The sequence below is a fragment of the Polaribacter sp. genome (genome assembly GCF_051251875.1).
In the GTDB taxonomy this organism is placed as follows: Bacteria; Bacteroidota; Bacteroidia; order Flavobacteriales; family Flavobacteriaceae; genus Polaribacter.
The window spans coordinates 1-57,671 of the sequence record NZ_JBPOGL010000013.1; the positions used below are offsets into that span (position 1 = coordinate 1).

Here is a 57,671-nt window from a genome sequence, read left to right on the forward strand (position 1 = left end):
GGTGTTAAAAATGTAGAATTTTTCCTATTTAGATTAACAACAATTTTTGCCTAAACACAACAATTGCGAATGATCCGTTTAATTGATGTAGTACTAGGTGTTTAAACAAAAAAAAACCTTGATAAAAATGTATCAAGGTTTTTTAGTTTCAGTCGGGGTGGCAGGATTCGAACCTGCGACCTCCTCGTCCCAAACGAGGCGCGATGACCGGGCTACGCTACACCCCGAAAATGATTACTCATTTAAGGACTGCAAAGATAGAATAATATTTATATATTGTAGTGACTTTTTATCATTTAATTTACTAAAATATGAAACTATATTTTTTTTGTATAATTCTATTGTTTACCGGCTCATTATCAGTGTTTTCTCAAAATAAAGAGTATGAAGTTGTTGTGTCAGAATTAAATAATCCATGGGGATATACATTTCTTCCTGATAATTCTATGTTAATAACAGAAAAAGAAGGAAAATTGATTCATTTTAAAAATGGAATAAAAACTGAAATTGGCGGAGTTCCAGAAATTTATCTTCGTGGTCAAGGTGGTTTTATGGATATTGAATTGCATCCTAATTACAATGTAAATGGGTGGCTTTATTTTACATTTGCTTCCTCTGAAGGAAAGGGAAGTGGAGGTAATACTACTTTAATGAGAGCAAGGTTAAAAGAGACACAATTAATAAATCAAGAAGTGTTGTATAAAGCAAGTCCGAATTCTACTAAAGGACAGCATTTTGGTTCAAGAATAGCTTTTGATGCAGAAAATCATGTTTATTTTAGTATTGGTGATAGAGGAAATAGAGATGAAAATCCTCAAGATATTACCAAAGATTGTGGTAAAATTTACAGATTAAATGATGATGGTTCCATACCAAAAGACAACCCTTTTATCAACAAGAAAAACGCAAAAAAAGCAATTTATAGTTATGGACATAGAAATCCGCAAGGCATGGAAATAAATCCATTTACCAGTGAAATTTGGTCTCATGAACACGGTCCACAAGGTGGCGATGAAATAAATATTATTGCAAAAGGAAAAAATTACGGATGGCCAAAAGCAAGTTTTGGAATTAACTATAGTGGAACAAAATTTACAGATAAAACGTTTATTTTAGGAATGGAAAACCCTATTCATCATTGGACACCTTCAATTGCGCCAAGCGGAATGGCTTTTATTTCTAGCGATAAATATGGTAAATGGAAAGGTAATTTATTGGTAGGTTCTTTAAAGTTTCAATATGTAAGTAGATGTATTTTAAAAGGAAATACCGTTTTTAAAGAAGAAAAACTATTGAAAGATATTGGTAGAGTTCGTTCAATAGAGCAAGGTTTAGATGGTTTTATATATGTAGGAGTAGAAAATTTAGGGATTGTACGTTTGCTTCCGCAATAATTTTTTGCTTTTAAAATATCTTTTTTTGCATTTGTATTTAATTGCTTAAATTGGTAGTGTTAACAACTAAATTTCCTGCTATGAAATATTTAGTCACTTTTCTTTTACTTTTTATATCAATTATATCTTTTGGACAAGAAAGTATGGTTAGTGATGATTTATCTGAGAAAGATTCTTTAAAATATTTAGAGTTAAAACAAAAATTCACAAAACATATAAATATTAATCCGGATAGTTCTTTATTTTATAATTCGAAAATTAAAATTTTCAGCGAAAAAAGAAATTACAAAACAGGAATTGTTGAAGCTCCGTATTTTAAAGCCTTCTATTTTAGGAGAATTCAAAAACTAGATTCAGCTGTTTTTTATTTTTCGGAAGCATCAAAGCTCGCTGAAAAATACAAATATCTTAAGGGTATTGCTTTGGCCGAAAATGGATTGTGTCGTGTTTATTATTTTTTAGGGCAAAGTGATAGTGCCATTAATGCTTGTAAAAAATGTTTAGATGTAGCATATAAAATTAATAATTTAACTATTATTACAGATACTTATACAGCTTTAGGGAATACTCATAGTAGGCAAAATAATTTCAAAAAAGCTATTCACTATTTTTTAAAGGCAGATTCTATTCATAATAAATCTCCACAACGTCCAGATGTTATTGCAGCTACGTATCAAAGTTTGGGAACTATTTATGAAGATCTTAAGGATTATGACAAGTCAATAGAATATTTTAAAAAAGCAAATGAAGAATTTAAAAAAATTCCGGCAGATGTTACTTTTTATCTAAATACTACAGACTTACATTTAGGATCTATATATTATTACAAGGGAGATTTAAAAAAGGCAGATAGTTTATTACAGAAAACATATACGTATTTTAAGAAAATAAATGAAAAAAGTTCTGTAGCTCAAATTAGTACTTTTATAGGGCTTATTCATTTAAAGAAAGGCGAAATTCAAGAGGCTGAAAAATTCTTAAAAGAAGGTTTTCAATTACAAAAAGATAAGAATTACAGCTACGAAACAGCTATTGCTGTATTAGAACTTGGTAAACTGTATGTTAAAAAGAAAGAACCTAAAAAAGCTGTTTATTATCTGAATGAGCTATTGGTAAATTATAATGAAGAAGACAATGCATTATTACAACAGAAAACTTTAAAAAGTCTTGCAGAAGCACACGCTCTTACTAAAGATTATGGTAAAGCTTATGAGGCATTACAGCAAACGTATGAATTAAAAGATTCGTTAAACGCTGTTCAAGGTGTAGCTTTAATAAGAGAAATTGAAGCAAAATATCAAACAGAAAAAAAAGAACAGGAAATTATCTTGTTAAAATCTAAGAACGAATTAGTTGAACAACAAAAAACAAACCAAAGAAATCAATTAATAGCGGTAACTTGTTTGGCCTCAATTGTATGTGTATTCTTTTTCTTTTTATATCGTACTCGTCAAAAAACAACAAAAAAGCTACAAGAATTAGATAAAGCAAAATCTATTTTTTTCGCCAATATTTCACATGAATTTCGAACTCCATTAACCATGATTTCTGGTCCTTTACAAAGCCAACTGCAAAAAGATAATTTAAGTAAAGACGATAAATCTAGCTTTCAAATGATGTATAGAAACTCTACAAGATTACTTTCTTTGGTAGATCAATTACTTCATATTTCTAAAATTAAAGCAGGCAATTTGCAATTAAAAGTATGTAAGAACAATATCATTCCTTTTGTGGGTACGTTAGCAGATGCATTTACATTTAAAGCGCATCAAAAAGGAATAAATTATATGGTTTATAATAACTTTACCAAAACAGCTACTTATTTTGATGCTGATGTTGTGGAGAAAATAGTGGTAAATTTACTCTCTAATGCTATAAAATATACTCCAGAAAATGGTGCTATTATTTGCAACTCTACTGTAAAAGATAATAAACTACATTTTACAGTTAAAAATACTGGCCAAGGATTGTCTGATAAAGAAATGGTAGCCATTTTTGAACGTTTTTATCAAATTAATGAAAATAAACAAGGTGTTGGTATAGGTTTGGCATTGGTAAAAGAATTGGTAGCCCTACATAAAGGTTCAATTACCGTTAAAAGCACACCAAATGAATGGACAACTTTTACAGTTATACTTCCGGTGAATTTTGATAGTTTTAAGGAGAGTGAAATTATAGAAAAAAGTTCTAACCAAATAATAAATACCAATGCTGATATAGATTATTTGGGTTATGAAGAACATGGTTATTTAATTATTGAAAAGGACAAAAAAGTAAATGATGAAATTCCTATTCTTTTAATTGTTGATGATAATGCAGATGTTAGAACGTATTTAAGAAATATTTTTAAAGATAAATACACTATTCAGGTTGCTAAAGATGGGCAAGAAGGTATTAACTTGGCTATAGAACAAATACCAGATGTTATCATAAGTGATAACCTGATGCCTGTTAAAAATGGAATTGAGCTTTGTAATACCTTAAAAAATGATGAGCGAACTAGCCATATTCCTATTATATTATTAACAGCAAAAGCTGGTGAAGAGAGCAAAATTGAAGGCGTAAAAACAGGTGCAGATGCTTATATAACAAAGCCTTTTAATGAAGAGTTCTTAAAAACAAGAGTAGAAAAATTAGTAGAAAGCAGAAAAAAACTACAACTGCGTTACAGTCAAGAAGTAATTTTAAGACCTAAAGACATTGCCATAACATCTGTTGATGAACAATTTTTAACTCGTATGCAAAAAGCATTAGATACTAAGTTAGTAGAATCTTCCTTTTCAATTGAAGAGTTTAGTAATGCAGTTGGTATGAGTCGTATGCAATTGCATAGAAAATTAAAAGCACTAACAGGTTTGTCTGCCTCAAAATTTATACGTTCTCAACGTTTAAAACTGGCAGCTCAATTATTAAAGAAATCTGATATTAATGTTTCACAAGTAGGTTATAGTGTTGGTTTTAATGACCACGCCTATTTTAGTAAATGTTTTAAAAAGGTGTATCATTGTTCGCCATCAGATTATGTAAAATCTTCACAAAATAACCAGTAACCTTTCAAACCCTTTTCTAAGGGTTTTTTCTTGTCTAATATTAAAGGGTTTTCCCCTTTTTAACCATGTTACAATACTTATAATTTTTGTTACAATGGTTATAACTGCTTGTATATATAACATTTAGTTTTACTACAGTATTAAAATTAACGCTGGTGTGTTTTTAAATGAATACTAAAAATGAAGAAAAACGATTACGAAGGTAAACTGCAAAAAGTAAGATCAACCAGTATCTATTTAAATGTAGATAATTTAAAGAAAGGAAATTATATTTTAAAAATCATCAATAAAAACAACGTAATAAAAAAAATAGAATTTAATAAAAAATAACAAACTTATGAAAACAATAAAATTAATAGTAACAATTATAACGCTACTATTTGTTACTCAAGGACAAGCACAATTTTGGAAAAAAATTGTAAAAAAAGCTGAAAAAGTTGCAGAAGAAGTGGTAGAACGAAAAGTAGAAGAAAAAGCTGCCAAAGAAACGGAGAAAGGATTTGATTCCGTTTTTAATAATCAAGGAAATTTATTTAAAAGAAAAAAAGTAAAAGTAGCAGAAAACTACACATTTACACATCAATATGTAATGGAGATTACTAGTGATAAAAATACCACTGATATTACCTATTATTTAACAAATGAAAATGAATATATGGGCAGTTCATTTACAGCAGGTAAGGATCAAAAATTTATTACCGTTATGGATTTACCAAATTCAGCAATACATACTTTTATGGACTTAGGAGGTCATAAAACCATGAACTCTTTAAAAATTGATTTGGAAGATGTTGGTAATATGCAAACAAATACTTCTGACTTTACTATTGTAGCTACTGGCCAAACAAAGGAAATTATTGGCTATCAATGCGAAGAGTTTCAAGTAACAGGACCTCAATTATCTGGTAAGGTTTGGGTAACTAACCAAGCAGATATCTCATTTCAAAAAGCATTTACACAATTAAAATCAAAGAAAATGAAATTAACCAAAGGCATGGATCAATCATGGGTTAGTATGGTAGATGGCTTAACCCTTGAAATGAACATGATAGATTATTCAAGAAAAAAGAATAAATCTGTAAAAATGATTTGTACCTCATTAAGTAAAAGTGATTTCAGTATAAATACCTCTCAGTATCAAAAATAACTATAAACACTAAAAATAGAAAAGATGAAAAATTTAATAAACGCTTGTATGGTAATGCTAATGGTTTCATCAAGCATATATGGGCAATGCACAGATATTAGTACAAAAGAAATAGCACAATATTTAAATAAAAAAATAAAACCAAGGCTAGATATTAAACTAGATAGAACCGATGGGTTTTTAGCCATCAATGGAACAAGACAAAATCTTGGTCTTGAGGACTTAAAAATTAGTCCTATTAGTAGAGAATGGACCTACTTTTTTCAAGATGTAAGACGTATTGATAGTAATTTTTGGTACGATTCTAAAACAAACAAATTTATTTTAGATGTTAAGTTTGAAAGTAATGGTATTGAGTTAAAAGGTAGATGTGAAGGCTGCATATTAAATAGGTCTAAAGATGATCGTGCACCTGATGCAGATTGGAGAAACCCACAAATATTGCGTATTAAATTAAACCCTATAGTTTTTCAACGTTCAATTTCATTTGAAGTTCAAGAAGTAGAAATGCTTGGTAAATTGCACGTAAGAGGTTTAGGAAATTATATGGCAAAATTTACTAGAAGTATAAATAGAATTGTAAGAACAGAATTAATAAGAGTTTTTACAACAGACGTAACCAAGCGTTTATTTAATGATGCTATGCGTCCTTTATTAAAATCTAAAAACACAGTTTCTGCTAATAGTGTTTCGTTGGCATCAACAACATTAAGGGTTTGTAACTAATTAGAAACCTAATAATTCTAAAAACCAATCTCATGAAAAAAATAGCAACACTAATATTACTGGTCTTTTTTGTAACATCTTGTAAAAAAGAGAGTAAAGAATCTAAAGTAGAAAATAAAACAATTGAAGTTTCAAAAAAGACGATAACCACAAAAGTGAAATCTGATAAACCCACCTCTTACTTATGTAAAATAAATGGTAAAGAATGGGCATACACTAAAGCTTCTGGTATTATAGATAAAAATAGAAAAACAGGAATGCGAACTGCAATAGTAACTTTCAAGAAAAAACTAGAAAAAGGAAGTGAAAGTATCCAGTTGTATTACAACGCAGATAGTTTTGAATTGGTTGCTGTTTCATTGCAATTAAAATTCAAGAAAAAAGATGGAAAGCTAGCTACCTGTTATTACAATTTAAAACCTGAAACCAAAAAGTTCAGTCCTGAAAGTAAAATGACGGGTAAAATAGACCTGTCAAATCAAAGCAAAGCTGCTGGATTTGCTGAAATTACCAAGATTAAAATATTTCATGAGTCATTGTTGTGTCCTGAAAATGAAACGATTAGTGTAGTAGATTTAAAATTTACAGATATAGGGTACTCAGATCTTGATAAGGTTTTTAAATCTTTAAAATAATAACCATTACTAAAATATCATCATTATGAAACCAAATATACTACGTTATACCGTTTTAATTTTTATCATTTGTTATAATGCTAATTTATTTGCTCAACCATTTACTTTAGATAAAAATATTAAGCCCATAAAATTAGAACTTACGGAACACCCAAAATATAAAGGTGCAAAATATTTAGAAGGTAGTTTATTATTAAAACAAAAATCTGTAAACTATCACTACGTAAAAGGACATGATATTTTTCAATTTGTAGATATTTTCATTTTTGCCAATGATACCAGAGCAAATTTAAAAGCAGATATTGTGTACAACACTTGGGGCAATATAGAAGAAACACAAAAAACAGCCACTTCTAAAAATGGAGTTATCAATTTTAAAGTGAGAAGCTATCAAGATATTGGTTTTACTGTAACGTCAGAAGAATCCAACAACATACCTTATACAGTGATAGTAAATGCTAGTCCTGAAGGAAAGAATTATTTGGGTTCTCCTTTTACCAAAGCTACGGAAAAAAATATGAAATCAGATTCTGGTTCTGGAAAATCCAAAGTAGTTTCAACATCTAATAGTAATATTTGGATATATATCATTATTGGTGTGCTTTTATTACTTGTAGGCTTACTGGTAGGTAAGTTAATGGGACGAAAAAAAACAATGCTTTTTATTTTTCTACCAATTTTTTTCGTTTTTAATCTAGAGAGTTATGGTCAAACAGAAACCGAAATTGTAAACCAGGAGGCGGTAGATGGGCTGCATGAAGCCCGAATTGGGCAAATTAATGGCAGTATAGATAGAATAAACGAAGCTTTTGAAACCGAAAAGGCGTTAGAAGACTTTTATACCCAATATAGAAATCTAGGTTCTTGTTTAGGGTCAGGGTCGCCACCAGGGCAACCAAGAATTCCTTCATTCTGTGATGGAGAAGAAAGTGCTTGTGCGGATTGTTTTGCATCTGCCCGTGCTGAATTTAATAGATGCCGATATAACTTAGAAAAACTTCAAACAATCTATAATTGCTCTAAAGCATATACTGATGCGGCCGTTGCGTTAGGTGATAATGTGTCTGGTTATCATGGTGTTGTAGGTATTGTTTGGCAATCTCAAAAAAGAGGGATTATGAGGAGTATTGCAGAAGTTGAAAAGGCGTATGATAAAAAACGTGTTGAAATGTTACATTCTTTTCACGAAAGTTTAATGGATTTAAATGATTGTGAGAACGCTCATGGTATGGAAGATTGGTATGATAGGTTTGGAGTGATGTTCTATAATTTTGTTGAAATGAGGTATCATCGATAAATATAAAAACAATGAAAAAAATAATTCTTCTTTTAATACCACTAATGTTTGTGTTTTTTTCTTGTGTAAAAAACGTAAAGAAAACTCAAACTTTAAAAAATGATAAAGAAATAGTATCAGAAACTAAACGAGAACAAAAAGATACTTTTATAAATGCAAATGTTAAGCAGGAATCGAATCCTCAATTAAACGATTTGTTTAAAACGAGTAAAGATTTGTTAGAACCTGCTGATACTAAAAAAACAGATGTAACTCAATTTGATACCTCAACTATCTTAGACTTATTAGCAGCAAGCGGAGTTTCTAGAGAAGAAATGGAAAAACTTATTAAAGACCCAGAGAAGCTTAAACGTTTAGCACAACAAGCAATAAAAGGTAGAGAACAAGCGAAACAAGACGAGCCAGTATTAAACGGGAAGTTGTCTAAAGCACAATTAATTTCAAAAGATACACCTACAGGAATTTCTTTAGAAGAAGCCATTTTAATGGTGCAAGCAGAATCTGGACCAGAAGCAACTATGGCAAAGTTAAAAAAGATAGATTCATTGGCAGGTACTAATATAATGCAACAGCTAAATTTATCTGAAGCAAAACAGGTGTTAACAGATTTAGAACGCAAGAATGAAGTAAAAGTAAGCCCTAAAGAAGAGCAAATAATAAAAGATCTAAGAGCTAAATCTGGTCAGATGCATAGCGAAAAGGAAGCCAAAGAGCTTTTAGCTGAATTAGAGAAAACTGAAAAAGACATTAGTTCAGGAAAAATAAAGGTTAGCCCTAGGTTTAAGAATACAATAAAGCATCAAAAAAACACTGTTACAATTTTTCACAATGCAATTGTTAGAAAATCGAGTGTAGCTAAAAGTAAATTTCGACAATTAAATCCAGACTTGTATTTTGGTGATGATGTTGGCCAAACTTATATTGGAATGAAAGCAACTGCCGTGTATTTGCCTTTGGGAGAATTATCTTTTGCTGATGAGGTGGTTTCTGTACAGCATCCGCAGTTAATGATTAATGAAGTGAAAAATGTGATTGGAATACCCGATAAAATTGAAACTTTTGATAATGTCACTGGTATTTATAGCCTAGGACTTGGCGGGGAATTAACAGTCCGTTTTATTGATAATGCCTTAACAAATGTAAATGGACCTGATTTATACATTTTTGAAATAGGACAAATAGAACCTACAGATTTAGAAATATCTAAAGATGGTATAAATTGGATAAAAGTAGGTAAGATAGATGGTGGAGTTGCTGAAGTAGATATTGCTGAATTTGTAAAACAAGGCGAGTTATTTTATTATGTACGTCTTAAAGACTTAAAAAAAGAGAGCGCATTACCAGGTGCAGATGTAGATGCTATTGCTGCCATTGGTGCCGCTATGCGATTAAATTTAGATAGCAAACTGCTTTTTGATACAGGTAAATCAGAATTAAAACCTGCAGGAAAAGAAGCATTGAAAAAATTGGCAAAAAGTATAGAAATTCTTAAAAAAGGAAATGTCATTGTAGAAGGTCATACAGATGATGTTGGAAGTGATAATACCAATCAAAAACTATCGTTGGCAAGAGCTAAAAGTGTTTCTGAAGCGTTAAAAAAAATAATTCCTTCGCAAAAGTTTACCTGGCAAGAAAAAGGACTGGGAGATACAAAGCCATTGGTAGAAAATAATTCAGATTTAAATAGGTCTAAAAACAGAAGAGTTGAAATTTTGGTATTACCAAATTAAATAGGGTTATAAAAATTTAATAATAAAAACTAAATGAATTCAATAAAATAAGGTTTGAATAGTAATAACAGAAAAAAAAATATCATGAAAAACATAATTATAAGTGCCGTTCTGGTTTTAATAACGATAACAAATAGTGAAGCTCAGATAAAAAAAACTAAAATATCGGTTAGGCAAAATGCAGTCCAAAAAGATAAAATAACACAAGGATTAAAGATTAACAAACTTAGTAATTTAAATTCTCTAGGAGATTTTAGTAAGTTAAAAATTCCTATACAACAAAATACAAAAGAGCTGCTGAATAAAAAACCAACTCGGACATGGTCTATTAACCCAAGAAAAATAAATGATGGAAGTTTGAAACTTATCCAGTTCAATGGAGTAACGAAACAATCTTCTTGGACGTATGGAGGATCTTATGATGAAAATTTAGATAGAGTTCTTGAAAGTTTTAATAGTGGTAGAATTAGACATAGAGGACAAAGTCATATATGGCCTATTCAAGTTCAATTTAGAGTTAGTGGTGGTATTGAATACCGTGTAAAGCTTAAGGATTTGGTTCTGCCAGAAACGATAAATAATAAATACATCTATGTTACTAGAAGGCACAAAAGTGGATGGTATATTTCACGTATAAATATGAATGAGTCTGGTGAGTTCAATTATATTTTTAAAGAACCAAATTCTGGTGATATAGAGCTGCATTTTACTGCGATACCAGAATTGAGAGAAAGTCATGCAAGCTCTTCACGTGTGAATAGCAATGTTTGGAATTGGGTATCTATTTCTGAAATTCAAATAGATAGAATTGATTAAAATGAGGAAATAAAAGATACAATAAGAAAATAGGAAAAATAGAAAATCAATATTTATGACTTTACCGTATTCGATCTAGAAATAAAAATAGGTTTCAATAAAATTTGGTTTGAGTAAGTCCTAATTAAAAACAAATATTATGAAAAATTTCATTACAATAATTTTTGCAATAGCTTTTATAGCTACCACAGATGCACAAATTTCGAAATCAAATATAGGTTCAAAATCTATAACTGTAAAAAGTGAGCAAGTTAATCTAGGTGTAAAATTGCTTAATATAAACCAAATAAAAAGTACCGATTTAAAAAAATTAAAAATACCAACAGCTTCAATTTCAAGTGCCCAAAGAAATGCTAAAACACTTAATTCTTGGAAAATTATACCTTTAAAACCAAAGTATAGTTCGCTAGAATTGGTAAGACATAATGGAGAATATTCTCCACAAGGGTGGACGTTAAATCCTGAACCTATATTTGAAGGTACTGATTTTAAAGGTTACAATATTTCTACTACCCAAGTAAAGTTTAGGGTTACTAATGGAGAGCGTTATAACATAATTATTAAACTAAAAGATGTAAGTAATAACTGGTATGAAGGAAAATCTATATTAGCTGCAGCTCTTAATAATACTTTTTCAAAGTATCCAATAGATGCAGTAAATAAAGAGCTAGTTATTCCTTTTACAGCAAATAATTCTGGAAATAAAATAATACACATTGGTAATGTTGTTTTTAATGATCAATTATTTAGCTATACCATTAAAAGTATACAGATTAGTAAAATTCAATATTAGTGGTTTATTTTTCCATTGTTAAAACTTATAAACAAAAGGCTTTAAAAGGATTAAAAAATAATATTTTTGTTGTCTATTAATCATAGAAACAAAAAAATGTCAGATACAATAGAAAAAATTAAATGTTTAATTATAGGTTCTGGTCCAGCGGGTTATACAGCGGCAATTTATGCAGCCAGAGCAGATATGAAACCTATAATGTATACAGGAATGCAAATGGGCGGACAATTAACAACTACAACCGAGGTTGATAATTTTCCAGGATATGCTCAAGGTACAGACGGAACAGCAATGATGGAGGATTTAAAGATACAAGCTGAGCGTTTTGGTACTGAAGTGCGTTTTGGATTGGTTACAAAAGTAGATTTAAGTAAAGAAGTTGGCGGAATTCATAAAGTTATTGTGGATGAAACCAAAGAAATAGAAGCAGAAACTATCATTATTTCTACCGGAGCAACTGCCAAATATTTAGGAATAGAAAGTGAACAACGTTTAATTGGTGGAGGTGTTTCTGCCTGTGCAACTTGTGATGGGTTTTTCTATAAAGGGCAAGATGTAGTGGTTGTTGGAGCAGGAGATACTGCAGCCGAAGAAGCTACTTATTTATCAAATATTTGTAGTAAAGTAACTATTTTGGTGCGTAAAGATTTTATGAGAGCTTCTAAAGCAATGCAACATAGAGTAAATAAAACTAAAAATATTGAAGTATTATACAATACAGAAATTGATGAGGTTTTAGGAGCAAATGTTGTTGAAGGTGTTAGAGCAATCAATAATCAAACAAAAGAAACTACAGAAATTCCGGTAACAGGTGTTTTTATTGCCATTGGTCACAAACCAAATTCAGATTTATTTAAAGGTGTTTTAGATATGGATGAAACAGGGTATTTAATTACCAAAGGAAAATCTACAAAAACAAATTTACCTGGAGTTTTTGCTGCTGGTGATATTCAAGATAAAGAATACAGACAAGCGGTAACAGCTGCTGGTACTGGTTGTATGGCTGCTTTAGATGCAGAACGTTATTTAGGAGCGTTAGAATAACATAAATTATATTTCAAACAAAACTCCTCATTTTATATAAAATGAGGAGTTTTTATAACTACTTTTTCTTCCATTAATCTTTAGAATAATTTAAAAATCACTTTTTAACTTCTTCTTTGTCTTGTTACTTTTTCTGTTTTACTTTCTACTTTTCTTGGGGTAGCTTTTCTAGTGATTGTTGTTGCTGGTTTTCTAGTAGAAGTTCTATTATTTTTATTTTCTATAGTTGTTTTTCTAGTAGAAGATTTCCTAGTAGAGTTTACAGTAGCAGGTTTTCTATACGTTGTAGTACCTCTAGTTATTGTTTTTTTTCCATTAGACCTAGTTGTACTTGAATTTCTATTAGAATTATTGTTATTTCTTTTTTCTACTACTACTTTTCTATTGATTTTACTAGAAGCGGGTTTTCTATATGTATTATTGCTTTTTCTATGTGTAATTGTTTTTCCAGTTCTTATAGAAGCGGGTTTTCTTCTTTTTAAAATAGTACTACGTTTTCCTATTTTCGCATTTGGTTTTGCTCTGTAATAATAAAAATTAGTGTCTTCTCTTATTTGGGAATAATTTCTACTAAAATCGCTTCCATAAAAATAAACATCATTATAACTATGTACAGTACCAATATTTAAGTTGACTCTAATGCCATTGTAAACATGAAAATTGTCTTTTACATAACCGTAAAATTGTGGATATCCGCCTCTATCATATTGCACTCTTAGATTGCCTACATTGGTTAATCTTCCTCTATAGTAACTGATAAAAACATTTCCAATTTTACTAACATTTCCTCTGTAGTCATAATTTACAAATACATTGCCAATTCTGTTTATTCGTCCTCTATAATCTCTTTGTATAGAAACATTATTTACACTTCTACGGTTGCCGTTGTAATCATAATAGGTGTCGTTATAGTGAGTATCAAAGTCAAATTCTCCGTTGGTGAAAACAAAAAATTCTACACCTCTTTCAACAAAATTTACAGAATTATCGTAAGAATAATTAACCCAACTGTTGTTTAATAATTCAGTGCCATTTTTGGCTGTAGCTGTAGAAACCATCATTAACATTCCTACTACTAATAATATACCTTTTTTCATAATATATGTTTTTAAGGGTTTTGCTTACTCTATGTGCTTTTCGGCTTCCGCATTGTTGTCATAATTTCAAAGAACGTGCCAAAAAAGAATCATTTGGTTGTATTTAAATATGTAAACAGCTGTAGAATTGTATAAGTTAATGATAGTTAGATTGTTAATAAAAATTAAAAAGAGTTTTAAAAAAACAGAAAGAACTCGTAAATTGTAAAAAATTTTACGACCAAAAAGAAGAATAGCCTGTTATGATAAAAACGATTGAAAAAAATTTGCAGAGAGGAATAAGATTATTAGAAGCTATTTCTGATGAACAATACGCCAATAAAACAATACCTCCTTATTTCTCTAGTATTGGTTGTAATATGAGGCATGTGTTAGATGCTTTTAACTCTATTTTTAACGGATTAGAATCTGGAGAAATAGATTTTACCGCCAGAAAACGAAATACAGTTTGCGAGAAAACAACCCAAGATGGTATTCTTTATTTTAACAATATTATATCTAAGTTGCAAACAATAGATACTTCTAATTTTAGTACTATGGTTTTGGTAAAAGATGATTTAGGCTCGGGTATTATAACTATTAATTATACTTTAGAAAGTGTGTTAGCCTATGCACATTCTCATGCAATTCATCATTTTGCTAGCATTGGTTTTATTATACATCAACTGGGTATAGAATTGCCAGATGCAGATTTTGGGAACAATCCAACTACGCCTAAAAAGCAATTGACTAATTTAATTTCTTAATTTTTTTTGTATACGCTCTTAACTCAAACATTTCAGAAATAAATTGTTTAGCACTTTTATACGGAACATTAAAGTTTTTGTGGTTGGTTGTAGCAATTTCATAAAGTGTTTTCCAGTGAATTCTAATTGCTTTTAAAGCTTTAAAATAAGAAGAATTTTCGGCGTCATAAATATGTGTAGGTTCAGAAATAATGCCATTAATTTCTAAGATTTTAAAATGAACATCATTTTCTAATTCTTCAAAAGAATTATATTTTACATCTATTCTACCATAATACCAACCCGGAATTGCATTGCTTAATGTATCTAAAGTCTCTTCTAATTTTTTAGAGATAAGATGATTTCCAGAAATAAATTGTGTGCCTTTAGAGTGGTTTCCTATAACAGAAAGTGTGATAATTTCTTTGTTTTTAGGAATATTATTTAATGTATTCTGATGAATTTCAGACAATATATCTATGTATAATTTTGCTCTAGTATCCTTTACAATTAAATCTTTTATACTAGATGTTCCATCACCTAAAACCGTTAAAAATTTTTTTAAAGTGATCGATGTTATTTTTCCCTTTTGTTGATTTGGATTTCTAACATAAAAAACACCACATTCATTTTTAAAATCTAAAAATTCTTGAATAATAATATCAATTGGGTAGTTTGTTAAATAGGCAATCAATTCGTTTTCAGAAGAAAGTTTTTCTACCAACAAGCCTCTAAAACCAATATCTGGTTTCGCTATTAAAGGATACGAAATATTATTTTTTTTAAGTTGATAAAGTGTGTTTGTAATTTGTGTGTCTTTAGCGTGTAAAACTGTTTTAGGCTTGTACTTTTCTGGAATTAATAGTATGGTATTGTATTTACTTTCGGTACCATTTCCGCTACTTTTAATTGCCGGGTTTGCAGCACTAAAAAATGCTAAATGTTTAGCTTTTAAAGCCAAATACATAGCATACGGAATGTTAGGAATATAAAACAAAGACGATGGCCAGTATTCCCAATTTAAAGTTTTATGTAAGCTTTTGTATCTCAATATATTTTATTTGGTAAAAAGTGCGTTTAAAAGTGTTTGAAAAGTTTTAAAAGCAAAATAGATTGTAAAAAGAATGAGGAGTCCTCCAACAAAAATTAAAGCATAAGCAGCGTAGATTTTTGGGGCTTCGGTAAATTTTTTCAAAGCTTTAAATCCCATGGTTAACGTTATGGGCGCAGCAATAAAAAACAAAACTAATATACCTAAATACTTTAATCCTTTGCCTAATATTTTAACATCTGTACTCATGTTTATGGTTTTTAATTTGTAGAAAATAGTTGTCTAGCGTAAAAGAAATTGTGTTGTTCTAATGAATAATATTGATGGATGCATCAGAAACTGTTCTTAAAAACTTGCTGAATAATTCCTGTAAAAGAAATCATTCAAAAATACTGCTTTTCTTGCAAAGTTTTAAAAAGAGTTAGTTTTTATCAATTAAATTGATGGTAAAAGTGTCTGTTTCTGAAATGTGAAAATATCCTAAAGGAAAGTTATCTTCATTTGTTGTATTTGTCATGTTTCCTAATAATGATGAAGGTACACTCTGAAAAGGACCACCAGAATTTTGACCACTTTGATTAATTAAAACTTCAAAATAGGTGTAAAACTCTTTTGTAATTCCAGACATTTTTATGTTTACTGTTTCGGGTAATTCTATATCATCTTCAGTGTAAAAAAATGAAAAATTATATTCAGAACCATTAAAATAACGATCATCTATGGATAGAAATAAATTTTTATCAAAATTAAATAAATAATAATTTTCAATTATAGGAGCGTCTTTAAATGTAACTTTTAATTCGGTTTCTTTTCCAGAGAATAGTGTTTCATCACCTTGTACAATACTTGTAAGTGGTGTTGATTTTATTTTGGTTGCTTTTCCTTTATAGGTTTCATTGTTATAGATTACAGTTAATTCGTATGCAAGATCATCTTCTGGAATAAAGGTGTTTGTTGGTAGGAAATTACCATCAGCATTTGTATCAGAAAAAAGAATAACCGCGTTGTTTGATAGGTTTGTTAAAAATACTGTGGCATTAGAAACAGTTGGAATTTCTTCATCAAAATAATCTGCTGATAACCTTAGTTTCACAACCGTATTTGCTACTATCGGATTTTGGTCAAAAAGTATTTCAAAAGTAGCATCAATAATTAATTTTGGCGCTATTGATGGAACATCAACATCTATTACTTTTTCACAATTTGCAAAAAAGAATATGAATAAAACGATAATAATTTTTATATTTTTCATTATTTATTTTTTATCAGCAAGAGACTTAAATCCCTTGTTAGAATTTAAAATTATAAGTAACGGAAGGTACTAAACCAAAAATAGAAGTTTGTATTGCTTCATTTTTATAGGTTTCTCTATTTTGTGTGAAATTTATAGAGGCGGCATTTTGCCTTCCGTAGGCATTGTAAATACCAAACACCCATTCTCCTTGCCATTTTCTATTTTTGTTCTTTTCTGGAGTTAATGTTGTAGAGATATCTAACCGATGATAAGAAGGTAATCTATCTGCATTTCTTCTATTATCTGCATAAATTGGCACATTTAAACCTTCAAATTCATATTGTCCTATTGGGTAATTTGTTGGTTGTCCTGTTTGAAAAACGAAATTAGCATTGAATTTCCATTTTTTATTCAACTCATAACTTGCATTGATAGAAAAATCATGGGTTTTATCAAACGCTGTATTGTACCACTCACTGTTATTTATTCCTGGTTCATTTGGGGTTCTACCTTCGGTTAATTGTTCTGATTTTGATAAGGTGTAGGCGAGCCAACCTTTTAATTTTCCTGTATTTTTTTTAAGTAGTAATTCTAAACCATAGGCTCTTGCTTTTCCGTTTAAAATTACAGTTTCAATTTCATTATTTGCAATTAAATTGGCGCCGTTTATATAGTCTATTCTGTTTTGAATTTTTTTGTAAAATACTTCAGTTTCTATAGAGTAATCGCCTTCTTTTAAAGATTTAAAATAACCAACAGCAAACTGATCTAATAATTGGGGTTTGATGTATTTGCCACTAGGTGTCCATACGTCTAAAGGAGTAGGGGAAGCGGTGTTAGATAATAAGTGTAAATACTGTGCCATTCTATTATAACTGGCTTTTATAGAAGTGGTATTGTCTAGTGTATAAGACATAGAAACTCTGGGTTCAAAGTTGTTAAAATTAGTAATAACATCGCTTCTTTTAAAAGTTTCTGTATCAATTGCTTCCCCAGATTCATATTTTTTGAATTCTTCATTGTAAATTACAGCTTCATCATTGGCGTAGCTATTTAATTCATCTTGTCCTAATCTTGTAAAGTTGCTAAAGCGAATGCCATATTGTAATCTTAGTTTGTTATTTAATTTATGTTCTGCGTCTATATAAGCGGCAAACTCGTTGGCATATTTGTCAATTAATTTTTCAGCAACAATTCCAGAATCTTCTCTGTTAGGAACAATTTCTCCTGGATTAAATTTTATGTAGATATTGTTAATACCATAACTTAATTTAAATTTATTGTTGATGTAATTCTTAAAATCATATTTAAGGTTGAAATTGGTTATTCCAGAATTCCATTCAAAGCCAACAAAATCTAAGGTTAATCCATAAAAATAATCAGAATAAATAATGGATAAGTTTGAGAATAGTTTATCAGAAAACAAATGATTCCAACGTAAATTACCAACGGTATTGCCGTAAGTGTTTACAAAATTATCACTGATACCAAAGACGTCTTTACCAAAATATCCAGAAAAGAAAATACTGTTTCTGTTGTTAATTCTAAAATTTACTTTTGTGTTTAAATCGTAAAAATAGGCTTTGTTATCATTGTCAAAAAGTGGTAAAAATAAATGAGCATAAGAAGATCTACCGCCCACTAAAAACGAAATTTTTTCTTTCTTAATAGGGCCTTCAATTAATAATCTAGAGGAAACCAAGCCAACACCTCCAGTAATATTAAAATCTTTACTGTTTCCTTCTTTTTGGTAAATGTCTAAAACGGAAGACAATCTACCTCCGTATTTCGCGGGAATTCCTCCTTTGTATAGTTTTACATCTTTTATCACATCTGGATTAAAAACAGAGAAAAAACCAAATAAATGCGACGAATTAAAGACAATGGCTTCATCTAATAAAATTAAATTTTGATCGGCAGCGCCGCCTCTAACATTAAATCCAGAAGCTCCTTCACCAGCACTGGTAACTCCTGGTAATAAGATTAAAGATTTAATGATGTCTGCTTCTCCTAATACAACGGGTATTTGTTTAATGGTTGTTGATGTTAGTTTGTTTACACTCATTTGTGGTGTTCTAACATTTAAGTTTTCTATATTACTTTCTATAACAATTTCATCCAAACGTTCAGTTTCTTCAGACATTTTGAAGTTTTTAGTTTGTTTTTCTGTAAGATTAATGGTTTCAATAATAGAAGAATAGCCCAAATAGCTTATTTCTATTTTATAGGTGCCTTCTGGAATTGTAAGAGAATAGAAGCCGTATTCATTGGTAGTAGTTCCTGAGTTTAAACTAGGGAAGTAGACAGAAACTCCAATTAAAGTTTCATTGTTGCTTTCATCATAAATGGTACCACTAATGGTGTTTTTTTCTTGAGAGAATACAGTTAAACTGAACAAAAATAGCAAAAAGAACAATTTTTTGAAACGACACATTTTGTTTAATGATTAAGTTGATAATATAAACAAAAATACAATACTTAATTTTAATGCAATGTTAATCAATAGTTTTTTATGTGTTAATTGAAAACAAAAAAAAAGTCGATGTTTACCACCGACTTTTTTTTAATAATAATAAGTATTTTTTAAAGAATTAAATAGATTCTAAAATAGTATTTAATGTTGCATTAGGTCTCATTGCTGCTGAAATTAATTCTTCATTAGGTAAATAATAACCAGCAATATCTACAGGATTTCCTTGAACTTTATTAAGTTCTGAAACAATTTTGTCTTCATTCGCTTTTAAGTCTTCAGCAACTTTAGTAAAAGTAGCTTTTAACGCTGCATCTTTATCTTGATTTGCTAATCCTTCTGCCCAATAGGTTGCTAAATAGTAGTGACTTCCTCTGCTATCTAGTTCTCCTGCTTTTCTTGAAGGAGATTTATCGTTTTCTAAGAATTTGTCTGTAGCATCATCTAAAGTTTCAGATAAAATTAACGCTTTAGAATTGTTGTTTGATGTTCCTAAATGCTCTAAAGAAACAGCCAATGCTAAAAATTCTCCTAAAGAATCCCAACGTAAATGGTTTTCTTCTAAAAATTGTTGCACGTGTTTTGGAGCACAACCACCAGCGCCAGTTTCAAACAAACCACCACCATTCATTAATGGAACAATAGATAGCATTTTTGCTGAAGTACCCACTTCTAAAATTGGGAATAAATCTGTTAAATAATCACGTAAAACATTACCAGAAACAGAAATAGTATCTTCTCCTTTTACAATTCTATTTAATGTAAATTCCGTTGCTTTTATAGGTGTTAAGATTCTAATGTCTAAACCAGTAGTGTCATGTGTTGGTAAATATAAATTTACTTTTTTAATGATTTCTGCATCATGAGCTCTGTTTTTATCTAGCCAAAAAACAGCTGGTGTTTCAGAAGCTCTTGCTCTTGTAACTGCTAATTTAATCCAATCTTGAATTGGTAAATCTTTTGCTTGGCACATTCTCCAAATATCTCCAGCTTCAACAGAATGTTCTAGTAAAACTTTACCACTAGCATCTACAACTTGTACTTTTCCAGCAGCAGCAATTTCAAAAGTTTTATCATGAGAACCATATTCTTCTGCTTTTTGAGCCATTAAACCAACATTTGGTACTGTACCCATTGTGGTAGGATCAAAAGCGCCATGTTTTTTACAAAAATCTATAGTTGCAGAGTAAATACCTGCATAGGCACTATCTGGTATAATTGCTTTTGTGTCTTGTAGTTTTCCTTCAGAATTATACATTTGCCCAGAAGTTCTAATCATTGCAGGCATAGATGCATCTACAATAACATCACTAGGTACGTGTAAGTTGGTAATACCTCTATCGCTATTTACCATTGCTAATTCTGCGCCATGATCTAGAGAATATCTAATGTCTTCTCTAATTTCATCACGTTTTTCTTTAGGTAATTCACTTAATTTTCCAAGTAATTGTCCAAAACCATTATTTACATCTACACCAATTTTCTTAAATGTTTTTCCATGTTTTTCAAATAAATCTTTAAAATATACACGAACGGCATGACCAAAAATAATTGGGTCACTTACTTTCATCATTGTTGCTTTCATGTGTAAAGAAAGTAGTACGTTTTTATCTAAAGCGTCTTCTACTTGTTCTTCTAAAAAATCTAACAATGCTTTTTTACTCATTACGGTAGCATCAATAATTTCACCATCTAATAGAGCTTGTTTTTCTTTTAAAACAGTTATATTACCAGCAGTATCTGAGTGAATTATTTTAACATCAGTTGCTTTTTTTAAGGTAATAGACTTCTCATTATGTGCAAAGTCACCTTCCGTCATTGTTGCAACATGTGTTTTAGAGTCTTTAGACCAAGCTCCCATTGAATGTGGGTTTTTTCTTGCAAAATTTTTCACAGCTTTTGGCGCTCTTCTATCAGAATTTCCTTCACGTAAAACTGGGTTTACAGCAGATCCTTTTACTTTGTTATACAATGTAGCAACCACTTTGTCTTCATCAGATATTATTTCTTCCGGATACTCTGGTAATGCATACCCCAAAGCTTGTAATTCTTCTATTGCATCTTTAAGTTGTGGAACAGATGCGCTAATGTTTGGTAATTTTATAATATTTGCGTCTGGCTGATTTGCTAAATCACCTAAAACAGCTAAGGCATCTTCTACTTTTTGTTCGTCGGTTAAATAGTCAGAAAAATTAGCAAGAATTCTTGCTGCTAAAGAAATATCTTTTATTTCAATTTCTATGTTAGAAGTTTTTGTAAAAGCCTTTACAATAGGTAAGAAAGATCTTGTTGCTAAAGCAGGAGCTTCATCAGTTTTTGTGTAAATTATTTTAGCTATTTTGCTCATTTTGACGTATATTTTAGATATTATTTTTTTAATACGAAATGCTTTTCGTTTTAAAAAGTACGGCAAAAATATGAATTAAAAATTACAATTTTATTGATTAATTATTATTAATTATATTGCTTTGTTGTGAATGTAATAATAAAAAATATGAATTGATAGGAATATGGTTTTTTGTAAAAATAAAAGCCATATCATACAATTTCTTGCAGTGATATGGCTTCTTTGAAATAGTGTTATCGTACTGAATTACATTGCTGCAAGTTCAAATAAAAGTTTCCTTTTATATTTCTTTTTTTACAAAGAAATTATTTATTACTACTTCGGTTTTTGAAACATCCTTAATTATAAATAAGCCTAAACTTTTTCAAATTTTTATTAATGTTTCGGTTGTTGTCATTAAAATGGAACATTTTCAGATCTGTTAATTATTTTCATAATTGTACAGGTTTCACTTAAAATTTCGATTTAGTTTTTCAAATAAAAAGCTATTTTAATTTGTTGTATTTAATAAACAATAAGTTAATGAACGATAATTTTAGTAATTATGATATAAAGATAGTATTATTTTACGAATATGCAAATATTTATAGGTGATAATTATTAACATTGTATGAACTGTACTTGTAAACAATTGTTAACTAAAAAAGCGCTGTGATAAAATCACAACGCTTTTTAGATACTTTTATGTAAAAGAAATTATCTTCTTTTTTCAGTAATTCTAGCTTTTTTACCAGTAAGACCTCTAAAGTAGAAAATACGCGCTCTACGTACTTTACCTCTTTTATTAACTTCAATTTTTTGAATAGAAGGTAAGTTAACAGGAAAAATTCTTTCTACTCCAACAGTACCAGACATTTTTCTGATAGTAAAAGTTTCTGAAGTTCCGCTTCCTTTACGTTGAATAACTACACCTCTAAAAAACTGAGTACGTACTTTTTCACCCTCTTTAATTTCGTAATACACAGTAATTGTATCACCTGCAGCAAATTCTGCATATTCTTTTTTTGGTACAAATTCGTCTTGTACAAATTTTAATAAAGCTTCCATATTTATATGTTTATGGTTTTTGTAAATCAACTTTCACGATTTCTTCGTCAGAGGTTAATTTAGCGCTTGCAAAAGTAATAATTATTTTTTGTTGATAAAACTAAAATTAATTATTTTTTATTTTAATTGTTTTGTGAGTAAAAAACGAAGCACCAGGTAGTTTCTGAATATTTATTAAAATAAATACCTTAGTTTTTTTTATGAATATAATGAGCGACTCTGTTTTGTGTAAAAATTTACAATGTTATTCATCAAGTAAGTCTGGTCTTATTTGTTGAGTTCTTTTGTAAGCTTGGTTGCTTCGCCAATCATCAATTTTTGGAAAATTACCAGATAATAATATTTCCGGAACCTTTGTGCCTTCAAACTCAGCAGGTCTGGTATAAACAGGTGGTGATAATAAATTATCTTGAAAAGAATCTGTGAGCGCAGATTGTTCGTCTCCAATTACACCAGGAATTAAACGTACAACAGCATCTACTAAAACAGCTGCAGCTAATTCGCCGCCAGTTAAAACATAATCGCCTATAGATATTTCTTTGGTGATAAAAAGATCTCGTATCCGTTGATCTACACCTTTATAATGTCCTGTTAAAATTAAGATGTTTTCTTTTAAAGAAAGGGTGTTTGCTGTAGATTGATTTAGCGTTTTAGCATCTGGCGTCATGTAAATGATTTCATCATATTGACGTTCAGATTGTAATTTTCGTATGCAATTTGCAATAGGTTCTATCATTAAAACCATACCAGCGCCTCCGCCAAATTGAGTGTCGTCTATTTGTCTGTAGTTGCCCAAACCAAAGAGGCGTAAATCGTGTAAATAAATTTCTGCTAGTCCTTTATTTTGAGCACGCTTTATGATGGAGTGTTCAAATGGACTTTTTAGTAATTCTGGAGAAACAGTAATGATATCTATGCGCATGCTTGCAAAAGTACAAGAATTTAAAATCTTATTCGGAATATTTTATACACTTTGTTAAAGGTAATAGTGGATTATTTTTTTTTGAGTTTTTGCTACTAAGAAAATATATTAGCATGTAATTAAAGTAGGTGTTTTAGTGTTTTTTACATTAAAAAGTGATAAATTGTTGTATCAATAATACTATTAAAAATACAATGTATTCAGGGCTTTTTTTAATAATTTAATACTTACACCATGGCAAAAATTTTATCAGTAAAATTAGTTTCAATTCCAGAAGTTATTATTGTGAATGATAGTAACAACGATTTTACAATTGATGCAAAAATAGAATTCCATGAATTAGACCTACAATTAAAGATGGAATATTGTTTGCATTTATTTGTATATGAAGTTCATGGGCAATTAGACGCACCACTTATTGTTTCTAACTGGGATGAGAGTAGGGTAGTGTCCATTTCGCAAGATAGAAAAGATGAGTATTTAGGCAGAGAAACAAAAATGATTGTGGCTACATTAAAAAAGCAATCGTATGAGATTCCTATGAGCTTAAATCTGGGTAAATTAACAAATAGAAGTTCTCATTTTTCAAAGAAAATAGAAGTGTTTGCTACAATGACGCCCGCTATTGGTAGAGCTTCTAAATGGTCTCTTCCTTTTGAGTCAAAAATTGTATTTTAATGTATTTATCAACATAAAGAAAACAATAATACTTTAAAGAGTAGGTGTTTGGTGTGTTTTGTTGATGATAAATTAAAAGTGAATTATAATTCAGTTTTTTAAAACAATATTGGTATACATACTATTAACAGTTTGTATTAATGGTTCAGAAGCTAATTTTTTTAATAGTTACGTGAAATTGTTAATTTAAAATGAACAAACAAAGAGTTTCTGTGCGAAGTTTCTTTAAAAAGAACAGATATTTTAAGTATTTTTGAAGTATTGGCAAAAGTTGCTTTGTAAATTTTATTAATTGAATACTAATTTTAAAAATCGCTATTTCATTCATTATTTAATAACCGCAGCATGGTAACTATAGTAATAAAGTATGAGTTTTTGTGAGGTCATTTTTAAAATAATGAACAGATTTTATGAATGTTGATTTTTTTATTAAGTTTCCTTTATTCTGGTTTAAAGATAAGAAATATACCAAAGAATTAGCAGCTATTATAAATAGTGTAGGCACTTATTGCAAGACAACTAATACATTTAAAAATACATGAATACAGTAACCAAGGTAGCTATTCAAAAAAATATCTTAAAAACGTTTCAAGAAGATCTACAAACGTATACTAAAAAATTAGATACAATACATAATAGAATAGAGCTTAAGTCATATATAGCGCATGAATTTAAAGCATTTATAGAATGCTTTATAGTGTTTGGTGATGAAATAAGTACAACATCTTCTAATGCAAATGATATATATATGGTAAACTATGTATTGTCAGAAGGTTTTAAAATTGTTGCGCTATTACACAGAGATGTTTTTTTGGAATTAAACAAGGTTTCAATTTCAAATCAGGAAAATCAATTAACGGAAAATCAAATCTATAATCATTATACAAGTTCTAAGACTATTTTAGAAAAAAAATTAGTAGATTTTAACAATCTAATCGTATTAGATAAGAACGCTACCAACAATACGAACGCTGTTTATAAAAAAAATGCCCAAAAAATATCCTTACAAAAAAATCCTTGGGATATTTACAAATCTCAATATAAAACTATAATTAATCAGTTAAAAGAAATTGATATACAAAAAGTATTGGCATTTGAAACTATTGTTACTTTTAATAACCTAAAACAAGTGGTAATAGATATTACAACCAATCATAACCTATTGGTGAATGAGATGGAAAAAATAGAAAACCATATTTTTAATAATACAAAAGATAGTTTAGATCATGATAGACTTTATACTTATGTTGATGAGCAATTGGCTGTAAAAACTACTATAGAAAATAAACATTTTACTTTTTCAGAGACCGTTAATAATCAAATTAATCAACTACAAAAATTAGCAATACCCATTAGCGCAAAAGGTGGTTTGTTGTCTGTTAGAGAAATAGAACTCAAAAAAATAACTCAAAAATGGTTTGATTATCAAATTCTGCCAGAATTTATGGATTTAGTAAACATAGAAACTAGCTTAATTAGTAAATTTAATCTTAGTCTGCTAAACCTTAAGAATAGTTTACAGTATTCAAAAGAGAAACAAGAAGATGTTAAAATTGATACTATTTTAAGTACATTATCTCATCTAAAAGAAGACGTAAAAAAGATTAAGGAAAGTGGTAAAATTATTTCTCAATCACTAATTAATAAAGTAAATACGAAACTTTTAGTTACCCACTTAATTCAAGGGAAAGATTTTCTTGATGTTACTTTAAATTCTTCTTTACATATTGAGCGCAATTCCATTATAAAGAAAATAAAGGATGTTTTTAAAGAAAGAACGTTGTATTTTAATTCGCAATATAAAAAGTCTTTGCAATATGAAGCGCTATCAAATATGGAGCTTTCTACCCAGTGTATATCGCATAGAATGTTTCAGAATAAAAACACGCATTATGATTCTTTATTTCTAAACAAGCAGTTTATTGGAGATTTGTTTTTAATTCCTAGAAAAAGTCAAGAACATAAAATGAAACAAATTGTAGCTCATTGGAATGAAGGGTTTCATAAATCTGTTTTAATTACAGGAGACAGATTAAGTGGTAGAAGCACTTTTTTAGATTATTGTGCAAAGAAATTTTTTGGAAAAGATATTGTTGTGTTACAACCAAATAGTGATGCAACTATTGATGGTAGAAAATTTAATACAACAAATGATTTAAAAGAGGCGCTTCTTTATATAAAAAATAATAATGGAAAAAGCACAAGACCTATTATTCTTATTGATGATTTAGAGTTGTGGAGAGATGATAAATTTAGTTTTTTGTACAATATAAAAGCATTGGTAAACTTTATTGAAACAACTTCTGATGAAACATTTGTGATGGCTTCTACAACAAACATAATGCTAGATCATTTAAACAATCGTATGAATTTTTCTGATGCTTTTAGTCGTGTAATTAATATAAATGAGGCTGATGAAGATGAAATAATAAACGCAATTTTATTACGTCATGGCGCTGCACATAGAGATTTATTTTCTGAAGATTTAGAAGTTATTTCAGAAAATAAAATTCGTAGACTTTCGCTTAAATTGTGTAAGAATAACGCGTATAATTTTGGGAACACGCTTCAATCTTGGACCTTTCATACCTCTGTACAAGACGATGAAAAAGTGGTGTTCAAAGAATCTTTTTATGAATTTTTAGATTTTTTCACAGCACAAGAGATTATCATTCTTAAACAAGTTTTAGTTTTTAAATTTATTTCTGAATTTAGTATTAAAAACGTAACAACTACGTCTTTTGATGCAGAATTTAAATCTGCATTAAGGCGTTTGGTAAATGTGAAAGTATTGTTGAGAGATTTAAACGGTAGTTTGTACTTAAACCCAGTTGTTGTAAACGATGTTGCAAGAATTGTAAATAACAAAATTAACACTTAATTTATGGATACTAATATCACATGGTTTAACTTTTTTACTGTTATTGCTACGTTAATTGCCTTGTACGTTTTTTTAATAATAGTGTTGCGATTTCTTCCTCAGATTTTCAAAAGAAATTCAGTAATTCATAAAGTTAGTCTAGTCTTAAATAAGATTATTGAAATATATAAACCTTCTGCTGTATTGTTTATATTGTTGAGTTTTGTAAGTATAGATTATAAGATTCATGGTGTTCTTTTCTTGCTTTTTTTAGTGATTACTTTTTCATATATAAAACGCTATCTACATGGTGTTTTGTTTAAAATAAATCCGTTAGTAAATATTGGATCTAACATTTCTACAGGTGAGTTTAAAGGTGATATTAGTAAATTTTTACATTTTGGACTTATTATAAATGAAGTAGAAGGAAATAGATTTATCAATTATTCATTTATAGATAAAAATGGTTTTAGTATTAATCAGAATGATATTGCTTCCGTTAGAAGAACAATTTATATTTATGAACAAGATAAAAGCTCACCAATTCTAGACCTGCTTTTTGAAAATCCGAATATAGATTTTAAGAACAAACCTATTATAAAAAAGATTCCTAATGAAAAAACGCTTCAACTTCAAGTTGCCTTAGAAAACGGAGCTAAAATGGAATCTCTTCTTGCATATTTAAATAAAAATAATATTAAAACTAGTTCAACAAAAATTTAAGGAATATGGAAATTCTATCATCTTATAACCTCATTATTGAAGTTTCATTAATAATAATCATTTCCTTTATTTTTAATGGAATTTCAAAGAAAACAAGTGTCCCTGCTGTGTTAATGTTAATTATTTTAGGAGTTGGTTTACAGTATGCCTTAGAATACTTTACTACAGATAAGTTAAATTTTTTACCAATTTTAGAAGTATTAGGTATTGTTGGTTTAATAATGATTGTTCTTGAAGCTGCTTTAGAATTAGAGCTAAAACGAGAAAAGTTAATACCAATTTTAAAATCTATGGCTATTGCTCTTATTGGTTTGGTAAGTTCTGCATGGGTTGCCGCTTTAATTTTGTATAATTTTATACCAGAAATGAGTATGCAGTCTGCTTGGCTGTATGCAACACCTTTGTCTATACTTTCTAGTGCTATAATTATACCAAGTGTGGGGCTTTTAAATGTTGATAAAAAGGAATTTCATATTTACGAAAGTACTTTTTCTGACATTATGGGAATTATGATGTTTTACTTTTTAATTGGTAAATTAAACCCTACTGAAGACTCTGGAGTTGTTGGTTTTACTGGTAATATTTTGTTAACTATAGTAATCTCTTTAATTGCTAGTTATGCCATAATTTTAATATTCCAGAGAATTAAGAGTCAGGCAAAATTATTTTTATTAATTGCGGTGTTGTTGTTGTTGTATGCGCTTGGTAAGAAAATGCATTTATCATCACTTATAATCATTTTAATTTTTGGATTAGTAATTGCAAATATGAAGGTGTTTTTCTCTGGGAAATTGGCTAAATATTTAGAGTTTAAAAAGGCGCATCAAATTTATCATGAATTACATATTATTACCTTAGAAACCGCTTTTGTAGTAAGAACCTTCTTTTTTGTAATATTTGGTTTAACAATAGCCATTACTTCGCTTTTTAATTTGAATGTTGCCTTAATTAGTTTATCCATTATTGCATCTATTTATATCATTAGATTTATGCTGCTAAGAATTTTTGTGGGTAGCGATATTTTACCGCAACTTTTTATAGCACCGCGTGGATTGATAACAGTGTTGCTTTTTTATGCAATTCCGGCAGAAGCACAAGTTGCTACTTTTGAGCCTGGTATTCTCTTATTTGTAATTATTGGTACAAGTTTAATTATGACTGGCGCAATGATTTTTGATAAGAGAAGGAGTTCTAAAGCTACACAAATAGCAAGTTCAAATGCGGTTGGAAATGTAAAATGGGAAGCACCTACAATAGAATCTTCTAATATTTAGAAGGTTTAGGTGAGCTGTTTTATTATAAAGAAAAATTGTATTTTAAAAGAAAGGACACTATAAATACTTTGTTAAAAGTGTGTATAGTGTCCTTTTTAATTCAACCAATAAACCAATAAAAATATTGTTATTTTTTCAAAAACACGGTAAGACTTAAGGCGCCATGTGCACCAATTACTAATGATTGTTCTATATCGGCAGTTTTAGAAGGACCGGCTATAAACACACCAAAATCGGAATTTATAATAGGTAATTTGTCATACGCCTGATGCATATACGCTACAATATCTTTAGCTGATAAAACCAAAACCAGATGCTTTGTAATAAAAGGCAACACACGTACTGGTATGTTGTTGTCTGATAACCAAATAGCGCCGTTTTCTGCAACGCCCAATTTACTTTCTAAAATTAAAACATCTAAATCTTCTAAGTCATGTGGTTTCTGTAAAGAAGCTAAAGAAATAGTGTTAAAAGATGTGCTGTTGTCTAAGTTAGAGAAATTTACTTTTGTGTCTGGAAATGTTTTTTGAATGAGTGGTATAATTTCTTCGTTAGAATTTGCGGCAATAACATTACCACCAACAACTTCTACTTTTTTAGTAAATTCCTGTATCAGGTCTAATCCTTCGTCAAAAATAGAAGGATTGATAATTGGTAAATCTAGAAGTTCTGGTTTATTTGCCTTTATTCTGTCTAATATTTGATTTCTACTTCCCATAATTTAACTTTTTTTCTCGTTCTCTCTATCTGTAAACCATTGATCAAAACTTTTCTTAGGACCTAAAGGTAAATCTCTCGCTTTTCCCCATGCATTTGGTTTAGAGTTAATGACAGCTTTTGGTAAATTTCTTAAAGACCAACGTGCAACTTTTCCTACCATTTCAAATTGACCAGGATTTTCAAATATTTTACCCATTGCTTTCATGGATACTTTTTTAACAAAAGGCTGTGGAGTTTCTTTGGTAATTATTTGTCGCCATTTGTATAACTGCGTATGTATGTCGATTTTTACAGGACAAACATCTGAACAAGAGCCACAAAGTGTGGATGCAAATGGTAATGTACTGTGTTTTTTTAAATCTTTTCCTGGTGATAAAATAGAGCCAATTGGTCCTGGTATTGTAGCATCATAACTATGTCCGCCACTTCTTCTGTAAATAGGACAAGTATTCATACAAGCACCACAACGAATACAGTGTAATGAAGCTCTAAAATCTGGTCTGCTTAATTGTTCAGAACGACCATTGTCTACAATTACAATGTGCATTTTAGCACCTTTTCTCGCTTTTTTAAAGTGAGATGAGTAGGTAGTAATTGGTTGTCCGGTTGCAGATCTTGCCAATAATCTTAAAAATACGCCTAAATGTTCTTGCTTCGGAATAATTTTTTCTACACCCATAGAAGCAATATGAACCGGCGCTAAATGTGCGCCCATATCTGCATTTCCTTCGTTGGTACAAACAACAAAACCTCCAGTTTCCGCAATGGCAAAATTTACACCTGTAAGAGCTGCATCTGCTTCAATAAATTTGGTTCTTAAATGTTTTCTTGCTTCGCCTGTTAAATATTGAGGATCTCCATCGCAGGGTTTTGTGCCTAAATGTTCTTGAAATAATTCATCTACTTCATGTCTGTTTTTATGAATTGCAGGTAAAACAATATGGCTTGGTGCTTCTTTTGCTAATTGTACAATGCGTTCTCCTAAATCTGTGTCTATAACTTCTATGTCTTCTGCTTCCAAAAAAGGATTCAAATGACATTCTTCCGTTAACATAGATTTACTTTTAACTATTTTTTTGGCATTATTATCTTTAAGAATCTGAAGTACAATTTTATTGTGTTCTTCGGCATTTGCAGCCCAATGAACTTCTACGTCATTTTTTATTGCGTTTTCTTCAAACTGAATTAAATAATTGTCTAAGTTAGACAGCATGTGTGCTTTAATTCCGTGACCTAGGTTTCTTAATTCTTCCCAGCCTTCTACATTATGAACAGATAAATCTCTTTTATGACGCACAAACCACAAGGCTTTGTCGTGCCAATCAACCCTTTTTTCGTCTTTATTAAAAATACTTGCTAATTTTGAATGACTCATTTTTTGGTATTTTAATTATAGATTGCTGTTTAAGATTTCAGCAATATGCAATATTTTTAAAGGGTGATTGTTGCGATTAACCAAACCTTCTAAATGCATTAAGCAAGAAGTATCTGTAGCTGTTATTACTTCTACACCGCTATCTAAATGATCTTTAATTTTATCTTTTCCCATTTTTACAGAAACTGCTTCTTCAGTAACGGCAAAAGTACCTCCAAAGCCACAGCATTCGTCGTTTCTATTTAAAGGCATTAATTCTGCTCCTTTTACTTCTTGCAGCAATTCTTCGATATAAGAATATTTATTACCAACAACTTCAGAGCAAGAACCTAAACGCAGGCCTCTTAAACCATGACAGCTTTTATGCACGCCAATTTTATGAGGGAAAGCAGCGCCAACATCTTTTATTTTTAAGATATTAAGTATAAAATCACATAATTCATATACATTATTTCTAACCTTTACAACTTCTTCTGTTTGAGGAATAATATTATAGTGTTTTTTCACATGATACGCACAACTTCCAGAAGGAGTAACGATGTAATCAAAATCTTTAAAATTTTCTACAAAATTATTGCAAGCACCAACAGATTCATATTCAAAACCAGAGTTTGCCATAGGTTGCCCGCAACAAGTTTGTCCTGAAGGATAGCTAACTTCAATATTTAGTTTTTCTAAAAGTTCTATGGTTGCAATTCCAACTTGTGGGTATAACTGATTAATGTAACAAGGAATAAATAGACCTACTTTCATGTGTAATAATGATTAATAATGATATCAATTTTATTTATAAATTTTCATAGTTCTATATCCGTAAACTGCAATAAAGCAGAAACAAATAAAAGGTAAAATAAATGAAAAGTTAACTCCAGAAAACGGACCAATTTTTTCCATATCTATCATTAAACCTTGTAATATTGGCATTAAAGCTCCACCAACAATTGCCATTACCAAACCTGCAGCACCTAAAGCAGAATCTTCTTCACTTAATCCGTTTAAAGCAATTCCGTAAATAGTTGGGAACATTAAAGACATAAATGCAGAGGTTGCAACTAATAAATATAAACCAGTCATTCCTTCAATTAAAATAACTCCTGCAATGGTAGTCATTGCACCAAGTGCGAAAATCATTAGTAATTTTTTAGCGTTGATATATTTCATCATAAAAGTACTGATAAACCTACTTCCTAAGAAAATAGACATGGCAACAATATTAAAGTTTTGCGCTGTTGATTTTGCGATACCTAAATTTCCTGCATATTGAATGATGAATGTCCAACACATAATTTGTGCTGCTACATAAAACATTTGAGCTAAAACACCTTCTTTGTACTTTCCGTTAGCAAACAATCTTTTAAAAGAATCTGATGCACTAGAATATTTTTGAGTAGTGTCTCTTTTTGGCATTTTAGTAACTGCAATTAAAACAAGCATTGCTATCACCACAAAACCAAGAATTACATACGGGTTTCTAATGATACCCAAGTCATGTGTTCTAATAATTGCTTTTTGTGCTTCGTCTAAAGTGCTAAAAATTAGTTCACCTGCTTCGTTTCTTTTATCAGAATCTAAGGCTACTAAAATAAATTTTGAAGCCACAAACATTCCGAATAAAGACCCAATAGGGTTAAAGGCTTGTGCTAAATTTAAACGTTGAGTGGCTGTGCGTTCATCTCCCATAGAAAGGATGTATGGGTTTGCTGTTGTTTCTAAAAACGCCAATCCGAATGTTAGAATATAAAGTGATCCTAAAAAGAAGCCAAAGACTTCAAATTGGGCTGCTGGAAAGAATAATAAGGCTCCTATTGCGTATAATGTTAAGCCTAAAAGAATTCCTTTTTTATAGCTATATTTTCTAACAAATAAAGCTGCAGGTATTGCCATAGTTGCATACCCGCCATAAAAAGCAAGTTGTACCAAAGCGGCTTTGGCGGTAGAGATTTCCATAACAGTACCAAATGCGGCAACCATTGGGTTGGTAATATCATTGGCAAAACCCCATAAAGAAAATAATGAAGTAATGATAATAAAAGGTATTAGAGCTTCTTTAGAAACTACGGGTATTTTTGTTGTGTTAGACATTTTGTTTTTTTATTTAATAGAAAAACACTTTTAAAAAGATACTTAATTTGGGGGTTATCTATATTTAAAAGTGTTTCTAATTATGTTTTACTAATTCTATCTGTATTGTGCATATATAACTTTGGTTTGAAGATATTCTTCCATTCCATGTTTACCATCAGCACCACCAATTCCAGATTTTTTCCAACCAGCGTGGAAACCTTGAATTGCTTCAAAATGTTCTCTGTTAATATATGTTTCTCCGTATTGTAATTCTTCTGCAGCATGCATTACTTTGTTAAAGTTTTCAGAGAATATAGAAGATGTTAATCCAAATTCACAGTCATTCGCTAGAGCAATAGCTTCATCAAGAGTACCAAATTTCATCACTGGTAAAACAGGACCAAATACTTCTTCTTGAATAATTTGCATGTTTTGTGTTACATTGGTTAATAAGGTTGGTTGGTAAAAATAACCTTTATTAAATTCACTCATACCAGACCCACCAACTACAACTTCTGCACCTTCTTTTTTAGCATATTCTACCATTTCGGTAACTTTATCTAATTGTGCTTTAGAAACCAAGGCACTCATATCTGGGTTGTTTTCAGAAAAAGCATCTTCTACTTTTAAAGTTTTCATTTTTGCTGCAACCATATCCAAAAATTGATCATGAATAGATTCTTCTACATAAAGACGTTCTGCACAGTTACATACTTGTCCGCTAAAAGTAACTCTTGAGGTAACAACTGCATTCACAGCCAATTCTAAATTAGCATCTGCACATACAATAGCAGGTGCTTTACCACCTAATTCTAAAGATACTTTTGTAATGTTTTCTGCAGCTGCACGCATTACCATTTGACCAGCGCCAACACTACCTGTTAAACTAATAATTCCTGTAATTGGACTTCTTGAAAGTGCATCACCTACAATACTACCTTTACCACAAACATAGTTTAATACACCTGCAGGCATTTTTATAGCTTCAATTAGTTTCGCAAATTCCATAACGGTATTAGGTGCAATAGAACTTGGGTTTATAACACAAGTATTACCTGTAATTAAAGAACCAGCAACTTTTCTAGCCATTACAAAGAAAGGAAAGTTCCAAGGTAAAATACCTACAGCTACACCAATTGGTGCTTTGTGTAAAAAGATGTGTTCTTTACTACGATCACTTTGTATGATTTCTCCTTCTATTCTTCTTGCAAAACCTGCATAGTAATCAAAATAATCTGCAGTAACATCAATTTCAACTTGCGCTAAACCTATTACTTTTGCTTGCTCTGCTGCTAATGTTTTTGCTAAGGATATTCTGTTTTGGCGAATAACATCGGCCATTTTATTTAAATAATTAGCTCTTTGAATTGCAGGAAGAGATTTCCATCCATGTTGAGAAGCTTGTGCTGCTTCTAAAGCTAATTGAGCATCCACTTTACTACCTACTGGCATTAAAGATAAAACTTCTTCGGTACAAGGATTTAAAATTTCAATTACATCTGTAGATGTAGATTTTACAAATTTCCCGTTGATAAACTGTTCAAATTGCTGCATAAAATATTGTTTAAGTTAATTGTATTTATAAAAAAGTAATCAAAAAATGTAATTTGTATTTTTGAAAACTGCTTGTTTTTTAGGTAAACTAGGATGCTTGTTTTTAGATAAACAAGTATGCTAGTTAAACCCGATAAGCAAATTTATTAATAGAAGTGATTAAAATTTTTATCCATATTAAGCAATAATATGTACAATTTAAACATGTTCTTAATTTTAAATAGAAAAATGTGTCTAAAATCTATGTGGAGGTGGAAAAAGTGGCGTTGATAAAAAAAAGGATTATTGAACTATGTGTATTTTCCAGATTTATAAATGCCAGGAGTTAAACCGGTAATTAATTTAAACACTCTAGAAAAATGGTATCTATCTGAAAAGCCTAAATCAAAAGCAACATCTTCTATGGTTTTGTTAGTGTGTTCAAACAACTCACAAGATCTTGCAATTTTTCTATTTTGAATAAAATTATGAAGTGAAATATTCATTTCTTTTTTGAATAAACGCGCAAATGAATTAGGGGCCATGTTAACAATGGTGGCAATTTCTGCATTACTTAATTTTTTTTCAATATTAGCTTCAATAAAACGAATTACTTTTAAAACACGATCATCTATATTTATGGCTTTCCAAAGTTCTGGACCTATATTAGTAAGTGTTTCTTTAATAAATGCTTGCAATTTTAAATTAAACGTTAATTTAAAATCTTTGTTTTCAATTTTTAATCTACCTGTTAAATACTCTAATCTATCTTTTAAGAAATCTGTTACTTCAATTTTTAAGATACCAGGATATACGTTATCAAAAGGAACACCTAGGTTAAAATGAATAAAAAAATGAATTAGTGATGAATCTATATAATCGTTTTCGTCAAATTCACTTGTTAAGTGTCTTCCTTCAACATGAATGCCATTATTATAAATATGTTTTTTTGAAAAACGAGAAGAAAAAGAGGTAAAGGGTGGAATTATATATAAAGTATCTGGTGTCATTTTATAAACTTCATCTAAATGAATTAATTCTCCACCTTCATTTCTATTCCAATAAATTCTCCAGAATGGAAAAATCATATCATGGCAATCCCATAAATTTAGCAACCAGTACCTACAACATAGCAACTTTAATTTTAGATCTATAAAATTTTGAAAGTTGGATGAAGGATCTCCTAATTCTATTTTTTTTACAAACTTCAAAATATGAATATGTTTAAATTAGATACAATAATACTCTTTTTTAATATTTTTCAGGGTGTATTCTGCAAGTATTTTTATTATATCAAAATGTGCTAGAATATATAAGAGATTAGGACTTTCTTTCAGCAGTAGAGATAGAATTATAAAAAGTCATTAACCATATTTCCAAAATTAGATAATTTTTATATGTAGTTCATAACGACTACTTTTTAAAGTTCCAGTTTTTGTTAAAACTCCTTTATCAACCATATCTTTTAAATCTCTAGTAGCGGTTGAAGCTGATGTTTTAGCAATTTTGGTATATTTTTCGGCACTCAAGCCACCTATAAAACCAGTATGTCCTGCTTCAAAAACTCTTAACAATACTTTATTTTGTCTTTCGTTTAATTGATTTTTATTTCGTTCAAAAAACTTTGCTTTTTCTATAATAAAATCAACACGTTTTATAGTGTTTTCTTGAGCACTTAAAATAGTTTCACTAAAGTATTGTAACCAATTAGTAATTTCTAATGTTGCATTGTTGGTTTCAAGTGATGTGTAATACATTTTTTTATTATCTTCTATGGTGTATGATAATGAACTTAATGTTGGTTGTTTAGAACTGATGGCAATAGATTTCTCAGTTAATGCTCTTGCAATTCTTCCGTTCCCATCTTCAAAAGGATGAATACAAACAAAATATAAATGTGTAATACTAGCTTTTGCCAGTGGTAATATACTTGTATTGTTTGGGTGATGAACTTGATTAAACCACAGAATAAATTGTTCCATTTCGATAGGCACTTTGTCCGATGGAGGGGCTTCAAAATGGATAGTGGGTTTATCAAGTCTTCCAGAAACAACTTGCATTGGATCTGTATGTGTTCTATAGCTTCCAATATTTGCTAAATCTCTTCTACTATAGGTGATCATTTTATGCCAATCAAATAGCTGCTTATGACTTAATGGTTTATTGAAGTTATGATACAAATCGACCATCATTTCAGAAATTCCAAGTTCTGCGGGTGCTATTTTTCTTTTATTCGTAGCAAAACCAAGATTTTTTTTAATAGAGGATTGTACACTTTCTCTATTCAAAATTTCGCCTTCAATTTCTGAAGTTTTTATAGCTTCTTCACTAAGTATTTCTACTAATAAATCATCTTTAGAGACACCTTCTATATGTTTTATAGCGCCCAATACAAGCCCTGAATTTTTAGAAAATTGCATTTCTAATTGTTCAAGAATCTCTTTGTTGTATGTAAAATGAGGCCATTCTTTGTGTAACCAATTCCAATTTTTATACGCCATGAGCTATAAATGTGTTTTGTATAGCTCAAATATAATGAAATTATGAGCTATAATTATGTTTATATAGCTCATTTATTATTTTGAATTGATAAAATAAATTAGACTTTAGAAAATTAGCTGTTTTATCAAGATTAACAAATGACAGGGTAGGACTTATTAATAAAAAATTAGCTTTAGAAAATAAGCTAGAAACTAATACTATAATAAATAAGGCTTTAGAAGATGTCATTTTTGCTTTTACAAAAGTAAAGGAAGAAGAAATGGTATTTCATCTAATGAATTAATCAAAAACGTTTAGAACAAAAAAGAATTATCAATTACGAATGTAGAATTACGAGTTATGAATTACGAATTACGAATTAAGAATTATGAAAGAAAATATGGTACAAGTAAAATTTTAAATCTAGGTAAATCATTTTTCTATGTTAGAAAAAAATCTGCATTTATCAACGTAATCAGCGGGGAATTAAAAAAACGGCTCATTAAGCATCAAGTAGCAATACCATTAGTGAATATAACCACATAAAAACATAACCATTAGTGAGTGTAATCACCAAAAAACATAACCATTGGTGATTACGATGTAATAATTTGTACATTTGTATAAAAATTAAAACATGTATCAACGTACATTAAAAGCAACTTTAGAAAGTAAAATAAATAAAGGAAAGGCTATTATTTTAACAGGACCAAGACAAGTTGGTAAAACAACTTTATTAAAAGATCTTGTTGATACTAAGAAATATCTTTTTTTAGATGGAGATGATTCTACTGTAAGAAGCCTTTTAAACAACCCAAATACAGAACAAATTAAAAGTATTATAGGTTCTCATAAACTTGTTTTTATAGATGAAGCACAAAGAATAGAAGGTATTGGTTTAACGCTAAAAATTATTATAGATCAATTAAAAGATGTACAGTTATTTGTAAGTGGTTCTTCATCATTTGATCTGTCTACAGTATTAAATGAACCTTTAACTGGTAGAAAATGGGAGTATGAATTACACCCAATAAGTTGGGAAGAATTTGAAGACAAACAAGGCTTTTTAGTAGCAGAACAACAACTAGAAAATAGATTATTATATGGCTTTTATCCAGATGTTTTAAATAATATTGGAGAAGAACAAGAGATTTTAAAACAACTCGTAAATAGCTACCTATACAGAGACATATTAGCGTTTTCAAATATTAGAAAACCAGAAGTGCTAGAAAAACTAGTTCAGGCTTTAGCTTTACAATTAGGAAGTGAAGTAAATTATAATGAGTTGGCTCAAATTGTAGGAGTTGATAAAAATACGGTTTCTAATTACATCGATATTCTAGAAAAAGGAGACGTAATTTTTAAATTGAAAAGCTTTAGTAGTAACCTAAGAAAAGAAATTAAAAAGAATAAAAAAATATATTTCTATGACAATGGTGTTCGTAATATGATACTAGGCAACTTTACCCCTTTAGATTTAAGACAAGATAAAGGTGCTTTGTGGGAAAACTTTTTAATTTCAGAACGTTTAAAGCAGCATAGCTATAAAAACACAAATACCAAAATGTATTTCTGGAGAACAAAGCAACAACAAGAAGTAGATTTAGTTGAACAAAAAAATGGAATTATCACTGGCTTTGAGTTTAAATGGAGTGCAAATAAAAAAGTAAGATTACCCAAAACTTTTGTAAATGAATACAACGCAAAAGAAGAAATTATTGATAGAACAAATTTTAGAAAATTTACGACAATTTAAGAAATATCAATTATGAATTTGGAATTATCAATTATGAATTACGAATGTAGAATTACGAATTATGAATTACGAAAGAAAATATAGTCTAAATAAAATTTTAAATCTAGGTAAATCATTTTTATATGTTAGAAAAAAATCTGCATTTATCAGCGTAATCAGCGGGGAGTTAAAAAAACGGCTCATTAAGCATCAAGTAGCAATACCATTAGTGAATATAACCACATAAAAACAGAACCAAAAGTGAATGCAAAACAAATTATTTAACCAAAGAACAAACAACACCATTACTAAATGATATAGAAGAATTATTATGAATTATTGGAAGCATCCAAAAAACAATTAGAAATTCGTAATTAAAAATTGATAATTCTAAAGCGTAATTCTAGAGCGAAGTTGAGAAAAAACAATCTCTATAATAAACAGATTGCCGCGTCGTTCCTCCTCGCAATGACATCAGAATACTAAAAAAAAAGCTAAGAACAAATATGGACAAACAGCTTTAAAAGCTGTACAAAATTATAAAGACTCTTATTCTATTGTAGAGATATGGTCGAGAGCTGCAAAAGAAATTTTTCCTAACTCAAAAAGTTCACAAGAAAAAGGGTGTCCGAAAGGTACTTTTTTAGGTTTGTGTGAGGCAGGCTTGGTAAAAGGCATACCAAAAGGAAATTATACAAAGTCCGTTAAAAATAAAGAATATGCTTTAAAAGCTATAGCCATTTTAAAACAAAATACCCAAACTACATTGTCTCCAAAAGAATTGTGGGAGCAATTAGAACTAGGAGATAAAAGATCTAATTCTCAAATGGATGTTGTTTTGGCTCTTTGGGAGAATGGGTTGATTGTTAGTTAAACAGCTATTGAAAAATCAGAAAAATGAATACAATTAAGATTTTATTCTCATTAAATATTTATTTGCTATTTGTTCCATTTCTTCTTGTGTAGAAATTTTATTTTCCAAAACCCATTTTGTCACTATTTCTTTATCAAAATATAATTTTTTACCTTTTTTTGAGTGAGGTATATTATTAGAGCTAGTCATTTTGTAGATACTTGAAGAGTAGAATTTAAAACTGTACAAAAGATGTTATTTACACCTTTTTTGATGTTGTTAAAAAACAAAACCCTCTAAATCAAACGATTAGAGGGTTTTTTTGTGGAGACGCCGATACCCGAAGTTTAATTTGTTTTGAATTTCATTATATCTGTAAATGGTTGTTGATGCTAGTTATATTGCGTTTTTTGTTTAAAATAGTTTAAAATAGTTTAAGTAAGTGTATTAAAACGGACACAAAAACGGACACATTTTGTATCTTTGTTTTGAATAAATAAATTTCTTTAAAAATGGCAACCTTACAATTTTTATATAGAAGCAAAAAAGATAAAGGAAACTTAACGATACGATTTAGACACTCTTCTAATATACATTATAGATATGCAACTAAAATAGTTTCAGAAAAGAAATATTGGTTTACTACAAAAGGAAAGCATAAGAATTTAAATAACATTACAATTGGTGGTGATAGCTTTGTTAAAAATCATAAAAAAGATTTAGAAGATATACGTGAAAAATTTTTATTGAAATTTACAAAAGAGTTTAATAATGGTGTAATAATTTCAAAAGAATGGTTTATAGAAACACTCTCTGAAATTATAACAATTACAATAGATAAATCGGAAATAGAAAAAAGGCAGAAATCTAAAGAAATAAAGGAGATTAATTTATTAAATAAAGAGCAAAACGATTATAAAACTAATTTAGTTACAACGGCAATACAAAGAGTAATTGATATCGAGTATTTTGATAAAAAAGATTCTTTAAGGCTGTATAGTCAACTAATGAGTAAGATTGTGGGGTATCAAAAAATAAAGAAGGTAAAGCTGAAAATAAAAGACATAAACCAAGATTTTATATATGGATTTTATGCTTTTCTAGTTTCTTATTTAGAACATAGTCATGCAACATCAAATAAGCACTGTAAAAGTCTTATTCATGCAATACGATATCAAAAGGATACATTTCCAGATATTGTTGAGGTTTCGCACAATATTCACAATATAAAATATAAGAAGCAAACAAAATCAGAAATAAGGACACAAAAAGATGAGATTGTAATTACTTTGTCTTTTAATGAATTAGATTTAATACATAATACCGATGTACCTGAAAGACTTCTAGATGTTAAGAAAACTATTTTGTTTATAAGTGAAGTAGGGTTAAGAGTGTCAGATTTTAATAAATTAACAGACGAAAATGTTAAAGTTAATAACCAAGGAGCTAAATATTGGGGTTTTTGGAATAGAAAAACAGGTTATGATGTTGTGCTACCAATTAATAAAAGAATATTAAAATATATTGATTGTTATGGTAAACCTAAAATATCATTTAAAGAAAATGATAATGTAACATTAAACAAGGAAATTAAGGAGATTTGTAAAATAGCAGGAATTGATGAGGTTATTCAAAGTAGAAAATCACTAAGTGTTATTGTGAATGACAAGAAAACAAGGCGTACAATATCAAACACCTATAAAAAATATGAGGTAATTACAAATCATAGTTTTAGACGTTCATTTGCAACAAATTATATTAATATAATAGGAGCTTACAATGTTAGGGCAGTAACGGGTCATAAAAGCGATGAAATGTTGTATAAATACATTAATGAAAGCTCTGTAAATGATGATCAAATAACTCAAATGCTGAGGGGCATGAATGAGAATGCTGTAAGATTAGAAGAGGCACAAATAAAACCTCAATTTAATATTTATAAAGACACTATCCTAAAATCTGTGTAAGTTTAAAAACTCAGGATTAAATTATTTATAGTTTAATCCTGTTTTCAAATATAGCTAAAAATTGGTTTAATATAATTCCCCAATTTCTAATTGGCATTGTCCATTTTTTTGTGCTTTCTCTTAGTGCTAAATAAACAGATTTCATAACAGCTTCGTCTGTTGGAAAAGAGAGTTTATTTTTGGTGTATTTTCTAATTTTTCCATTAAGGTTTTCTATTAAGTTTGTGGTATAAATAATGGTCCTTATTTCAACAGGAAAATCAAAGAAAATAGTAAGTTCGTCCCAGTTGTTTTCCCAACTTCTAATGGCATAAGAATATTTAGATTCCCATTTAGCTTTAAAGTCTTTTAAGGCAGCTTTTGCAGCTTCTTTTGTAGGAGCTGTATAGATTTGTTTCATATCTCTAGTAAACTCTTTTTTGTCTTTCCATACCACATAACGACAGGAGTTTCTAATTTGATGAACAACACATATTTGAGTTACAGAGTTTGGGAAAATGGTTTTTATGGTGTCTGTAAATCCGTTTAAATTATCTGTTGCGGTTATTAATATATCTTGTGTTCCTCTGGCTTTTATGTCTGTTAGAACTGTCATCCAAAAGGCTGAGGATTCATTTTTACCTAACCACAAGCCAAGCACTTCCTTTTTACCATCAACTCTAAGTCCAACAGCTATGTAGATGGTTTTATTAATGACTTTAGAGTTTTCTCTTACTTTAAAAACAATGCCATCCATCCACACGATTAAATAGGTGGCTTCTAAAGGTCTATTTTTCCAAGCAATAATATCGTTTGTAATGGTGTCTGTTATTCTTGAAATGGTGGAGGTTGAAACGTTAAAATCGTAGAGTTCGCGTATTTGTTCTTCTATATCACTATTGCTCATTCCTTTTGCATACAGCGATATAATAACGTTTTCAATGCCTTCTGTTGTGCTTTGTCGCTTCTTTATAATCATTGGGTTAAAAGAACTCTCGCGATCTCTAGGTACTTGGATTTCTGTCTCTCCTAAAGTTGTTTTTAGCTTCTTTTTTGTATAACCATTACGAAGGTTAGTAGTTTTACTTTTTTGATGCTTATCGTAGTCTAAATGTGCATCGAGCTCACCTTCTAAAATCTTTTCGATGCCTCGCTTATGGAGTTGTTCTAAAAAGCTAGTGAGTTCTGTTCCGTTTTTAAATTGCTTTAAAAAGTCTTCGTTTAAAATGTCTTCTGGTTTCATAAATGTGTAAAGTTTAAAGTTAATAAAATAAAAAACTCAGGATTGAATTCAATCCTGAGTTTTTTGAAACTTACACACTTTATGGGTTATTGCCATATTATGATAAAGATTATGTATACAAACCCTCATTTTGGTTTTACCTTTCCAAATCCTCAGGTCTAAGAAGAGCAGAACCTCTAGTTGTATCTTGGTGTTCAGGTAATCATACTACACTATCTATAGACCAAGGCTTTCTGAGTGCCTTTTCGCTATCTCCTCGTTTATCAGATAATGAAATTTTTTGGGATGATTTAAAAAAACCAGTATACAATGTTGTAAAAAACAAACTTTTATCTGAATACAATTCTTCTTTCTTCTTTTTCTACTTCTACGATTTTTAAATACTCAGAGAACACCTTAGGATCATATTTAAAATTCATCGCTTTATCAGCTATGAAGGGAAGTAGTGTTAAACGCTGAGGATCTTTAGTAGCAGTATCAATATTATCAGCAATTTTAGGAAAGTTTTTTGCTAACTCTTTTCCAAGCCCCCTCGTACCAAATCTTATGTTTAACCATTACTTCTTCTCTTTCTTCACTTGCAAAATCATTTATAAAATCGTCATTAGAAGTATCTACTTGACAAAATAATTTAAATCCATTTCCACTTGGTGATACAAAAGCCATATAGGGTTTTACATTTTTGGTGCCTTTCCAAACTTTGTTCATCCAATCGATGGTTGTCTTTTCATCTTCAATTTTATCAAAGTCAAAAACAAACCTTCCAGTATGTTTGAACTCCATTATCTTTTCGTCTCTAGTGTCGGTGTCTAAGGAAATCATAATGGCAGGTAAAAATAATTTGACCAATTTAACATCTCCACCTGCGGTGTCTAATAATCTCTTTATAGAGCTTGTTGGGTTTGTCATTTCTTCTATAAGTTCTGACTCAGTTATCTGATCAGCAATTAGATCATCATTCTTTCCAAAGGACCTCACGCTAGATTACCATTTAAGATGAAACCCAAGGTAGTCTCTAAGGAAATACTTAAGTGAATAACCCAACTTATTGATTAATCTTTTAAAATCTTGATGATGATTGGTAATAAAGTCAGAACAATAATTGAGAACAGTTTTGCTTTTGTCTCTTTTACGATAACCTTTGGTTAATAATTCTAGTAAATCTTGTTCTTCTTTGGGTAAATTTTTATACTGAACTCCTGCTGTTAGGAATCTGTATACCTACTCATTTGTTGTGTGTGTTGCAAAATAATAGTAATTCTTACTCATTAATTCTATTTAATGCATTAATAAACTTCTTATGTGTACCAGTTGCGCATTCGTATATGTAGTTATATAATAGGATGCGCTAATTGTCAAGTGGTACATTCAAATATCTAGTTTAAGGTCTTGGCTTTTTTACTCGCTGTTTGAGCTTTAGATATAAAATCACAAATAAAAAACCATTTTTTTTAGAAAAAAGCAAAATAATTAAACTATATTTCATTATCATTTAAAATAAAAAAATCTTTTTCAATTGAATATCATCATATATTTATGACTTCTAAAGGTTTCTTAAATTTATTTAAAAAGAGTCTTGATCTTTTTCAGTCAAAACATGCTGTAATCGACAGATCGGGTTCATTAACCTACTTAGAGGTAGAAAATTTGTCAAACATAATTTGCCACAACCTATCAACAAATAAAAATACAGCAAATGGTACTATTGTTTTATTTCTGCCAAGGACTTCAGCTACTATCGTTTCAATACTTGGAATATGGAAGGCTGACTGTATTTACTTACCGATTGATCCAACTTTTCCGCAAGAAAGAATAAATTACATCATTCAAGATTCAAAAGCATCAGCTATCATCTCAACACCTGAATTTTCTGAAAAACTAGAACATTTAGCTATCGATATACTTCATTTTGATGACCTTGTCGAGGAAAGAAATCAAAACATTTCACCTTTATTTCAAGAGGAGAAGAGTGCCTATAAAATATACACTTCAGGATCTACTGGGCTACCAAAAGGAGTAAATATTAGTCATGCTTCTTTTTCTAATCTTCTGCAGGCCATGCAAGAGATTCTAGATCTTCAGGAATCAGATCAATTTTATGCCCTAACCACAATCTCCTTTGATATTTCTCTACTTGAATTGTTTCTACCTCTTACTTTAGGTGCTACCGTAGTAATAGCGGGGAATTTATCTAGAGATAATCCTCAAATGATGATTGAGGATCTACATACGTTTAATATATCGGCAATGCAGGCGACACCTGCACAATGGCAACTATTATTGGATGTAGGTTGGTCTGGAAACTCTAAATTGAAAGCAATATCCGGAGGGGAAAACCTTACTACTAAACTTGCTAATAGGCTCTTTACTAAAGTAGGGAAACTATGGAATATGTATGGCCCAACAGAAACAACAATCTGGTCCACTTATTACATCGTTGATGATGCAATACTTGATTCTAAAAACTCTAAACGCTCAATTCCTATTGGATATCCAATACGCAAAACCTCTTTGTATGTTTTGGACGATGCGGGGAATAACGTAAGTGCGGATCAACTAGGAGAGTTATTTATTGGTGGAGATGGTGTTGCTATTGGTTACATAAATGATCTTGAGAAAACCGCAGAGAGATTTGTAACAATTACAAGAAGTGGAACAGAACAACGCGTATATAAAACAGGTGATATTGTAAAAATACTGCCCAATGGTGCCCTTGAGTTCATTCAACGAAATGACCTTCAGGTTAAGTTAAACGGTCACCGTATTGAATTAAAAGAAATAGAATCAGTAATTCGATCCTCTAACATCGTTAAAGAGGTTGTTGTTAAACCCATCACACCTTTGGAAGAAACGACCTATTTAACCGCTTTCTATACAATTAATCAAGAATCAAAGAGTGCAAAAACACTGGGTATTAATCAGATTCGATCACTGTATGACAATATATACTCCTATAATAAGGCTGATGAACCAGTTATAGGATGGATCAACAGCTATACAAATCAACCATTTACTGCTGAAGAAATGGAGTCGTTCTACCAAAACACATATCATCGAGTTTCCAATTATATTAGCGGCGACATTCTTGAAATTGGTTTTGGTGAAGGTCATCTTATGAAAAAAATGATTCCATCATGTAATAATTATACAGGGATTGAGCTTTCTAAAAATACATCTGAACATATAAACAAAAACCTTTTTAAGAATTATAAAAACAAAGTGCAATTACTATATGGTGAACCGGTAGAAGTTATTCAAAACCTGGATCAATTTGACTTTATCCTCATTAATTCAGTTGCTCAATACTTTCCTTCCATAAGCTACTTAAAGGAGTTATTGATTTCACTATGTAATAAAATTGGTGAGGGATTCATATTCATTGGAGATGTTAGAAATCCGAGGCTTCAAAAATCATTTTACAGATCCCTTTTATCACAAAGAAATAACGGTACTTCTTCCAGTGATGATGAGGAAATAATTGAACAGATGTTTCAATCGGAAACCGAACTTTTTATTGACTATTTGGAATTCCAAAACCTATTGAACATAGAAAAGGTTGCAGACATTCGGTTCTTAACCAAGGATAGTCCATTTGATACTGAAATGGATCTCTTTAGGTATGATGTTTTGATCCATATCTCTTCCAATTCTAAAAAACCATCGCCAGAGCATAGCATTGACTACATTGACAGTTATCCTGATCAATTAACTAATAAATTAAACGCTGGAAAACACTCAATTGTAAAGCTTTCAAATGTTCCCGATATTCGATTGATCCCTTTTTCAGAAAAGCAACCAGGCTCTTCAATAATCACGTATGGAATTCCAAATTGGAAAGCTATCGCAGATCAATACAATTATAGGTTAGAAATTCAGCCATCAAGTACTTCGAACAATAATCTTGACCTTTATTTTTATACACCCTGTATTGAGGCTATAAACCTACCAAGTTCTACTCCTCCGCGAGAGAATTTTACCCCACAAACCGATTCGACTAAAAACATTAAGAATGCAGAGATTTTTGAAGAAATTCTTCGTGAAACTCTTCGAGAAAAATTACCTGCATATATGATTCCAGAGCGGTATGTTATGTTAGATGAATTTCCTCTGACACACAACTGGAAGATTGATCGAGACCGTTTAACAGTTTCGGATAAAAAGGTAGAGCGTAAAAATGCTAGTGTAGCTCCAAAAAATGAACGCGAGAAGTTATTGGTCGAAATTTGGAAGGAGGTTCTGGGTATGGATGACCTTGGAATTACAGACAATTTCTTTTCACTTGGTGGAAGCAGTATTAAGGCATTACTAATCATTGCTAAGGTATATAAACAACATGGATTGACTTTACACGTTCAGGATTTCTTCCAATTCCCGATCATTGAAAAAATGGTGCAAGCACTTACTCAAGATGCAAAAGAAATTGTACTGGTTGATGAAAGCAGTTATTACCCTGTTTCACCAATGGAAGAGAGCATTTGGCTTCTATGCAATGACGCGGATGCAAGTCGCGCTTACAATATCGTTTATATATCCGATTTTTTATCGGAGCCTGACTTTCAATTGGTTGAAAAAACGATTCTGTGTCTTATAAATAAACATGAATCTCTACGAACAGCTTATTCATTTTCGGATGAACTCAATGGTGTTCAACAGTATATTTCCCCCACAGACAATACTCAATTCAGCCTAAATGTTGACGATAAGTTGCATTCCAATGCTAAGCTTACTCAATTCATCATTGATGAAAAAAACTACTTATTCGATTTAAGTAATCCTTCACTTTTCAGGTGCTTCGTCAAAAAGAAGGAAAACGGAAAATGGGTGTTAATTTGGAATATTCATCACATAATTACTGATGGTTGGTCAATGAATATGCTTTTTGATGAGTTTGAAGAGATTTACAAACAGTTAGCTGAACTACGTTACATTCCTGATCATTCTAAAATTCAGAACAAAGACCATTCGATTTGGTACAGGAAGCTGCAAGAGTCTGATTCTACAAAGAAGATGCTAAACTATTGGCGTGATCAACTAAGTGATTACGTTCCTTTTGAACTTACTTCTGATCGTCCACGAGCAAAACTTAAGACCTATAATGGGGATCAACTTACTGTTCCTTTCACAGCTGATTTAGCCAAAATTCAGACTGATCTTGCCAGAAAAGAAAAAACGAGTGAATATACAATTGCGCTTTCTGCTTTTTTCATACTACTCAAACGATACACACAACAATCAGATTTACTGGTTGGGACACCAATAACAACGCGTACTCATAGCCAATTGCAATCCATCGCAGGAATGCTGCTCAATACTGTGCCGATTCGTTCAAAGCTATCTGAAGAAAAAACATTCAATGAGGTACTACTCTCAACTGAAAGGTCCGTTCAAAATGCTAGAGAAAATGGAGTTCTTGCCTTTAACAAAGTAGTTTCTGAGCTTGTAGATTCACCAGATTTAGCAAGAAATCCTTTGTTTGATATAATGTTCGTCTGGGAAGAATATTTTTCGGAGGAAAAAACCGAACGAAATGTAATTGCCAAACAGAAACTCACTACAAGTCATTCAAGTTTTGTGAAATTTGACCTTACGATTCTTATTCAAAAGGAAGAAGGTATTCCTAAGCTAACTCTTGAGTATAACACCGATTTGTTTGACAAATGGAGAATACAACAAATAGCCCAACACTTTTTCGCGATACTCCAAGCTTCAATTAAACAGGCTGATGCTCCGATTAAAAACATAAATGTACCTGTTCGACCATTACCTGTTCCCGCACAAGAAACACAACATCCATTGTCAACGTTGATGCATAGATTTGAACAACAAGTAGTTTCAAATCCAAATAATACGGCTGTAATTTTTTGTAACAACGCACTGACCTACGAAACACTTAATCGTAAAGCAAACCAACTAGCGAATCATTTAATTAGCTCATATCAAATTAAACCCGGAGATGTCATTGCTTGCTTTATGGATCGCTCTGACAATTATATAGTAACTCTTTTAGGGATTCTTAAAACAGGAGCATGCTATATTCCATTAGCGTCTGATCTTCCAACAGAAAGAATTCAACACATTCTTAACGAATCTGAGACTTCTGTTGTAATTACCTCTTCTGAAATGCACTTCCCTGTTTCAGACGTGGCTGTTCTTCTACTTGATGGTGAGTCTCTCAATTCGTCTGTTGAAAATCCTAAGATTCAACAAGTACCTGAGTCATTGGCTTATATAATTTATACTTCTGGTACAAGTGGGCAACCAAAGGGGGTTATGATTTCTCATTCTGCCATTGTCAGCTATTGCAATCACCTTACTGAACAACATCCAATAAGTAAAAAAGACTGCATGGGAATGATCACCTCCCCTACTTTTGACTTATCTTACACAGCTCTTTGGCCTGCACTATTGACGGGTGCTTCAGTATGCGTTTTACCCGAAATTAAATCTCTAAACCATGAAGAGATTTCGAATTTCTTTAGGTCAATGCCCATCAATATTCTGAAATTAACACCAACGATTCTTCAATCTTTTCTGGACTTAAACATCGAGTTTCATCCAAATCTCCGTAGGTTGTTTGTTGGAGGTGAAGTTCTCCCCATGAGATTGGTTGAACAATTTCAAAAGAGATTTAATTCGGTTGAAATAGTCAATCATTACGGACCAACAGAAACGACTGTTGGAGTTATCACTCATGCGTTAAAACCGGGTGAAATATGTCCGACTGCAACAGTACCTATAGGTAAACCTTTACCGGGTATCGAAGTCTTCGTCTTTGATGCTGAACTACATCATCGACCGATTGGATTTTCAGGTGAATTGTACATCGCTGGTCAACAACTTTCCAAGGGATATTTATGTCAGCCTGAAGTAACAGCCAAAAGCTTTATTAAGCATCCAAAGAGTGGGGCGGTACTTTATAAAACGGGAGACATTGTACAACAAATGCCTGATGGAACGATTCTATATATAGGAAGAAAAGATCATCAGGTAAAGGTCAATGGAATTCGGGTTGAGATTGAGGAAATCATACATCAAATTGGTAGTATTTCAGAAATTAAAAATGTAGCGATTTCCTTTGTTGATAATTCAATCAATGCATATATAGTTACAACCAGGGACGTTGAATTATCTGAGCTAAGGAATCAACTTGCACTGAAGCTACCTGAATACATGATTCCAACTCATTTTTATAGTGTAGATTCAATTCCTGTAACTCCAAATGGCAAAACAGATTTTGAAAAACTCAAAGAGAATCATAAACAAGCCGTAGAGTTTCAAAATATTGAGCGGGGTGCTTTACACGAGAAAATTTTACAATTATTCAAGGAAGTTCTGAACCGCGATGATATCCAATATTCAGATAGCTTTTTTAATTCAGGAGGACACAGTTTAAAAGCCATGCAATTGTGCTTTCTCATTCAATCTGAGTGTAATTTATTCCTTGAACTCAATTCAATTTTCAGGTACCCAACAGTTGACCAACTCACCGTATATCTAAACGAGAAAAAAACGCTGGGTGGCATACCAAAAATTAAGGACACAGAATTATATAAAACTTCTCCTCAACAACAGAGTATTTGGAGTTTATCTCAAACAACGGAGGGAAATCAAGCTTATAATGCGACTAAGGTGTATAAGCTAACAGGAGCTGTTGATGCTTTAAGTTTGGAGCAATGCTTTAAGCTTCTTCTGAAAAAGCATACATCTTTGCGTACTGCAATTATTGCAGAGCAGGGAGGGTTATTTCAGAGAATTCTTCCCGTTTCAACATCTGCATGGAAATACATTGACCAGCGATCTCAACCAGCAACGGACACTCAAATAAATTTCCTAATTCGAAAAACACTAAATTTCTCATTTAATCTTGAGGAAGGTTCTTTGTTTAAAGCCATTTTTGTGGAGTTTGATAAAGAAGTTTCATTTCTGCTTTTCTACATGCATCATATTTGTATTGATAAGTGGTCTTTCGACTTATTCTTTAACAATCTTCTTGAAGCCTATGTCACAGGAGGAGAAAAGCCATCTGAATCAGAACTTTCCTATGGAGATTATACTCATTGGTTAAGAACCGAAATTCATTCAGATGAGAATAGTTCCAAAAGTTACTGGAACCAACAATTATCCGGTTCATTGCCCTATTTGGAACTCCCTTTCTCAGGTAATCGTTCTGACCACAAATCATTTCTGGGAAAAACGAGTGTTTTGATTTTACCTGATGTAGATTCTAAAAAGGTTCAACAACTTGCAGTTCAGCACCAGGTAAGTCCATTTTCAATTTACTATTCACTGACATGTCTATTGCTGTACACTGAAACAAGAGTAACAGACATTATTACTGGAACTCATTTTCTTGGGCGCTCCAGAAGTGACTTAGAGAAAATCGTTGGCATGTTTGTAAACACTCTACCAATTCGCGTTCAAATAAATAAAGAGCTGTCAATTGTGGAACTAGCAAAACAAGTGTACCATAATATCGTTTCGGGACAAATACATGAAACCTATCCATTTGCTCAGATTGTGAGCGATCTAGGGCTTAAACCTGAGATAAATAAAAACCCATTGTTTGGAATTACGGTAGCTTACAATCAGATAACTGTTCCCCAAACGAGCGACTTGTTACCGTTTCAAATCGAACCTATTGAATCTGACACCTATGGTGGTTCAAGTAAATTCGATATATCCTTTACGTTTAATGAACATACGTTGAACAATGCTGTTCATTTTTCCATTGAATACAACGCATCACTTTATAATGATGAACAAATAGCCAATCTTTCGAAATTGTTTTTACAGCTCCTCGATGAAGCAACTTTTTATCCTGACTTAAAAATTTCAACACTGAAATCGCCATCACAGGATTAAAAACTGTTCTATTTTTGACCAGTTCGATTTCCAGGATTCAATCAATTGATCAATTACAATATTGTCAATTTTCGCTTCATCCCAATAGACAAACAACTGTATTTCTTCCCTCTGTTCTTTAAATACAAATCCAACACCATTAAGGGACGAACGTGCTTCAAAGGGGGGAAGTAAATCTGATAAATCATCCAATTCTCCGGATCTTGGAGTAATATCAGGTATAAAGTTGAAATAGACCGGAAAGTCGGACTCAAGTTGATGCCCTAACTGTTCTTTTTGCTGAAGGAACTCATACCAAGCGTCTTTCGATTTCATTAATGAATGAAATTGTTCAACACGCGCAATAACTGCAAATGGGTCACTATCATACTTGATCAGAAAAGGGAAATGATAGGCGAGCCATCCTACAGTTGCAGTATCATCCATACTTTCCATCTCTCCTCTTCCCGATAAAACAATCCGTGACAAGGCAGATTTCAACTCAAAAACTTCCATTACAGAAAGAGCTGAAGTAGTCAGTAGATAATTAAACGTTTCTTTGATAGCTATTCCCTTGAATGGGTTTGGGAATGAAATCATTTGAACTGCTTCTCCTTCAGTTTTTTTTACTTTAATTGATGAGGGAATAGCAACATCGTAATCTGATAGCAATGTGTTGCAATACTCTGTAGATCTTTCCGCATCCTCACTTGTTATTTGTTCTAACCAATCGCAATAATCGGGTGAAGGTGGCAATATATTCTCTTCACATCTCAACAGATATTCCAGATTATTACGCAGCACTCTAAAGGAAATTCCATCGATTATAAAATGATTGCACGCTAAATAAATAATTGTCTTTTCTCCATTGGGGTAAACTACAATACGCGAAAACACGCCTTCAAATGGATCAATCTCTTTCCTGTAAGTCTCTAGATTCTCAACAAACTCTTTGCTCGAAGTGTAATCACTTCCTGCGTTTATTAGTGTAAGTTGTGGCCGTTTATCAAATACTATTTCCTGTGATTCAAGATCCAATTCGAGTGCAGAAAACACGCGATAATGTTCTATCATTTTACTCAAGGCTATCGTCACAGCATCTATCTGATGACTTGCTTCCAGGAGTACTTCTAAATTGTTCGAAGAAATCTCCATTCTAGACTGTTCAATGAGCATTACTCTTTGGGAATAGTGCATCTTAACCTTACGGTAATCAAATACATGAAGATGGGCCTGATCCTTCTTCATTTTCTCCTTGATCAACATTCCCATCTGACCAATATTTTCATTGCTAATCAGGTCATTAACCGTAACGTTAACCGACCATTTCTCAAAGATTTTCAATTTCAGTAACACGACATTAATAGAGTTCCCTCCCAATGCGAAAAAGTTTGAACTTTCAGATGGAACAATCCCTTCGATTGATACTACCTCTTTCCAAATATTAAAAAGATCCATTTGAAATTCTCCAGAGAGTTTCTGGTCTTCTTTTTGTGATTGTGGAAGTTTAAACAAACGAGCGATTGACTTTCTATCTACTTTTCCGGTTGTTCCCAAAGGAACACTATCAACCCGCATAAACCTCAAGGGAATCATATATTTTGGCAACTTAACAGCGATTGTTTCAGTTAACTCTCTGATAAAAGCACCTTCGTCTTGTGGATCTTCGTAGGTTTTTAAACAAGTTACCAATTGATTTCCTTCCACAACGCAATAGGCTTCCTGAATTCCATTACACGCAGAAAGAACTTGCTCAATTTCAATTAACTCAATTCTGTAACCGTTAACTTTTACTTGCAAATCCCGACGCTCAACAAACTGAACACTTTGATCATCCTTTCTTCGAACAAGATCCCCTGTGCGAAATAGACGTAATTGTTTTCCGTTGAGGTTGATATCAACAATAGCTTTTTGCGTTAATTCATCTTGCCCAACATACCCTTTCATCAACCCAGGTGAACTTATGAAAACCTCGCCTGTTTCATCAATTTTAACAGGCACGAATTGATCATTAAGTACGTAATATTCCGTTCCATCAATGGGGTTCCCAATGAGTACAGGAATGTCTCTTTCTACTTTTGTTGCAGTTGCCCAAACAGTTGTTTCTGTTGGGCCGTAAAGATTCCATAATTCTACTTTGCCCAAATCCAGCAATTCATTTTTCATTGCTTCTGTCATTGCTTCACCTCCACAAAACAAACGGATACTGTGATCTATTTTCCACCCATTGTTGAGCATTTGCCGATAAAACGAAGGTGTTCCTTGAATTAAAGTAACCTTGCACTTATCAATTAGCTGTGTGAGATTATCAGGGTTACCAACTTCATGTTTGGCAGCGAGTACAATTGTACTTCCTAGTATTAATGGAATGAACAGTTCAACAACATGCGGATCAAATGCAAAAGACGTTTGTGCCAAGAACACATCCCTGGATGTAAACTTCATCTGCCCCCTAAAGGCATTCATGAAATAATTAAGACCATCTTTTCGAATTGCAATTCCTTTTGGTTTACCAGTAGTTCCTGACGTATAAATAGTATAAACTATTTCATCCGCTGCTTCAAATGGAGTATCCTTATTTCCACTGTGCAACTCTCCTTTTTGCATTAAATCACTTACAGAATGAGTCTGGACATTCATCAATTGGAATTCCTTATTCTCATCATTTGCGATTACCTGACGTATCCCCATATCTTCGAGAATAAACATCATTCGATCTTTGGGAGAATCAGGGGGAATGAACACATAAGCTCTATTCAATGACATTAGCGCAATGCTTGCAATGAGAAATTCAGGTGAACGTTCGAGGTGAATCCCAATGGTTTCATTTTTGTCGAATTGAAGAGTCGTAAGTCCTCTTCGCATCTCCGAAATTTCTTTTTCTAGATCACCATATGAAATTTCTTTTCCATCACAAATAACTGCTACTGAATTTTGAATGTTCAATGCATGATTCTGCAACACTTCATATATTTCTAGAGTTGGTTCATTCATAGATTGTTCACCTTGTAAATTGGAAAATAAGAATCAATTGTGCCCTTTTTATAATCCTGGTTTAAAGTCAATATCTCGTCCCATTCATAAACATGATTCGTATCAATAACAGGCATCCAATCATTAGAAATGGCGTACTCCATTGCTTCTATAGCATCGCTATATCTAGCATAATGGGTATGTATATGTTGATGCCTTTGAATACTTTCGATTGCTCTAAAATAGGACAGCTTCATACCTTCTTTCCAACCTGAAGTCGTTATCACGCCTTGTCTGGAAAGTGCTTTTAATGTTGCTCTATACACAGGCAATCCGATATTATCAATGAAGATTGCAACTTGACGGTTATTTGTTGCCGCATTAATGTTATTGAGAAAGATTTTCTCGCTCTTAATATAGCATTCCCGATAATTTGAATCCCTTTCATATTTATCAGGATTAAAGTTCAAATCTGCAAATTCATTTCGATCTAGCGAATTGATTCCCAAATCAGCCAAATTTGTAAATCGCTTTTCTTTAGAGGTAATCATTAAAGTCTTAAAACCTTTTTCTTTGGCAAGTAATAACTCTGCGAATCCTACTCCACCTCCCCAAGAGGCTACCGTCATTTCAGATAAAGACACATCTGTCATTTGTGACCTCCAGCACTTGTAACTGATTTTCCAATTTGACCAGGCCGTTATATATCTCAGTGAAAAGGCAGCCCATTGTTTCAATGAAAAATTACTTCGTGAAGGTATTCTAATTAAAGTATTCGAAGGAAGTACAGTTCTTTTTGCGAGTATACCCATTGTTCCCTTAGCATCATATCCAAGAATTTTTTTCGGAAACCCATATTCGTCTGCTACTGCATTACAGAACACCAATGCATAATCTCCTTGTTTAAGATGGGATTGTGGGCTACCTGTTTTGAGGATTCTCACAACCCCAGCATTCCCAAGAACAATTTCCTTTTCTTTTCTCTGTAAACATATATCTACTGGGTCTCTCATAATTGCATGATGCATATTACCTTCCCAACATCCATAAATTGGTTCAACTAATATCGTCTTTATTGATAAGGTGGGAAGTTCTATTTTCTTTAAAATTAATTCACCTGGTACTCTATGTATTTTACCTTGTTCTAAAACCCATGCATCTGTTAATTCTCTACTCATACCTAATTGTTTAAAGATTAATTACAAATATTTTGCATAAATAATTGATCTTGATTAATCTATTTTTTTTAAATTTTATAAAAAGCTGTTCGATACTATCTCGAAATTCTTTTTTATGAACTTGGATAAAATATGAATTAGATTCAAGCCTTCCTACAAATCCATCGATGTCTAATATCTGACTATTAGCTATTTCTTTATACTCCACTGATTTAGACATAAATTTCCTTTTTAGTATATCTGCATCATACAAAACTTCCTTATTTATACTATATAAAGGAAAAAGTCGTAAAAGTATTTCTTCAAATTCCTGATTAAATGCATCCTCAGTTTTCTCTCTGTCATTCCAACAAATAAGAATTTTCCCACTGGGTTTAAGTATTCTTTTTGCTTCAATAATAGATTTTGGATTATCACACCAATGAAAAGATTGCCCAAATGAAACCATATCCATTGAATCATTTGGTAGTCCTGTTGATTCCGAATTACTATTTATAGCATGAAAAGTATTGAATTTTTCATATTTATGAATCATCAATTTAACCATTTTTTCATTGGGTTCAATGGCGAATACGATGAATCCCTGATCTAAAAATCGTTCCGATAAACGTCCTGTTCCTGCTCCTATATCAGCTATTTTTTTTACTGTAGAATCTCTTTCATTATTTATTAAAGAAACAATTCCTGTGGGATATTCTGGTCTGAATTTATCGTACAGAATTTCCTTTTTATCATATAATTTTGTTGTATCCATTTTCTAACCTTTAATGCGAATTCTTCTCGTTGTTTTGGGGTATTGGGAATCTAGATCGAGAGCTTTATGCATTAGTGAATAATTATCCCATATAAGTAAGTCATTCTTTTCCCACTTGTGATAATACAAATACTTTTTTTCTGTTGCGAAGTCATACAAATACTTGAGTAATTCGTCACTCTCCTCTTTAGGAATACCATCAAGCCCCTTTAGCCAATTTTCATTTAAGTACAAGGCTTTAATTCCAGATATTGGATGAATTTTAACTAATGGATGTTTTAAGTTATGTAAGCTATTGACGATTTCCGTTTCTGGCTCAAGTCCCATTTCTATTAAGTCATCTACATAAATTTGCCTACATGGATAATTCCCTTCCAAATGTTCAATTCTTAATTTCATATCTTCAGGGATGTCGGAATAGGCTTGAGATAGATTACAAAATACGGTTTCTCCTCCCACCAATGGTGCTTCCTCACAAGACAATAAGGTAATTCTTGAAGGCTCTTTTGTTTGAGGTCCATCAGAATGCCAGTACATGCCTCCTCCATTCATTCCTTTCCCCTCTACATTTGATTGCAACCTGATTGTCTCAAAGCCCAGAGCTTGATATTTGTAAGGATAAGCAACTTCTGGTACTCCAAAATAATTAGAAAACGAATCGAAACCTGCAAAATCCAAGTTGGCATTTCTTAAAACCAAAAGTTTGTTCTTAAGTAGTAATTTCCTAAGTTTATCTTTCGTGTATTTATGAAATTCTAATATTTCAAGCACAAAATCATCTGAATTATTTATAATCATATTTAAATATTTATTTCTTCTAAAATTGAATGGTACAATTTCTTAATATATTCAACTTTAAAACGTTTTTCGTGATACCAAAAATTAAATGATAAACCTCCTTCAAGTTCATTAACC

General features: G+C 31.1%; 41 protein-coding genes, 1 tRNA gene and 1 pseudogene (1 of these 43 running past the window's edge). 20 read left to right on the forward strand and 23 right to left on the reverse strand.

The window, feature by feature from the left end; translation table 11 throughout:
• Positions 1 to 152 precede the first annotated feature (152 nt).
• Positions 153 to 227 (reverse strand) — tRNA-Pro (locus tag ACSHW5_RS07685).
• Positions 228 to 311: 84 nt separating this feature from the next.
• Here ACSHW5_RS07685 and ACSHW5_RS07690 point away from each other — a divergent pair.
• From ACSHW5_RS07690 to trxB, 11 genes are all read left to right on the forward strand, one after another.
• Positions 312 to 1,394, forward strand: coding sequence for a PQQ-dependent sugar dehydrogenase (locus ACSHW5_RS07690; protein WP_435675535.1), 1,083 nt, complete (start codon positions 312 to 314; stop codon positions 1,392 to 1,394).
• An 80-nt stretch (positions 1,395 to 1,474) separates the two neighbouring features.
• A complete protein-coding gene (locus ACSHW5_RS07695) occupies positions 1,475 to 4,444 on the forward strand; it encodes a hybrid sensor histidine kinase/response regulator transcription factor (RefSeq protein WP_435675536.1) in 2,970 nt (989 codons plus the stop codon).
• A gap of 180 nt (positions 4,445 to 4,624) precedes the next feature.
• A complete protein-coding gene (locus ACSHW5_RS07700) occupies positions 4,625 to 4,774 on the forward strand; it encodes a hypothetical protein (RefSeq protein ID WP_435675537.1) in 150 nt (49 codons plus the stop codon).
• Positions 4,775 to 4,781: 7 nt separating this feature from the next.
• On the forward strand, positions 4,782 to 5,591 hold the full coding sequence (locus ACSHW5_RS07705) for a DUF4412 domain-containing protein (RefSeq protein WP_435675538.1): 810 nt from the start codon (positions 4,782 to 4,784) through the stop codon (positions 5,589 to 5,591).
• Positions 5,592 to 5,615: 24 nt separating this feature from the next.
• Positions 5,616 to 6,317 (forward strand): hypothetical protein, encoded by a 702-nt coding sequence (locus tag ACSHW5_RS07710; protein WP_435675539.1) that lies wholly within the window; start codon positions 5,616 to 5,618, stop codon positions 6,315 to 6,317.
• A 32-nt stretch (positions 6,318 to 6,349) separates the two neighbouring features.
• Positions 6,350 to 6,952 (forward strand): hypothetical protein, encoded by a 603-nt coding sequence (locus ACSHW5_RS07715; RefSeq protein ID WP_435675540.1) that lies wholly within the window; start codon positions 6,350 to 6,352, stop codon positions 6,950 to 6,952.
• Between the two features lie 25 nt (positions 6,953 to 6,977).
• Positions 6,978 to 8,249: a hypothetical protein gene (locus tag ACSHW5_RS07720; RefSeq protein WP_435675541.1), complete on the forward strand. Its 1,272-nt coding sequence runs from the start codon at positions 6,978 to 6,980 to the stop codon at positions 8,247 to 8,249.
• Positions 8,250 to 8,260: 11 nt separating this feature from the next.
• Positions 8,261 to 9,979 (forward strand): OmpA family protein, encoded by a 1,719-nt coding sequence (locus ACSHW5_RS07725; RefSeq protein ID WP_435675542.1) that lies wholly within the window; start codon positions 8,261 to 8,263, stop codon positions 9,977 to 9,979.
• Positions 9,980 to 10,063: 84 nt separating this feature from the next.
• Positions 10,064 to 10,795: a hypothetical protein gene (locus tag ACSHW5_RS07730; protein ID WP_435675543.1), complete on the forward strand. Its 732-nt coding sequence runs from the start codon at positions 10,064 to 10,066 to the stop codon at positions 10,793 to 10,795.
• Between the two features lie 139 nt (positions 10,796 to 10,934).
• Positions 10,935 to 11,588, forward strand: coding sequence for a hypothetical protein (locus tag ACSHW5_RS07735; protein ID WP_435675544.1), 654 nt, complete (start codon positions 10,935 to 10,937; stop codon positions 11,586 to 11,588).
• 96 nt (positions 11,589 to 11,684) lie between these two features.
• A complete protein-coding gene (gene trxB / locus ACSHW5_RS07740) occupies positions 11,685 to 12,632 on the forward strand; it encodes a thioredoxin-disulfide reductase (RefSeq protein WP_435675545.1) in 948 nt (315 codons plus the stop codon).
• A 104-nt stretch (positions 12,633 to 12,736) separates the two neighbouring features.
• Here trxB and ACSHW5_RS07745 read toward each other — a convergent pair whose 3' ends face one another.
• Positions 12,737 to 13,729, reverse strand: a complete 993-nt coding sequence (locus ACSHW5_RS07745) for a hypothetical protein (protein WP_435675546.1) — start codon at positions 13,727 to 13,729, stop codon at positions 12,737 to 12,739.
• A 242-nt stretch (positions 13,730 to 13,971) separates the two neighbouring features.
• On the opposite strand from ACSHW5_RS07745, the gene ACSHW5_RS07750 reads away from it, so the two are divergent.
• Positions 13,972 to 14,475 (forward strand): DinB family protein, encoded by a 504-nt coding sequence (locus tag ACSHW5_RS07750; RefSeq protein ID WP_435675547.1) that lies wholly within the window; start codon positions 13,972 to 13,974, stop codon positions 14,473 to 14,475.
• On the opposite strand, the gene ACSHW5_RS07755 is transcribed toward ACSHW5_RS07750, so the two are convergent.
• The 7 genes from ACSHW5_RS07755 to trmD all read right to left on the reverse strand — a co-directional run bounded on the left by ACSHW5_RS07755 (position 14,459) and on the right by trmD (position 23,525).
• Positions 14,459 to 15,505, reverse strand: coding sequence for a D-alanine--D-alanine ligase (locus ACSHW5_RS07755; protein WP_435675548.1), 1,047 nt, complete (start codon positions 15,503 to 15,505; stop codon positions 14,459 to 14,461). The two genes, ACSHW5_RS07750 and ACSHW5_RS07755, sit on opposite strands and share 17 nt — an antisense overlap.
• Positions 15,506 to 15,511: 6 nt before the next feature.
• Positions 15,512 to 15,754 (reverse strand): DUF6095 family protein, encoded by a 243-nt coding sequence (locus tag ACSHW5_RS07760; protein ID WP_435675549.1) that lies wholly within the window; start codon positions 15,752 to 15,754, stop codon positions 15,512 to 15,514.
• A gap of 172 nt (positions 15,755 to 15,926) precedes the next feature.
• The gene (locus ACSHW5_RS07765; RefSeq protein WP_435675550.1) at positions 15,927 to 16,757 is read right to left on the reverse strand and encodes a DUF4249 family protein; all 831 of its coding nucleotides are present in this window, start codon (positions 16,755 to 16,757) and stop codon (positions 15,927 to 15,929) included.
• 37 nt (positions 16,758 to 16,794) lie between these two features.
• The gene (locus ACSHW5_RS07770; protein WP_435675551.1) at positions 16,795 to 19,173 is read right to left on the reverse strand and encodes a TonB-dependent receptor; all 2,379 of its coding nucleotides are present in this window, start codon (positions 19,171 to 19,173) and stop codon (positions 16,795 to 16,797) included.
• A 157-nt stretch (positions 19,174 to 19,330) separates the two neighbouring features.
• Positions 19,331 to 21,556, reverse strand: a complete 2,226-nt coding sequence (locus ACSHW5_RS07775) for an NADP-dependent isocitrate dehydrogenase (protein ID WP_435675552.1) — start codon at positions 21,554 to 21,556, stop codon at positions 19,331 to 19,333.
• Positions 21,557 to 22,252: 696 nt separating this feature from the next.
• Entirely contained in the window at positions 22,253 to 22,603 is a 351-nt protein-coding gene (gene rplS / locus ACSHW5_RS07780; protein WP_435675553.1) for a 50S ribosomal protein L19, read from the reverse strand.
• A 244-nt stretch (positions 22,604 to 22,847) separates the two neighbouring features.
• Positions 22,848 to 23,525: a tRNA (guanosine(37)-N1)-methyltransferase TrmD gene (gene trmD / locus ACSHW5_RS07785; protein WP_435675554.1), complete on the reverse strand. Its 678-nt coding sequence runs from the start codon at positions 23,523 to 23,525 to the stop codon at positions 22,848 to 22,850.
• A 234-nt stretch (positions 23,526 to 23,759) separates the two neighbouring features.
• Here trmD and ACSHW5_RS07790 point away from each other — a divergent pair, with 234 nt between their 5' ends.
• The 4 genes from ACSHW5_RS07790 (at position 23,760) to ACSHW5_RS07805 (ending at position 29,060) form a co-directional block, all read left to right on the forward strand.
• Positions 23,760 to 24,203, forward strand: a complete 444-nt coding sequence (locus ACSHW5_RS07790; protein WP_435675555.1) for a hypothetical protein — start codon at positions 23,760 to 23,762, stop codon at positions 24,201 to 24,203.
• Between the two features lie 538 nt (positions 24,204 to 24,741).
• Positions 24,742 to 27,084: a hypothetical protein gene (locus tag ACSHW5_RS07795; protein WP_435675556.1), complete on the forward strand. Its 2,343-nt coding sequence runs from the start codon at positions 24,742 to 24,744 to the stop codon at positions 27,082 to 27,084.
• Positions 27,085 to 27,087: 3 nt separating this feature from the next.
• On the forward strand, positions 27,088 to 27,786 hold the full coding sequence (locus tag ACSHW5_RS07800; RefSeq protein WP_435675557.1) for a hypothetical protein: 699 nt from the start codon (positions 27,088 to 27,090) through the stop codon (positions 27,784 to 27,786).
• Between the two features lie 5 nt (positions 27,787 to 27,791).
• Positions 27,792 to 29,060 (forward strand): cation:proton antiporter domain-containing protein, encoded by a 1,269-nt coding sequence (locus ACSHW5_RS07805; protein ID WP_435675558.1) that lies wholly within the window; start codon positions 27,792 to 27,794, stop codon positions 29,058 to 29,060.
• Between the two features lie 127 nt (positions 29,061 to 29,187).
• Here ACSHW5_RS07805 and ACSHW5_RS07810 read toward each other — a convergent pair whose 3' ends face one another.
• The 7 genes from ACSHW5_RS07810 to ACSHW5_RS07840 form a co-directional block, all read right to left on the reverse strand.
• Positions 29,188 to 29,778 (reverse strand): LutC/YkgG family protein, encoded by a 591-nt coding sequence (locus ACSHW5_RS07810; RefSeq protein ID WP_435675559.1) that lies wholly within the window; start codon positions 29,776 to 29,778, stop codon positions 29,188 to 29,190.
• 3 nt (positions 29,779 to 29,781) lie between these two features.
• Complete coding sequence (locus ACSHW5_RS07815) at positions 29,782 to 31,155, reverse strand: lactate utilization protein B (protein ID WP_435675560.1); 1,374 nt, start codon at positions 31,153 to 31,155, stop codon at positions 29,782 to 29,784.
• Between the two features lie 15 nt (positions 31,156 to 31,170).
• Entirely contained in the window at positions 31,171 to 31,908 is a 738-nt protein-coding gene (locus tag ACSHW5_RS07820) for a (Fe-S)-binding protein (protein WP_435675561.1), read from the reverse strand.
• 30 nt (positions 31,909 to 31,938) lie between these two features.
• Positions 31,939 to 33,237 (reverse strand): L-fucose:H+ symporter permease, encoded by a 1,299-nt coding sequence (fucP, locus tag ACSHW5_RS07825; protein ID WP_435675562.1) that lies wholly within the window; start codon positions 33,235 to 33,237, stop codon positions 31,939 to 31,941.
• Between the two features lie 96 nt (positions 33,238 to 33,333).
• Complete coding sequence (gene aldA / locus ACSHW5_RS07830) at positions 33,334 to 34,773, reverse strand: aldehyde dehydrogenase (protein ID WP_435675563.1); 1,440 nt, start codon at positions 34,771 to 34,773, stop codon at positions 33,334 to 33,336.
• A gap of 290 nt (positions 34,774 to 35,063) precedes the next feature.
• Positions 35,064 to 35,963, reverse strand: a complete 900-nt coding sequence (locus ACSHW5_RS07835) for a helix-turn-helix domain-containing protein (protein ID WP_435675564.1) — start codon at positions 35,961 to 35,963, stop codon at positions 35,064 to 35,066.
• A 171-nt stretch (positions 35,964 to 36,134) separates the two neighbouring features.
• Positions 36,135 to 37,253 (reverse strand): Fic family protein, encoded by a 1,119-nt coding sequence (locus ACSHW5_RS07840; protein WP_435675565.1) that lies wholly within the window; start codon positions 37,251 to 37,253, stop codon positions 36,135 to 36,137.
• Positions 37,254 to 37,870: 617 nt separating this feature from the next.
• On the opposite strand from ACSHW5_RS07840, the gene ACSHW5_RS07845 reads away from it, so the two are divergent.
• The 3 genes and pseudogenes from ACSHW5_RS07845 to ACSHW5_RS07855 all read left to right on the forward strand — a co-directional run bounded on the left by ACSHW5_RS07845 (position 37,871) and on the right by ACSHW5_RS07855 (position 41,788).
• Entirely contained in the window at positions 37,871 to 38,989 is a 1,119-nt protein-coding gene (locus ACSHW5_RS07845; RefSeq protein ID WP_435675566.1) for an ATP-binding protein, read from the forward strand.
• 490 nt (positions 38,990 to 39,479) lie between these two features.
• Positions 39,480 to 39,842 (forward strand): annotated as a pseudogene (locus ACSHW5_RS07850) (DUF6979 family protein); the annotation flags it as partial.
• Between the two features lie 491 nt (positions 39,843 to 40,333).
• Complete coding sequence (locus ACSHW5_RS07855) at positions 40,334 to 41,788, forward strand: tyrosine-type recombinase/integrase (RefSeq protein WP_435675567.1); 1,455 nt, start codon at positions 40,334 to 40,336, stop codon at positions 41,786 to 41,788.
• A 25-nt stretch (positions 41,789 to 41,813) separates the two neighbouring features.
• Here ACSHW5_RS07855 and ACSHW5_RS07860 read toward each other — a convergent pair whose 3' ends face one another.
• Both ACSHW5_RS07860 and ACSHW5_RS07865 read right to left on the reverse strand, forming a co-directional pair.
• Positions 41,814 to 43,010 (reverse strand): IS256 family transposase, encoded by a 1,197-nt coding sequence (locus ACSHW5_RS07860; RefSeq protein ID WP_435675568.1) that lies wholly within the window; start codon positions 43,008 to 43,010, stop codon positions 41,814 to 41,816.
• A gap of 495 nt (positions 43,011 to 43,505) precedes the next feature.
• Positions 43,506 to 43,988 (reverse strand): BT4734/BF3469 family protein, encoded by a 483-nt coding sequence (locus ACSHW5_RS07865; RefSeq protein WP_435675569.1) that lies wholly within the window; start codon positions 43,986 to 43,988, stop codon positions 43,506 to 43,508.
• 558 nt (positions 43,989 to 44,546) lie between these two features.
• Between ACSHW5_RS07865 and ACSHW5_RS07870 the strand changes: the two genes are divergently transcribed.
• Positions 44,547 to 51,872, forward strand: a complete 7,326-nt coding sequence (locus ACSHW5_RS07870; protein WP_435675570.1) for an amino acid adenylation domain-containing protein — start codon at positions 44,547 to 44,549, stop codon at positions 51,870 to 51,872.
• Here ACSHW5_RS07870 and ACSHW5_RS07875 read toward each other — a convergent pair.
• The 5 genes in view from ACSHW5_RS07875 to ACSHW5_RS07895 are tightly spaced (at most 10 nt apart) and all read right to left on the reverse strand, a layout consistent with a single transcriptional unit that may run on beyond the window.
• Positions 51,861 to 54,845 carry an amino acid adenylation domain-containing protein gene (locus tag ACSHW5_RS07875; RefSeq protein WP_435675571.1) on the reverse strand — a complete coding sequence of 995 codons (2,985 nt, stop codon included), beginning with the start codon at positions 54,843 to 54,845 and terminating at the stop codon, positions 51,861 to 51,863. The genes ACSHW5_RS07870 and ACSHW5_RS07875 overlap by 12 nt on opposite strands.
• Positions 54,842 to 56,002: a hypothetical protein gene (locus tag ACSHW5_RS07880; RefSeq protein ID WP_435675572.1), complete on the reverse strand. Its 1,161-nt coding sequence runs from the start codon at positions 56,000 to 56,002 to the stop codon at positions 54,842 to 54,844. Before ACSHW5_RS07880 ends, ACSHW5_RS07875 begins: the two co-directional genes overlap by 4 nt.
• A 10-nt stretch (positions 56,003 to 56,012) precedes the next feature.
• Positions 56,013 to 56,756: a class I SAM-dependent methyltransferase gene (locus tag ACSHW5_RS07885; protein WP_435675573.1), complete on the reverse strand. Its 744-nt coding sequence runs from the start codon at positions 56,754 to 56,756 to the stop codon at positions 56,013 to 56,015.
• Between the two features lie 3 nt (positions 56,757 to 56,759).
• Positions 56,760 to 57,554, reverse strand: a complete 795-nt coding sequence (locus ACSHW5_RS07890; protein ID WP_435675574.1) for a TauD/TfdA dioxygenase family protein — start codon at positions 57,552 to 57,554, stop codon at positions 56,760 to 56,762.
• Positions 57,555 to 57,556: 2 nt separating this feature from the next.
• Positions 57,557 to 57,671: the final stretch of an amino acid adenylation domain-containing protein gene (locus ACSHW5_RS07895; RefSeq protein ID WP_435675575.1), read on the reverse strand. The gene runs 7,481 nt beyond the window's last position; 115 of the gene's 7,596 nt are visible here — the last part of the coding sequence; the start codon falls outside the window, past its right edge — the gene reads right to left on this strand; its stop codon occupies positions 57,557 to 57,559.

Excerpts from the sequence above, each read along its gene's own strand:
- ACSHW5_RS07880 (WP_435675572.1), bottom strand. The coding sequence starts at position 56,002 with ATGAGTAGAGAATTAACAGATGCATGGGTTTTAGAACAAGGTAAAATA.
- ACSHW5_RS07750 (WP_435675547.1), top strand. The coding sequence starts at position 13,972 with ATGATAAAAACGATTGAAAAAAATTTGCAGAGAGGAATAAGATTATTA.
- ACSHW5_RS07700 (WP_435675537.1), top strand. The coding sequence starts at position 4,625 with ATGAAGAAAAACGATTACGAAGGTAAACTGCAAAAAGTAAGATCAACC.
- ACSHW5_RS07760 (WP_435675549.1), bottom strand. The coding sequence starts at position 15,754 with ATGAGTACAGATGTTAAAATATTAGGCAAAGGATTAAAGTATTTAGGT.
- ACSHW5_RS07695 (WP_435675536.1), top strand. The coding sequence starts at position 1,475 with ATGAAATATTTAGTCACTTTTCTTTTACTTTTTATATCAATTATATCT.
- ACSHW5_RS07745 (WP_435675546.1), bottom strand. The coding sequence starts at position 13,729 with ATGAAAAAAGGTATATTATTAGTAGTAGGAATGTTAATGATGGTTTCT.
- aldA (WP_435675563.1), bottom strand. The coding sequence starts at position 34,773 with ATGCAGCAATTTGAACAGTTTATCAACGGGAAATTTGTAAAATCTACA.
- ACSHW5_RS07885 (WP_435675573.1), bottom strand. The coding sequence starts at position 56,756 with ATGGATACAACAAAATTATATGATAAAAAGGAAATTCTGTACGATAAA.
- ACSHW5_RS07765 (WP_435675550.1), bottom strand. The coding sequence starts at position 16,757 with ATGAAAAATATAAAAATTATTATCGTTTTATTCATATTCTTTTTTGCA.
- ACSHW5_RS07840 (WP_435675565.1), bottom strand. The coding sequence starts at position 37,253 with ATGGCGTATAAAAATTGGAATTGGTTACACAAAGAATGGCCTCATTTT.
- ACSHW5_RS07860 (WP_435675568.1), bottom strand. The coding sequence starts at position 43,010 with ATGAAACCAGAAGACATTTTAAACGAAGACTTTTTAAAGCAATTTAAA.
- trxB (WP_435675545.1), top strand. The coding sequence starts at position 11,685 with ATGTCAGATACAATAGAAAAAATTAAATGTTTAATTATAGGTTCTGGT.
- ACSHW5_RS07805 (WP_435675558.1), top strand. The coding sequence starts at position 27,792 with ATGGAAATTCTATCATCTTATAACCTCATTATTGAAGTTTCATTAATA.
- rplS (WP_435675553.1), bottom strand. The coding sequence starts at position 22,603 with ATGGAAGCTTTATTAAAATTTGTACAAGACGAATTTGTACCAAAAAAA.
- ACSHW5_RS07810 (WP_435675559.1), bottom strand. The coding sequence starts at position 29,778 with ATGGGAAGTAGAAATCAAATATTAGACAGAATAAAGGCAAATAAACCA.
- ACSHW5_RS07890 (WP_435675574.1), bottom strand. The coding sequence starts at position 57,554 with ATGATTATAAATAATTCAGATGATTTTGTGCTTGAAATATTAGAATTT.
- ACSHW5_RS07870 (WP_435675570.1), top strand. The coding sequence starts at position 44,547 with ATGACTTCTAAAGGTTTCTTAAATTTATTTAAAAAGAGTCTTGATCTT.
- trmD (WP_435675554.1), bottom strand. The coding sequence starts at position 23,525 with ATGCGCATAGATATCATTACTGTTTCTCCAGAATTACTAAAAAGTCCA.
- ACSHW5_RS07705 (WP_435675538.1), top strand. The coding sequence starts at position 4,782 with ATGAAAACAATAAAATTAATAGTAACAATTATAACGCTACTATTTGTT.
- ACSHW5_RS07720 (WP_435675541.1), top strand. The coding sequence starts at position 6,978 with ATGAAACCAAATATACTACGTTATACCGTTTTAATTTTTATCATTTGT.
- ACSHW5_RS07730 (WP_435675543.1), top strand. The coding sequence starts at position 10,064 with ATGAAAAACATAATTATAAGTGCCGTTCTGGTTTTAATAACGATAACA.
- ACSHW5_RS07715 (WP_435675540.1), top strand. The coding sequence starts at position 6,350 with ATGAAAAAAATAGCAACACTAATATTACTGGTCTTTTTTGTAACATCT.
- ACSHW5_RS07800 (WP_435675557.1), top strand. The coding sequence starts at position 27,088 with ATGGATACTAATATCACATGGTTTAACTTTTTTACTGTTATTGCTACG.
- fucP (WP_435675562.1), bottom strand. The coding sequence starts at position 33,237 with ATGTCTAACACAACAAAAATACCCGTAGTTTCTAAAGAAGCTCTAATA.
- ACSHW5_RS07725 (WP_435675542.1), top strand. The coding sequence starts at position 8,261 with ATGAAAAAAATAATTCTTCTTTTAATACCACTAATGTTTGTGTTTTTT.
- ACSHW5_RS07815 (WP_435675560.1), bottom strand. The coding sequence starts at position 31,155 with ATGAGTCATTCAAAATTAGCAAGTATTTTTAATAAAGACGAAAAAAGG.
- ACSHW5_RS07855 (WP_435675567.1), top strand. The coding sequence starts at position 40,334 with ATGGCAACCTTACAATTTTTATATAGAAGCAAAAAAGATAAAGGAAAC.
- ACSHW5_RS07735 (WP_435675544.1), top strand. The coding sequence starts at position 10,935 with ATGAAAAATTTCATTACAATAATTTTTGCAATAGCTTTTATAGCTACC.
- ACSHW5_RS07820 (WP_435675561.1), bottom strand. The coding sequence starts at position 31,908 with ATGAAAGTAGGTCTATTTATTCCTTGTTACATTAATCAGTTATACCCA.
- ACSHW5_RS07875 (WP_435675571.1), bottom strand. The coding sequence starts at position 54,845 with ATGAATGAACCAACTCTAGAAATATATGAAGTGTTGCAGAATCATGCA.
- ACSHW5_RS07845 (WP_435675566.1), top strand. The coding sequence starts at position 37,871 with ATGTATCAACGTACATTAAAAGCAACTTTAGAAAGTAAAATAAATAAA.
- ACSHW5_RS07690 (WP_435675535.1), top strand. The coding sequence starts at position 312 with ATGAAACTATATTTTTTTTGTATAATTCTATTGTTTACCGGCTCATTA.
- ACSHW5_RS07775 (WP_435675552.1), bottom strand. The coding sequence starts at position 21,556 with ATGAGCAAAATAGCTAAAATAATTTACACAAAAACTGATGAAGCTCCT.
- ACSHW5_RS07770 (WP_435675551.1), bottom strand. The coding sequence starts at position 19,173 with ATGTGTCGTTTCAAAAAATTGTTCTTTTTGCTATTTTTGTTCAGTTTA.
- ACSHW5_RS07710 (WP_435675539.1), top strand. The coding sequence starts at position 5,616 with ATGAAAAATTTAATAAACGCTTGTATGGTAATGCTAATGGTTTCATCA.
- ACSHW5_RS07790 (WP_435675555.1), top strand. The coding sequence starts at position 23,760 with ATGGCAAAAATTTTATCAGTAAAATTAGTTTCAATTCCAGAAGTTATT.
- ACSHW5_RS07795 (WP_435675556.1), top strand. The coding sequence starts at position 24,742 with ATGAATACAGTAACCAAGGTAGCTATTCAAAAAAATATCTTAAAAACG.